The sequence below is a fragment of the Halomonas maura genome (assembly GCF_030409305.1).
GTDB classification, from domain to species: domain Bacteria; phylum Pseudomonadota; class Gammaproteobacteria; order Pseudomonadales; family Halomonadaceae; genus Halomonas; species Halomonas maura.
In genome coordinates this window covers 1-57,671 of the sequence record NZ_JAUFPQ010000010.1, presented here as the reverse complement: position 1 = coordinate 57,671, position 57,671 = coordinate 1, and the positions used below count along the sequence as shown (strand labels likewise).

At 56.6% G+C, this 57,671-nt stretch carries 46 protein-coding genes and 4 pseudogenes (1 of these 50 running past the window's edge); 44 read left to right on the top strand and 6 right to left on the bottom strand.

The window, feature by feature from the left end; translation table 11 throughout:
• The 8 genes from QWY76_RS04670 to QWY76_RS04635 form a co-directional block, all read left to right on the top strand.
• On the top strand, positions 1-87 hold the 3' portion of the coding sequence (locus tag QWY76_RS04670) for a glycosyltransferase (RefSeq protein WP_290309949.1). 1,128 nt of this gene lie to the left of the window's left edge; only the last 87 of its 1,215 coding nucleotides appear in the window; the start codon falls outside the window, past its left edge; its stop codon occupies positions 85-87.
• On the top strand, positions 84-1,250 hold the full coding sequence (locus tag QWY76_RS04665; RefSeq protein WP_290309948.1) for a glycosyltransferase family 4 protein: 1,167 nt from the start codon (positions 84-86) through the stop codon (positions 1,248-1,250). The genes QWY76_RS04670 and QWY76_RS04665 overlap by 4 nt, the downstream gene beginning before the upstream one ends.
• Positions 1,226-1,849 carry a sugar transferase gene (locus tag QWY76_RS04660; RefSeq protein ID WP_290309947.1) on the top strand — a complete coding sequence of 208 codons (624 nt, stop codon included), beginning with the start codon at positions 1,226-1,228 and terminating at the stop codon, positions 1,847-1,849. The genes QWY76_RS04665 and QWY76_RS04660 overlap by 25 nt, the downstream gene beginning before the upstream one ends.
• Positions 1,842-2,918 carry an ATP-grasp domain-containing protein gene (locus QWY76_RS04655; RefSeq protein WP_290309946.1) on the top strand — a complete coding sequence of 359 codons (1,077 nt, stop codon included), beginning with the start codon at positions 1,842-1,844 and terminating at the stop codon, positions 2,916-2,918. The genes QWY76_RS04660 and QWY76_RS04655 overlap by 8 nt, the downstream gene beginning before the upstream one ends.
• On the top strand, positions 2,911-4,083 hold the full coding sequence (locus QWY76_RS04650; protein ID WP_290309945.1) for a DegT/DnrJ/EryC1/StrS family aminotransferase: 1,173 nt from the start codon (positions 2,911-2,913) through the stop codon (positions 4,081-4,083). The genes QWY76_RS04655 and QWY76_RS04650 overlap by 8 nt, the downstream gene beginning before the upstream one ends.
• Before the next feature lie 175 nt (positions 4,084-4,258).
• Positions 4,259-4,711, top strand: a complete 453-nt coding sequence (locus QWY76_RS04645) for a sugar phosphate nucleotidyltransferase (RefSeq protein WP_290309944.1) — start codon at positions 4,259-4,261, stop codon at positions 4,709-4,711.
• A gap of 56 nt (positions 4,712-4,767) precedes the next feature.
• The gene (locus QWY76_RS04640) at positions 4,768-5,412 is read left to right on the top strand and encodes a glycosyltransferase family protein (RefSeq protein WP_290309943.1); all 645 of its coding nucleotides are present in this window, start codon (positions 4,768-4,770) and stop codon (positions 5,410-5,412) included.
• 138 nt (positions 5,413-5,550) lie between these two features.
• Positions 5,551-6,558: an NAD-dependent epimerase gene (locus QWY76_RS04635; protein ID WP_290309942.1), complete on the top strand. Its 1,008-nt coding sequence runs from the start codon at positions 5,551-5,553 to the stop codon at positions 6,556-6,558.
• A gap of 133 nt (positions 6,559-6,691) precedes the next feature.
• Here the strand turns inward: QWY76_RS04635 and cysQ are convergent, their stop codons facing one another.
• The 4 genes from cysQ to QWY76_RS04615 all read right to left on the bottom strand — a co-directional run bounded on the left by cysQ (position 6,692) and on the right by QWY76_RS04615 (position 11,254).
• The gene (gene cysQ / locus QWY76_RS04630; RefSeq protein WP_290309941.1) at positions 6,692-7,465 is read right to left on the bottom strand and encodes a 3'(2'),5'-bisphosphate nucleotidase CysQ; all 774 of its coding nucleotides are present in this window, start codon (positions 7,463-7,465) and stop codon (positions 6,692-6,694) included.
• Between the two features lie 180 nt (positions 7,466-7,645).
• Entirely contained in the window at positions 7,646-9,550 is a 1,905-nt protein-coding gene (gene cysN, locus QWY76_RS04625) for a sulfate adenylyltransferase subunit CysN (RefSeq protein ID WP_290309940.1), read from the bottom strand.
• Entirely contained in the window at positions 9,550-10,452 is a 903-nt protein-coding gene (cysD, locus tag QWY76_RS04620) for a sulfate adenylyltransferase subunit CysD (protein WP_290309939.1), read from the bottom strand. The genes cysN and cysD overlap by 1 nt, the downstream gene beginning before the upstream one ends.
• Before the next feature lie 34 nt (positions 10,453-10,486).
• Entirely contained in the window at positions 10,487-11,254 is a 768-nt protein-coding gene (locus tag QWY76_RS04615) for a helix-turn-helix domain-containing protein (protein ID WP_290309938.1), read from the bottom strand.
• Between the two features lie 671 nt (positions 11,255-11,925).
• Here QWY76_RS04615 and QWY76_RS04610 point away from each other — a divergent pair.
• Both QWY76_RS04610 and elyC read left to right on the top strand, forming a co-directional pair.
• Positions 11,926-13,854, top strand: a complete 1,929-nt coding sequence (locus QWY76_RS04610; RefSeq protein WP_290309937.1) for an acyltransferase family protein — start codon at positions 11,926-11,928, stop codon at positions 13,852-13,854.
• Between the two features lie 146 nt (positions 13,855-14,000).
• A complete protein-coding gene (gene elyC, locus QWY76_RS04605; protein ID WP_290309936.1) occupies positions 14,001-14,765 on the top strand; it encodes an envelope biogenesis factor ElyC in 765 nt (254 codons plus the stop codon).
• A gap of 155 nt (positions 14,766-14,920) precedes the next feature.
• On the opposite strand, the gene QWY76_RS04600 is transcribed toward elyC, so the two are convergent.
• Positions 14,921-15,967, bottom strand: coding sequence for a sugar-transfer associated ATP-grasp domain-containing protein (locus QWY76_RS04600; protein WP_290309935.1), 1,047 nt, complete (start codon positions 15,965-15,967; stop codon positions 14,921-14,923).
• On the opposite strand from QWY76_RS04600, the gene QWY76_RS04595 reads away from it, so the two are divergent.
• The 31 genes and pseudogenes from QWY76_RS04595 to QWY76_RS04450 all read left to right on the top strand — a co-directional run bounded on the left by QWY76_RS04595 (position 15,966) and on the right by QWY76_RS04450 (position 53,335).
• Positions 15,966-16,265 (top strand): hypothetical protein, encoded by a 300-nt coding sequence (locus QWY76_RS04595; RefSeq protein ID WP_290309934.1) that lies wholly within the window; start codon positions 15,966-15,968, stop codon positions 16,263-16,265. The genes QWY76_RS04600 and QWY76_RS04595 overlap by 2 nt on opposite strands.
• A gap of 193 nt (positions 16,266-16,458) precedes the next feature.
• Positions 16,459-17,340 carry an ATP-grasp fold amidoligase family protein gene (locus QWY76_RS04590; RefSeq protein WP_290309933.1) on the top strand — a complete coding sequence of 294 codons (882 nt, stop codon included), beginning with the start codon at positions 16,459-16,461 and terminating at the stop codon, positions 17,338-17,340.
• A 140-nt stretch (positions 17,341-17,480) separates the two neighbouring features.
• Positions 17,481-18,381, top strand: a pseudogene (locus QWY76_RS04585) (transposase).
• Between the two features lie 376 nt (positions 18,382-18,757).
• Entirely contained in the window at positions 18,758-20,098 is a 1,341-nt protein-coding gene (locus QWY76_RS04580) for an O-antigen ligase family protein (protein ID WP_290309932.1), read from the top strand.
• Positions 20,099-20,321: 223 nt separating this feature from the next.
• Positions 20,322-21,665, top strand: a complete 1,344-nt coding sequence (locus QWY76_RS04575; protein WP_290309931.1) for a UDP-glucose dehydrogenase family protein — start codon at positions 20,322-20,324, stop codon at positions 21,663-21,665.
• Between the two features lie 106 nt (positions 21,666-21,771).
• Positions 21,772-21,891, top strand: a pseudogene (locus QWY76_RS20145) (NADH:ubiquinone reductase (Na(+)-transporting) subunit F); the annotation flags it as partial.
• 954 nt (positions 21,892-22,845) lie between these two features.
• Positions 22,846-25,134, top strand: a complete 2,289-nt coding sequence (locus QWY76_RS04570) for a polysaccharide biosynthesis tyrosine autokinase (RefSeq protein WP_290309930.1) — start codon at positions 22,846-22,848, stop codon at positions 25,132-25,134.
• 257 nt (positions 25,135-25,391) lie between these two features.
• Positions 25,392-26,402, top strand: coding sequence for an NAD-dependent 4,6-dehydratase LegB (locus QWY76_RS04565; protein ID WP_290309929.1), 1,011 nt, complete (start codon positions 25,392-25,394; stop codon positions 26,400-26,402).
• 40 nt (positions 26,403-26,442) lie between these two features.
• Entirely contained in the window at positions 26,443-27,069 is a 627-nt protein-coding gene (locus QWY76_RS04560; protein WP_290309928.1) for a NeuD/PglB/VioB family sugar acetyltransferase, read from the top strand.
• Positions 27,066-28,085 (top strand): N-acetylneuraminate synthase, encoded by a 1,020-nt coding sequence (gene neuB / locus QWY76_RS04555; protein WP_290309927.1) that lies wholly within the window; start codon positions 27,066-27,068, stop codon positions 28,083-28,085. The genes QWY76_RS04560 and neuB overlap by 4 nt, the downstream gene beginning before the upstream one ends.
• Positions 28,082-29,278 carry a UDP-N-acetylglucosamine 2-epimerase gene (gene neuC, locus QWY76_RS04550; protein ID WP_290309926.1) on the top strand — a complete coding sequence of 399 codons (1,197 nt, stop codon included), beginning with the start codon at positions 28,082-28,084 and terminating at the stop codon, positions 29,276-29,278. The genes neuB and neuC overlap by 4 nt, the downstream gene beginning before the upstream one ends.
• Positions 29,279-29,292: 14 nt before the next feature.
• Entirely contained in the window at positions 29,293-30,351 is a 1,059-nt protein-coding gene (locus QWY76_RS04545; protein WP_290309925.1) for a nucleotidyltransferase family protein, read from the top strand.
• A gap of 40 nt (positions 30,352-30,391) precedes the next feature.
• Positions 30,392-31,108 (top strand): acylneuraminate cytidylyltransferase family protein, encoded by a 717-nt coding sequence (locus tag QWY76_RS04540; RefSeq protein ID WP_290309924.1) that lies wholly within the window; start codon positions 30,392-30,394, stop codon positions 31,106-31,108.
• Positions 31,089-31,886, top strand: a complete 798-nt coding sequence (locus tag QWY76_RS04535) for an SDR family oxidoreductase (RefSeq protein ID WP_290309923.1) — start codon at positions 31,089-31,091, stop codon at positions 31,884-31,886. The genes QWY76_RS04540 and QWY76_RS04535 overlap by 20 nt, the downstream gene beginning before the upstream one ends.
• Positions 31,887-31,935: 49 nt before the next feature.
• On the top strand, positions 31,936-33,132 hold the full coding sequence (locus QWY76_RS04530; RefSeq protein ID WP_290309922.1) for a polysaccharide pyruvyl transferase family protein: 1,197 nt from the start codon (positions 31,936-31,938) through the stop codon (positions 33,130-33,132).
• Between the two features lie 42 nt (positions 33,133-33,174).
• Complete coding sequence (locus tag QWY76_RS04525) at positions 33,175-34,101, top strand: Gfo/Idh/MocA family protein (protein WP_290309921.1); 927 nt, start codon at positions 33,175-33,177, stop codon at positions 34,099-34,101.
• The gene (locus QWY76_RS04520; protein ID WP_290309920.1) at positions 34,082-34,906 is read left to right on the top strand and encodes an SDR family NAD(P)-dependent oxidoreductase; all 825 of its coding nucleotides are present in this window, start codon (positions 34,082-34,084) and stop codon (positions 34,904-34,906) included. The genes QWY76_RS04525 and QWY76_RS04520 overlap by 20 nt, the downstream gene beginning before the upstream one ends.
• Before the next feature lie 27 nt (positions 34,907-34,933).
• Positions 34,934-35,902, top strand: coding sequence for a polysaccharide deacetylase family protein (locus tag QWY76_RS04515; RefSeq protein ID WP_290309919.1), 969 nt, complete (start codon positions 34,934-34,936; stop codon positions 35,900-35,902).
• Positions 35,903-35,959: 57 nt separating this feature from the next.
• Positions 35,960-37,246, top strand: a complete 1,287-nt coding sequence (locus tag QWY76_RS04510) for a DUF4910 domain-containing protein (RefSeq protein ID WP_290309918.1) — start codon at positions 35,960-35,962, stop codon at positions 37,244-37,246.
• Between the two features lie 484 nt (positions 37,247-37,730).
• Positions 37,731-38,606 carry a class I SAM-dependent methyltransferase gene (locus tag QWY76_RS04505; RefSeq protein ID WP_290309917.1) on the top strand — a complete coding sequence of 292 codons (876 nt, stop codon included), beginning with the start codon at positions 37,731-37,733 and terminating at the stop codon, positions 38,604-38,606.
• Between the two features lie 794 nt (positions 38,607-39,400).
• Positions 39,401-41,218, top strand: coding sequence for an ABC transporter ATP-binding protein (locus QWY76_RS04500; protein ID WP_290309916.1), 1,818 nt, complete (start codon positions 39,401-39,403; stop codon positions 41,216-41,218).
• Positions 41,219-41,406: 188 nt separating this feature from the next.
• Positions 41,407-42,651, top strand: a complete 1,245-nt coding sequence (locus QWY76_RS04495; protein ID WP_290309915.1) for a hypothetical protein — start codon at positions 41,407-41,409, stop codon at positions 42,649-42,651.
• A gap of 376 nt (positions 42,652-43,027) precedes the next feature.
• Positions 43,028-44,164, top strand: a complete 1,137-nt coding sequence (locus tag QWY76_RS04490; RefSeq protein ID WP_290309914.1) for a glycosyltransferase — start codon at positions 43,028-43,030, stop codon at positions 44,162-44,164.
• Between the two features lie 10 nt (positions 44,165-44,174).
• Positions 44,175-45,482, top strand: a complete 1,308-nt coding sequence (locus QWY76_RS04485; protein ID WP_290309913.1) for an EpsG family protein — start codon at positions 44,175-44,177, stop codon at positions 45,480-45,482.
• Positions 45,483-45,501: 19 nt separating this feature from the next.
• Positions 45,502-46,632 (top strand): hypothetical protein, encoded by a 1,131-nt coding sequence (locus QWY76_RS04480; protein WP_290309912.1) that lies wholly within the window; start codon positions 45,502-45,504, stop codon positions 46,630-46,632.
• Positions 46,633-46,869: 237 nt separating this feature from the next.
• A complete protein-coding gene (locus tag QWY76_RS04475) occupies positions 46,870-47,766 on the top strand; it encodes an ATP-grasp fold amidoligase family protein (RefSeq protein WP_290309911.1) in 897 nt (298 codons plus the stop codon).
• A gap of 17 nt (positions 47,767-47,783) precedes the next feature.
• Positions 47,784-48,860: a glycosyltransferase gene (locus QWY76_RS04470; protein WP_290309910.1), complete on the top strand. Its 1,077-nt coding sequence runs from the start codon at positions 47,784-47,786 to the stop codon at positions 48,858-48,860.
• Between the two features lie 17 nt (positions 48,861-48,877).
• Positions 48,878-50,044, top strand: coding sequence for a glycosyltransferase family 4 protein (locus QWY76_RS04465; RefSeq protein ID WP_290309909.1), 1,167 nt, complete (start codon positions 48,878-48,880; stop codon positions 50,042-50,044).
• On the top strand, positions 50,031-51,206 hold the full coding sequence (locus QWY76_RS04460; RefSeq protein ID WP_290309908.1) for a glycosyltransferase family 4 protein: 1,176 nt from the start codon (positions 50,031-50,033) through the stop codon (positions 51,204-51,206). Before QWY76_RS04465 ends, QWY76_RS04460 begins: the two co-directional genes overlap by 14 nt.
• On the top strand, positions 51,203-52,318 hold the full coding sequence (locus QWY76_RS04455; RefSeq protein ID WP_290309907.1) for a hypothetical protein: 1,116 nt from the start codon (positions 51,203-51,205) through the stop codon (positions 52,316-52,318). The genes QWY76_RS04460 and QWY76_RS04455 overlap by 4 nt, the downstream gene beginning before the upstream one ends.
• Before the next feature lie 6 nt (positions 52,319-52,324).
• Positions 52,325-53,335: a sugar-transfer associated ATP-grasp domain-containing protein gene (locus QWY76_RS04450; protein WP_290309906.1), complete on the top strand. Its 1,011-nt coding sequence runs from the start codon at positions 52,325-52,327 to the stop codon at positions 53,333-53,335.
• A 106-nt stretch (positions 53,336-53,441) separates the two neighbouring features.
• On the opposite strand, the pseudogene QWY76_RS04445 reads toward QWY76_RS04450, so the two are convergent.
• Positions 53,442-53,696: pseudogene (locus QWY76_RS04445) on the bottom strand (transposase); the annotation flags it as partial.
• A gap of 60 nt (positions 53,697-53,756) precedes the next feature.
• Between QWY76_RS04445 and QWY76_RS04440 the strand changes: the two are divergent.
• The 3 genes and pseudogenes from QWY76_RS04440 (at position 53,757) to fcl (ending at position 57,581) form a co-directional block, all read left to right on the top strand.
• Positions 53,757-54,918 (top strand): annotated as a pseudogene (locus tag QWY76_RS04440) (IS3 family transposase).
• A gap of 600 nt (positions 54,919-55,518) precedes the next feature.
• The gene (gmd, locus tag QWY76_RS04435; RefSeq protein ID WP_290309905.1) at positions 55,519-56,637 is read left to right on the top strand and encodes a GDP-mannose 4,6-dehydratase; all 1,119 of its coding nucleotides are present in this window, start codon (positions 55,519-55,521) and stop codon (positions 56,635-56,637) included.
• 2 nt (positions 56,638-56,639) lie between these two features.
• Positions 56,640-57,581 (top strand): GDP-L-fucose synthase, encoded by a 942-nt coding sequence (fcl, locus tag QWY76_RS04430; RefSeq protein WP_290309904.1) that lies wholly within the window; start codon positions 56,640-56,642, stop codon positions 57,579-57,581.
• Positions 57,582-57,671: the final 90 nt, after the last annotated feature.

The following is a 57,671-nucleotide window of genomic DNA, read 5'->3' as shown; positions in this document are numbered from 1 at the left end:
GGTGACACGCCCGAGAGAACAGGGCGGCCATGGCGCAAGGGACGGATAGGGAACAACAACCGGATAGCCAAGGAGAGGCGCTCATGAACCAGGAACCAGGCGGGACCTTCTTGATCATCGCCGGGTCGCCGGTGTCGCTGGTCAGCTTCCGCGGCCACCTGATCGCCGAGCTGATCGCCCTGGGGCTGACGGTCCATGCCGCCGGTCCCAACCTGCCCCCGGATAGCCCGGTCCGCGCCGAACTGGAGCGGATGGGCGCGAGGGTCCACGAGGTCTTCCTCAATCGCACCGGCATCAGCCCCCTGGACGATTTGCGCACCCTGTTCGGCCTGGTCGGCCTGATGCGGCGCATCCGGCCCGATTATGTGCTGGGCTACACCATCAAGCCGGTGATCTTCGGCACACTGAGCGCCTTCCTTGCCGGCTGTCCGCACCGTTTCGCCCTGATCACCGGGCTCGGCTACGCCTTCTCGGACCACGAGCTCGGCCACCGGCAACGCCTGATCGGCGGGCTCGTCACCGGCCTCTATCGCCAGTCGCTACGCTTCGCCCATAAGGTGTTCTTCCAGAACCCCGACGACCAGGCCCTGTTCCGACGACTGGGCGTGCTGAACGGGACCACGCCCTCCGTGGTGGTCAACGGCTCCGGGGTCGATGTCGACCATTACGCCCCGCGGGCGCCGGCCGGCCGCCCGACCTTCCTGCTGATCGCCCGCCTGCTGATCGACAAGGGGGTGCGCGAGTACGCCGAGGCCGCCTATCGCCTCAAGGCGGAGTTTCCCGAGGCCCATTTCATGCTGGTGGGGATGCTGGACAGCAACCCGAGGTCGATCCCGCCCGCGGAGCTGGCCCGCTGGGAGGCCGATGGCGTCATCAGCTATCTCGGCGCGATGAGCGACGTGCGCGAGGCCCTCGGGGCCGCCAGCGTCTTCGTGCTGCCCAGCTTCTATCGCGAGGGCGTCCCGCGCACCATCCTCGAGGCGCTGGCGATGGGGCGGCCGGTGATCACCACCGACACGCCAGGCTGTCGGGAAACCGTGGCGGACGGCGTGAACGGCTATCTGGTCCCGCCGCGGGACGTCGACCGCCTTGCCGCGGCCATGCGCCGCTTCCTCGAGCGTCCCGAGCTGGCGATCAGCATGGGCGAGCGCGCCCGGCAAGCGGCCCTGACGAAGTATGACGTCAGGCAAGTCAACGCGGTGATGCTCAAGGAGATGGGGTTCTCATGCTCAAGCGATGCTTCGATGTGACGGTCGCCGCCGGCCTGCTGGTGCTGCTGGCGCCGCTGCTGCTCGTCGTGGCGCTGCTGGTGCGCTGGCGGCTCGGCTCCCCGGTGTTCTTCATCCAGACGCGCCCGGGACGCCACGCCGAGCCGTTTCGCATGGTCAAGTTTCGCACCATGCGCGATACCCGCGACGCCCATGGCGAGCTGCTGCCCGCGGAACGCCGGCTAACCACCTTCGGTAGCCTGCTGCGCTCCACCAGCCTCGACGAGCTGCCCGAACTGTGGAACGTTCTGAAGGGCGACATGAGCCTGGTCGGTCCCCGACCGCTGCTGGTGGACTACCTGCCGCTCTATACCCCCGAGCAGCGGCGCCGCCACGAGGTGCGCCCCGGGATCACCGGCTGGGCCCAGGTCAACGGGCGCAACGCCATCACCTGGGAAGAGAAGTTCCACTACGACATCTGGTATGTCGATCACCACTCCTTCCGGCTGGATGTCAGGATCCTGATGTTGACGGCCAGGAAGGTGTTCATTCGTGAAGGTATCTCCCACGCCAATGATGTCGCCATGCCGAGGTTTCAGGGCGTGAAGTCGGCTTGCAAGAGGAGCAACGAACATGACTGACAGGATCAACGTCCTCGTGATGGGGGTGGGGGGACCCACCCCCCGCAGCTTCGTCAGGTCGGTTCTCGAGTCGGGGTGCGAGCGCTATCGGTTCGTGGGAGTGGATGCGAATCCCCTGGCCATCGGCCTCTATGACCGGCATAGCTACATCGATACCTACGTGGTGCCGGAGGCCGACAGTGACGATTACTGGCAAGCCATCGGTCGTATCGTCAATCGGCACGAGATCGCATTCGCCGTGGTCATGCCGGAAGTCGAGGTGCTGGCCTGGGCCAGGGCCAAGGAAGAACACAGGCTGCCCTGCAAGGCATTCGTTCCCGCCTATCAGGCGAGTCGCGTCCTGGTGGACAAGAAGGCGATGCATGATGCCCTGCACGGCAAGCCGTATATGCCGACGCATTGCACCTTCTCGAACGGCGGCGATATCGGTGACCTGTCGTTACCCTTTCCGTTCTGGGTGCGCGCGACCACCGGGTCGAGCGGTCTCGGCTCCCTGAAGGTCAACAGCCGGGGAGAACTCGACGAATGGGTGCGTATCAATCCCGCTGTGGAGGAGTTCATTGCCTCGGAATTCCTGCCGGGCAGGAACCTGGCCTGCAAGGTGCTCTATGTCGATGGCCAGCTGCTGCGCTCGGCGTGTGCCGAACGGGTCGAGTACATCATGGCCAAGGTGGCCCCGTCCGGCATCACCGGCAACACCGCCTTCGGGCGCCTGATCAATGACAGGCACCTGGTCGATATCGCCGATGACGCCATCCGGGAAGTCTTTGGCCTTCATGGCATTCCACCGCACGGCGTGTTCACGGCGGATCTCAAGGAAGCGGCAAACGGGCAGCCGATGATCACGGAAATCAACGTGAGGTGCGTGGCCTTCGTGTCGGCAATGGCCAGGGCAGGCGCCAATCTGCCCCTCGATTATCTCGAGGCCAACTTGAACCCCGATGCGTTCGCTTTCGCCTATCAGCACTATGAGTTCCAGGACGACATGATCTTTCTGCGCGACGTCGATGAAGCGCCGGTGGTCATGAAGGAAAGCGAGCTCCTGACACGCGAGGCCTCCGATGATTGACGGACCCTTTTCTCCCTGGCCTTCCTTCACCGAGGAAGAGGCACGGGCCGTGGAAGAAGTCCTGCTGTCCAACCGGGTCAACTACTGGACGGGGCACCAGGGCCGTGACTTCGAGCGCGAGTTCGCCCAGAGCCTGGGCTGCGAATATGCCATCGCCGTCAGCAACGGTACCGTGGCCCTGGAACTGGCCCTGCGCGGCCTGGGTATCGGCCCCGGTGACGAGGTGATCGTCACCTCGCGGACCTTCCTGGCCTCGGTCTCCTGTATCGCCGCGGTGGGCGCCACTCCGGTCTTCGCCGATGTGGATCGCGACTCCCAGACTATCACCCCGGCGACCGTGGCACCCATGATCACGCCCCACACCCGGGCGATCATCGCCGTGCATCTGGCGGGCTGGCCCTGCGACATGGCCGGCCTGATGGCGTTGGCCCGCGACGGCATCGAGATCATCGAGGACTGCGCCCAGGCCCACGGCGCCCGTTACCGGGGCCAGCCGGTGGGCGCCATCGGTCGGATCGGCTGCTGGTCCTTCTGCCAGGACAAGATTCTCACCACCGGCGGGGAAGGCGGCATGGTCACCACCAACGACCCGGAGCTCTGGCAGCGCATGTGGGCCTACAAGGACCATGGCAAGAGCTGGGAGGCCGTGCATGAGCCGTCTCCGCCCGCCGGCTTTCGCTGGCTGCACCACTCCCTGGGGACCAACTGGCGGATGGCCGAGATACCGGCGGCTCTCGGCCGGATCCAGCTGCGCAGACTCCCGGCCTGGTCGGCGGCGCGCCTCGCCAATGCCCAGCGCATCTGGGCGGCGGCGAGGGCATGTCCCGGACTGCGCGTGCCCGTCGTCCCCGACGACATCCAGCACGCCGCCTACAAGTGCTATGTCTTCGTCGAGCCCCAGGCGCTCAATCCCGGCTGGGGCCGGAACCGCATCATCGAGGCGATGGTGGCGCGCGGCGTGCCCTGCTACAGCGGCTCCTGTTCCGAGGTCTACCTCGAGAAGGCCTTCGACGATACCGGTTGGCGACCCGACAAACGCCTGCCGGTGGCCCGTAAACTCGGCGAGACCAGCCTGATGTTCCTGTGCCACCCCACCCTGACGAAGCGCGAAATCGACACCACCTGCCGCGTGCTCGAGGACGTCATGGCCCAGGCCGCCGGCTGAACCGGTCCCTTCCTTCGCCCCGGGGGAGCGCACCCTGCTGCGCAAGGGGGCTCCTTCAACACCCTGAGGATGTCGCCTTCCCAGAGTTGTGGGAAGCGCCGTGCAGCGGCGGTGGAGAATGCCTCGGGCGTCTGACGGCGTCATCGCGCTCTATCGCCGAAGTGTCCATGAATCAATGCCTGACAAGGAGAGTCTGAGGCGATCATGGCGCCAGGTGATTACCGCGGTGGCCGGTTTCGGGACTCGCCTGCTGCCGATCAGTATTGCGATTCCCGAGGAGATGGTGCCGGTGGTCGACCGGTCGTTGATCCAGCACCTAGTGGACGAGGTGCTGGCCTCGGGCCCCAACGAGGTGGTGCGGATCATCCGCAGTGGCGAGTCGGTGGGGGAGGTCCATTTCGATACCCACTTCGAGTTCGAGGCCCGCCTGGAGGCCAAGGGCAAGCAGGCGCTGCTCGATGAGCTGCGGCCCATCGCGCCGCTCGAGCTCAGGTGGTGCGTGACCCGCCGGCACCAGGCGTTGGCTTGGGGATTGCCGTGCACTGTGCCGCTCACCGGCTCGAAGCAGGCGAGCCGTTCGGGGCGATCCTGCGCGATGTACGGGTCTTGCCTCGGCCCGGCAAGCTGATCGTGGGTCTGGACGAGACGGTCACGCAGTGGCAGGCCACTCATCGGGCGCAGTTCATGGTCGAGGAGCTCCACCGGTATGGTCTCGTCGACGGTGGGGGTAACGAGACGCGTACGGGCGAGGCCATGGCGATGGCAGGCGTGGTCGAGAAGCCAGCTCTGCAACAGGCGCCCTCGCGGCTCTCGGTGATCGACCGCGATATCCTGCCATACCGCGTCATGACCCTGCTGGCGGATACCTCGCCTGGTGCCGGCGGCGAGATCCGGCTCACCGACGCCGGCGAGCGGCTGATCCGCGAGATCAACGCTGTCGATGCCTTCGGTATGCGCGGAGGCACCTTCGATCGTGGGCTGATCGCGGGCTGGCTGCAGGTCGATCAGATGCTGGCCATGCAAGCCGGGTATCTTGCGGCTTCTTCCCGCGAGGCTCGGTCGATAAGCCCCGAGCCCGGGTGCGTGGACCGAACGTGGGAGAGGATATGGCGATTCTCGTTACCGCCGGCAAGGCAGAGCCTGAGCTGGGGTGGCACGCCGCGCGCGACCCGGCTGAGATGCCGGGGGATAGCTGGCGCTGGCAGGCGCGAACCCCCAGGGCCATGGCTGGCACGCACTCACGAAGTGGGCCTTACCAGATGCCCGCAACGCCCAGAGCAAAACGTTGTCCCATTCGCGACGGTCGGTGAGCGTCACCTTCGTGGATGATGGGCCGCTGCACTCCCCGCGGAGGGATGAGAGAGGATTCAGTGGCTACCTGGAGATGAGGGTGGCATGCTGGGTGCTTTTCAAGACACAATTGGAAACATTAAGGTCCCGAAGGGATACGATAGGGCGCGGGGAAACATGAAACTCTTGATCACCGGGGTAGCGGGCTTCATCGGCCATGCCGTCGCCAAGCGGCTGTCGGGGCAGGGCCACGAGATCCTGGGCATCGATAACCTGAACGAATACTACGATGTCTCGCTCAAGCAGGCGCGACTGGACGACCTGGCCGCATGCGAGGATGTCCGCTTCCTGAAGCTGGACCTGGCCGACCGGGAAGGCATGGCCGCGCTGTTCGCCGAGCAGCGCTTCGACCGGGTGATTCACCTGGCCGCCCAGGCCGGGGTGCGTTACTCCCTGGAGAATCCGCATGTCTATGCGGACAGCAACCTAATCGGGCACCTGAACGTACTGGAAGGGTGTCGGCAGGGGGGCGTGGAGCATCTGGTCTATGCCTCGTCCAGCTCGGTCTACGGGATGAACGACAAGACGCCGTTCGCGACCTCCGACAGCGTGGATCATCCCGTCAGCTTGTATGCGGCCACCAAGAAGGCCAACGAGCTGATGGCGCATACCTATTCGCACCTCTATGGCATTCCCACTACCGGGCTTCGCTTCTTCACGGTGTACGGGCCCTGGGGCCGGCCGGACATGGCGATGTTCAAGTTCACCCGGGCGATCCTCGCGGGGGAACCGCTGCAGGTGTTCAACCAGGGCGAGATGTCGCGGGACTTCACCTACATCGACGATATCGCCGAGGGGGTGGTGCGCGCCCTGGCGGTGATCCCCGCTGCCGATCCGGGCTGGAAGGCGTCCCGCGGCGGGCCCGACAGCAGCAGTGCCCCCTATGCGCTCTACAACCTCGGTCATGGCAGCCCGGTGGGGTTGATGGACTTCATTCGGGCCGTGGAAGCCGCCACCGGCAAGGAGGCGATCTGCGATTATCAGCCGATGCAGCCCGGCGATGTGCCACGCACCTGGGCGGATACCGAGGCCCTGTTCGCCGCCACCGGCTATCGGCCTCGGGTCAAGGTCGAGGAGGGCGCTCGACGGTTTGTGGAGTGGTATCGCGGGTACTATGGGGTCTAAGGGGGAGTCAGGGAGGAGCCGGGGCGCCTGACGGCGCCAGCGCCGATACGTCGGACCGGCGCTGGCACAGGATTGGCTTCCACAGGGCATTTCAACGCAACCCGGCATATCGCCGGGTTGCGTCGTTTCTGGGTCAGGTTGTCGAGCCCCAGACGATGAAGTGGGGATTGAGATGTTCGCTGGGTGTGGCGTAGCGGAGCGTCTTGCCCTCCCGGGTCTCGACGCGGCCGCCGGCTTGCTCGACCACCGCCTGGGCGGCGCCGGTGTCCCACAGGCAGGTGGGGCCGAGGCGGGGATAGACATCTGCCGCGCCTTCGGCGATCAGGCACAGCTTCAGTGAGCTGCCCATGGGCACCATGTCGTGGCTGCCCAGTTGCTCCAGCCACTCGGCCAGGTCGGGGCTGGGGTGAGAGCGACTGCCCACCACTCGCCAGCTGGCGCCTTCGGCCGGCCGTCCGGCCACGCGGATCGGCTGACGTTCACCGCTGCCATCCACCTTGAAGGCGCCCATGCCCGCGGCGGCGAGATATGACACCTCCAGCGCGGGGGCGACGACCACGCCGAGCACCGGCGTGCCGTTGTCGATCAGCGCGATGTTCACCGTGAACTCGCCGTTGCGCTTGATGAACTCCTTGGTACCGTCCAGCGGGTCCACCAGCCAGTATCGGCCGTCGGCGTCCGCCCCGGCGAAATCCTCGGTATTCTCCTCGGAGAGCACCGGAATGTCGCCTGGCAAGGCCTTCAGCCCCGTGGCGATGACGTCATGGGCGGCCTTGTCGGCCTCGGTCAACGGGCTCTTGTCTTCCTTGTCTTCGACCGTGAAGTCGCGCGCGTAGACCTGCATGATCGCCTGGCCGGCTTCGAGGGCGATGGCGTGGGTGCTATCCAGCAGTGTCGGTAGATCCATCTGTTGAGTTCCTTGGCAGAGTGTGGTCAATAAGCTGGAAGTCCCGGGCTTCGCCCGGAGCGGGAAGCGAAAAGCTCGAAGCTGGAAGAATACCGCTTCGCGGCATAGCCCCCAAGATTGCGGTAGTGGGAGGTTCTTCCAGCTTCCAGGCGCGAAGCGCCGCTCTTCAAGCGTCCAGCTTCAAGCGATTATTTTCCGTTCGCGCAGTAGCTCGACGATCGCATCGGCGGCTTCGTCACTGCTCATCTCGCCGGTCTTGATGTGCAGGTCCGGATTCTCCGGTGTCTCGTAGGCGGAGTCGATGCCGGTGAAGTTCTTCAGTTCGCCGCGCCGTGCCTTGCGGTAGAGCCCCTTGGGATCGCGGTCTTCGGCCACCTCCAGCGGGGTGTCGACGAAGATCTCGATGAATTCGCCGTCTTCCACCAGATCGCGGGCCAGTCGGCGCTCGCTGCGGAAGGGCGAGATGAAGGCGGTCAGCACGATCAGGCCTGCATCGACCATCAGCCTGGCTGTCTCGCCCACGCGGCGAATGTTCTCGACGCGATCGGCATCGGTGAAGCCCAGGTCGCGGTTGAGACCGTGGCGTACGTTGTCGCCATCCAGCAGGTAGGTGTGCTGGCCGGCGGCGTGCAGCTTCTTCTCCACCAGATTGGCGATGGTGGATTTTCCGGCGCCGGAGAGGCCGGTGAGCCACAGCACCGCGGGCTGCTGTGCCTTGGAGAGGGCGCGCGCCTGCTTGTCGATATCCACGTGCTGCATATGGATGTTCTGGCTACGCCGCAGGGCGAAGTGCAGCATGCCGGCGCCGACCGTGTTGTTGGTCATGCGGTCGATGAGGATGAAGCTGCCGGTATCCTGGCTCGCCTGGTAGGGGTCGAAGGCCACGGCCTTGTTCAGGCTCAGGGTACAGATCCCGATGCCGTTGAGGTCCAGCTGCTTGGCCGCGGTATGCTCCAGGGTGTTGACGTTGACCTGGTACTTGATGTCGCTGACGGTGGCGGAGACGGTCTGGGTGCCCAGCTTCATCAGGTAGGGGCGGCCGGGCAGCAGTGGTTGCTCGTGCATCCACACCAGCGTGGTCTCGAACTGGTCGGCGGTCTGCGCCGGTTGCTCGACTCCGGAGATCACATCACCGCGGGAGATGTCGATCTCGTCGTCCAGCAGCAGGGTGATGGACTGACCGGCCACGGCCTCGTCGAGGTCGCCGTCGAAGGTATAGATCCGCGAGACCTTGCTGGCCTTGCCGGAGGGCTGCACGCGAATGGCGTCGCCGGGCTTGACCGTGCCGCTGGTCACCATGCCGGTGAAGCCGCGGAAGTCCAGGTTGGGTCGGTTGACCCACTGCACCGGCAGGCGGAAGGGCGCACGTTGCAAGCGCTCGTCATCGATTTCCAGCGTTTCCAGGCAGGCCATCAGGGTGGGGCCGTGGTACCAGGGCATGTGGTGGCCATGCTCGATGACGTTGTCGCCCTTGAGTGCCGACATGGGGATGAAGGTGATCTCCTCGAGTCCCAGCTGGCTGGCGAAGTCCCGATACTCCTCGACGATCTCCTCGAAGCGCGCCCTGGAGTAGTCCACCAGATCCATCTTGTTGATCGCCACCACCACCTGGCGCATGCCGATCAGCGACATCAGGAAGCTGTGGCGGCGGGTCTGGGTGAGGATGCCGTGACGCGCGTCGACCATCAGGATGGCGGCGTCGGCGGTGGAGGCGCCGGTCACCATGTTGCGGGTGTACTGCTCGTGCCCCGGGGTATCGGCGACGATGAACTTGCGCTTGTCGGTGGAGAAGAAGCGGTAGGCCACGTCGATGGTGATGCCCTGTTCGCGCTCGGCGGCCAGGCCATCCACCAGCAGGGCGAAGTCCATCTCGCCGCCCTGGGTCCCGTACTTCTTCGAGTCGGCCTCGATGGCGGCCAGTTGGTCCTCGAACAGCAGCTTGGACTCGAACAGCAAGCGCCCGATCAGGGTGCTCTTGCCGTCGTCCACGCTGCCACAGGTGATGAAGCGCACGAGGCCTTTGTGTTCGTGGGCCTGCAGGTAGCCCTCGATGTCACCGGCGATCATGTCGGAGGCGTGTGCCATCAGAAGTACCCCTCTTGCTTTTTCTTTTCCATCGAGGCGGCGCTGTCGTGGTCGATGACGCGGCCTTGGCGCTCGGAGGTGCGGGTGAGCAGCATCTCCTGAATGATGTCCGGCAGGGTGTCGGCCTCGGATTCGATGGCCCCGGTCAGCGGGTAGCAGCCCAGCGTGCGGAAGCGCACCTTGCGCATCATCGGTACCTCGCCGGGTTCCAGCGGCATGCGCTCATCGTCGACCATGATCAACGCACCGTCACGCTCCACTACCGGGCGCTCGGCGGAATAGTAGAGGGGCACGATGGGGATCTCCTGCAGGTAGATGTACTGCCAGATGTCCAGTTCGGTCCAGTTGGAGAGCGGGAAGACGCGGATCGACTCCCGGTGGTGCTTGCGCGTGTTGTAGAGCTTCCACAGTTCCGGGCGCTGGTTCTTGGGGTCCCAGCGGTGCTGGGCGGTGCGGAAGGAGAAGACCCGCTCCTTGGCCCGTGACTTCTCTTCGTCGCGGCGTGCCCCGCCGAAGGCGGCATCGAAGCCGTACTTGTCCATGGCCTGCTTGAGGCCCTCGGTCTTCATCACGTCGGTGTGAATGGCCGAGCCGTGGGTGAAGGGATTGATGTCCTTCTCGATGCCTTCCGGGTTGATGTGCACCAGCAGGTCCATGCCGGCTTCCTCGGCCATGCGATCACGGAACTCGTACATGGCGCGGAACTTCCAGCGGGTATCCACGTGGAGCAGCGGAAAGGGCGGCGGGGAGGGCGCGAAGGCCTTGCGTGCCAGGTGCAGCATCACGGCGCTGTCCTTGCCGACGGAGTAGAGCATCACCGGATTCTCGGTCTCGGCGACCACCTCGCGCATGATCTGGATGCTCTCGGCCTCGAGCCGTTGGAGATGGGTGAGTGTCGTCATCGTCCTTCCATGTGATGTGGTGAGTTCAGGGCAATCAGCCGCGTGCAGAGGCTGCTCTCAGGGTGATGTTGGGCGGTACGGTGATCAGGCTGAAGTCGGAGCGATCCACGAGCCAGTCCTGAACTTCCGGGCTGGCCCGGAAGTAGGCACCGTGAAAGATCAGCGCCATCGGGCCTCGCGAGGCCAGGCGTTCAAACAGCGTCAGGTAATCGTCGGCGCGGGGCGGCGCGGTGAAACAGCGGGAGTACAGGGCGCCGCGCTTGCCGTGTAGATAGAGCTGATAGCGGCGGGAGTCTTTTTCCGACGACGTGGCAGGCTGCGCCACGCGAACGCCTCCCAGCCAGTGTGCGACTACGCCCTGGCCCTCGAGTGCCGGCTGCACCTGTTGGCGAAACCAGCGCCCTTCGCGGGTGCGACGACGGACCAGATCGTCCAGCGCCATCGGCGACGGCTTGAGATCCTGGGCGACCAGCCAGTGCTCGATGGCGCGGGGGGAGGCGTCGCCTGTTTCCGCATCGGTGAGGGCCTGGGCCAGGGCGCGGCTGCTCCAGCCGGGCTCGTCGGTGTCGGGCCAGTGAGTGAGGCGCTGCCACAGCAGCCGCTGCTGCGTCTCGCCCAGGCGATGCGCCTGGCCGGCGGGGCGGCCGCGGGGCCGAATCGGAACGGCGTCCCAGCCGCCTTCCCGGAAGGCCTTCCAGGCCGCCGAGACCGTGGGTGCCGAGAGCCCCGTTCGACGCGCGGTCTCGGCCACCGTCACTCCGTCAAGGCGCAGCCGCACGGCTTCCAGACGGCGCTCGCTCACGGTTTCGGGCGATAAATGTTTAGCACTCATTGTGAGTCCAACTCGCTGATTATTGGGGGTTTTAAAAGGCAACTCCCATGCTTGGTGGCCCATCATCTATAAGTAGCATAAAACCCCAGGGGCAATCCCTCAAGTTTACCGTCAGTCTTCAAGCATGAACCGTTGGCCTGGGGGTACTGCTCTCCCTCATCGGCCACCCGGCCCTGCTGCTTCCGCGGTCGAATGCGGCCGGCCCTGGCATTTGCCGCCCTTGCCGGGGCCCATCTGGTCTTCGGGCTGGTCGACACCGGCCTGTTGGAGCCGCAATAGATACCCCGGCGCTGGCCTCGCCGCTGCTTTTGGCCTTGGCTCGCCACGGGTAGCACTGGCTGGGTTGAAGGCCAAGCTCCCGGGCGGCGGCACGGATACCGACACGATCGGCGAGAGCCAGTGCCTGGGCCATGTCGTCTTGGGAGTCGCGGGTACGGGGCTTGTTCATCGAAGCTGGTTGCCTTGCCATGGGTCACCTCGTCTCAGTGCATTGTCTTAATGAGGTATCCGCTGTTTCCGGGCAAGATCACTCTTATGAATGAGGCGGGGTTATTTTTTCATGATAAAATAAAAAGCCCATGAGATATACAGCGTGGCCCCTGTCCAGGTGGTGGTTGCAACTTATAGCGTGGGGTGAATTCGTGAGCCTGAGCTACAGAGGTGATATTGATGGTTTAAGGGCGATTGGGGTCTTGGCCGTCGTATTGTTCCACGCAAGTGAAGATTTCTTGCCTGGTGGTTATGTTGGTGTCGATGTCTTTTTTGTTGTCAGTGGGTATTTGATCACTTCCTTGATAGCTAAAGAGATGGAGAGTGGGAATTTCTCGTTTTTGAACTTCTACAAGCGGAGGGCGGCGAGGCTGCTTCCAGCCCTGTCCATCACTTTGGCGTTTACATTGCTGTTCGGCTTTGTGTTCTATGATAATGGGCAGTTTGATAATCTTGGTAAGGAGGTTTTCTTTTCAGCCTTCGGTGCGGCTAATATCCTGTTCTCTCAGGGAGTCAACTATTTTGCGCAAGGCCAAGCCTATCAGCCCTTGATTCACCTATGGTCGCTAGGCGTGGAAGAGCAGTTTTATGTGGCCTGGCCTATTATTCTTATCATGGCTTTCAAGGTGTCCAGAAATGTTCTGATTCCTTTGGCGGCAGTGCTTTTCGCGTTCTCCTTGTTTTTGTCAATGGACGCTGTTAGTCGGGGCTATTCTGCCGGGTACTTTTTGCCGCATTATAGGGCGTTTGAGCTTCTGGTCGGTTGCATCTTGGCCCTTTGGATCAAATATGGTTCGAAAACCCCAGTTCGCAAGAGTTTCAAAAAACACCTTGGTGTTGTTGGTCTGCTCTTGATTGTGGTGCCGATGGCGTGGTTGGATAAGAACTCGAAGTTTCCAGGGCTGAATGCACTATGGCCATGCATTGGTGCTAGTCTTGTTATTGGGTTTCCAGTATTTGAAGGAAAATCGGTTTCAGTGCTTCTGTCTACGAGGGTCCTTGTATTCTTCGGATTGATATCTTATCCACTTTATCTGTACCATCAACCGATCATCACCTTCCTTAACTTTTTCGATCACTCCTTTTCTGACGCACAACTGCTGGTTTTTGTGTTGTCAGTATCCTCATTTCTTGCTTGGCTAACCTATAGGTTTGTCGAGATTTCAATTCGTCGGTCTATACAGTCAGAGAAGGGGGTCAAGAAGGTCGCGATTATTACGGGCCTGGTTTTGACCATACCTTTGTTTGCAAGTTCTGGGCTTCTGGTTGCCAAGACAAATGGGTTGAATAATCGGTTTCGTTACCTTAATCCATTTGCTCTGGAGGTCGCTAAAGCGCACGGTGCAACTTTTAATTCGAGTTTCAAGCGTGGGCTTTCTATCAACGATTCAGGAGGCGCCAAGGTGCTATTTATAGGCGATTCCGTTCTTCAGCAATATGTGGTTCCACTTACAAGAGCATTAGGCTTGGGGTATGGTGAGGTAGACACTGTCACCAGGGGTGGTTGTGTGTTACTGAAAGGCGTCGAGTTTCGGGATAAGTTTTCTGATATATCCTGCAATGATTTGAGAGAGGCATTATATAGCATTGATAATAATTATGATGTCGTGGTTATTTCTCAATCATGGGATAGGTATGATGGCAGTGTCACAAATTTTTCGGAAAGCAACGAATTCTTCAGGTGGAAGCCGTTCATCGATGAGACAATCTCCCACTTTAGCGATCTTTCCAAGGGTATTGTCATTATTGGAGCACATCCAAGAGTGTCTGGAACACTCGAGATGCAGCCATCCCTGACGAGCACTCCTGAAGCCCTTTCCGAAGGCTTGAAAGATATAAGAATCACAAATCTACATCACTTGAAGGAATCTTTCATGTTTTTTTCAGGGTATTTGGACAACGGCAATGTGACAGTCATTCATCCTTATGAAATATTTTGTGGGAACCGTTGTGTGGTCAGTGATGGACACTGGTCGTATTTCAGCGATGGGCTCCATCTATCCAGTGCCTCGACGGAATATGTTGAGTCCAGGCTCAGGTCAATTCTCGCCAACGACCCCACTCCAGACTCTCGGCTCTGATCCCGGGTCTCATGAGGGAGGCCTGAAAGCCAAGATGGCGGATGGCATGCCTCGACAGCTGCAGTGCCAACCCCGCGCTCGATGTGCACCTCTGCCCATACATCCAGGAAGCACCAACGAAGACACGCAGGGAGGCGATGACGAACATGTATGATCTGTTGAAGACGCTGGCGGGGGAGCTGCTGCTACCGCTGCCGGTGGCGTTGGGCCTGGGGGGGCTGGGGCTGCTGCTGGCCTGGTGGGGGCGGCGCCGGTCGGGTGCGAGCCTGGCCGTCGCGGGGCTGGCATTGCTGGTGCTTTCGAGCTGGGCGCCGGTGGCCGATCGGCTGCTGGCGCCGCTCGAGGCGCGCTATCCCGCCCTCGAGACGCTGCCGGAGGACGAGGCCCTGGCGGGCGTCGTGGTGCTGGGCGGGGGCTGGGCGTGGCAGGCGCCCTGGACGGTCACCGGTCAGCTGACCGAGAGTTCGGCCATCCGCCTGATGGAGGGCGTGCGGCTGTGGCGCCAGCAGCCGTCGTTACCTCTGGTGGTCTCGGGGGGCAGCTTCTCGCCTGAGGCGCAGCCGGTGGCGCGGGGCTACGCCCGGGCCGCCCGTGAACTGGGCGTGGCGCCGGACCGTTTGCGGGTGCTGGATTTTCCGGCCGATACCGGCCGCGAGGCGCGGGCGGTGCGCGAGGCGCTGGGGCAAGGTGCGCGGACAGTGTTGGTGACCTCGGCCTCGCATATGCCCCGGGCCATGCAGCATTTCCGGCGGGCGGGGCTCGAGCCGCTGGCCGCCCCCACCCATTACCTGGCTGAGCGGAGTCGCACTGACAGTCTGGAGTATTGGGTGCCCTCGGCCACCCAACTGCACAAGACCGAGCGGGCGATCCACGAGCGGCTGGGGCAGCTGGCGGTGGCCCTGGAGCATTGATGTCCAGGAGCCGGTCGGTTTTAACCGATCGTCACGAGATTCACGGATTTCGAGTCAGCGTTATCGCTCTGTTGAGGCGAATAGCGCTATTGAACGCAACAGATCGAATGAAGTTGGCCGAACGCCCGGGATTCGCAGTGGATCAGCGTTGAATCCTAGGCCAGCACTCGCGCCTTGATGCGCTCCAACTCCTGGGCCATGCCCTCGTCGACGGGCATCTGCCACAGCACCTTGCCCCAGTTGTGATTGCCCTCGAGGAGCAGGGGGCCGTCCGGGGTCACGGCGATATCCCAGCCGATGACCCGGGCCTCGATCTGCCGAAGGGCCGAGCGTTGCGCCAGGTCCAGCACCGCATCCCACATGGGAATCACCTTGCCCTGGAAGGTCTCGCCGGTCTTCGGATGGCGCTCGAACGTCCGCTCGATCAACGAAGCGCTGGCGACGGCTGGCCCGGAGATCACTCCGGTGTCCAGGTCGACGGGCACCGCCAGCCCGCCGGAGCCGAGGTTGTCCACCACCTTGCCGATGGAGAAGCGCGCCCGGGCGAAGAGGAACTCGATATCGCCCGCGGTGGTGACGGCGGTGACCACCCGGATGGTGCTCAGGGCGTCCGGCGCGATGCGTTGGATGTCCGGGTGATTGATGAGTCGCCGCTCGACGATATAGATCCCGCCGCCCGCCGTGGCGCGGGCGAGCGCGCCTCGGCCGTCGCGTCTTAGTTCCTCGATACTGAGGACGCTGGCACCGGTGCCACATTGGCCGTCGGCGGGCTTGATGAAGATGTCATGCCCACCGGCCCGGAGCGCCTCGAGCAGGGGCTCCGGGTCGTCCGTGGCGGTATGGAACCTCGCGCTGCCGTCCATGAGTTCGCGATAGCGCTCGGTAAAGCGTGTCTTGTCGGCGAAGTCGCCGCGTATGCCGGCCGGGACGAAGCGCCGCTGCGCCAGCCACATGCCGACGGTGCCCACCCAGCGTTTGCGCTCGACATGGAGCTTGTCGTAGAAGCCGAACAGGAAGTACTCCTCGGGCGAGGTACCGTAGCGGAAGGGGGCGAGGACCGCACCGACCAGCGCCCGGGCGCCGCCGTGCCGGGAGAGCGTCCGGGATTCCTGGGCGAATCGCAGGGTCTTGGGCCAATCGGCCTTGAGTAGGCAATAGCCGGCGCCGATGAAGCGCAGGCCGGCGGTGGTGACGGCATGCATGCTGGTTCCCTCGCTGCAGAAAAAGTCCGTCAGGGGCGTGCAGCGGCCTGGCGGGAACCCCGACGACCATCTGATGGTCATCGACCGGGCCGACGACTGCAGCGGCGGCGCCTACCACGGCGGCGTGCTCGATCCACAGGCCCTGGCGGCGCGAGGCGTCGATGCCGATCCAGGCGAGATCGCCGATGGTGGTGCCGCCACCGATATTGGCACCGGTATTGACGATGCTGCCGGGGCCCAGCACGGCGCAGGCATTGACGATGGCATCGGCCACCCGGCAGTCGGTGGGTCACGCTGAGTAGCGAAACCCAGGCTGTTCGATTCTATAGTAGATGAGTTCGGCCGCGACGCGAGTGTCAAGCGTACGATCGTCGAGCCCTTCAACGGGTGGCGCTGCGGCGGGCCGTCGGCAAGGCGCTATCCTTTAGGCCTAAAGGGAGGCGGGGCAGGCCGACGAGCATGTCCCGTCACGATAGGGGGGAAGGCCCAGCATGACGAAGTTGATGAGAAAATTTTATGATGTCCTGCCGGCCGTCGCCAAGGACCATATAAAATTCGTCTCCCGGCTGCACTATCTTCCGAATTTCAAGCAGCCGAGAACCTACAACGAGAAAGTCAACTTCAGGAAGCGCCATTATACCTCCGAACTATTCGCACTGTGTGCCGACAAGGTCAGGGTCAAGGACTATGTCCGGGATGCCGTGGGCAGCGAGGTCGTCATCGATAACCTGTTCGTGGGGGACTCGCTCGAACCAGCACACCTTCAGGAGTTGATCACCGCCAATGATGGCGCGGTGTTGAAGACCAACAATAATTCAGGGACGGTGTTTATCTTCGACCGCGATGCCGGCCGCGAGGACATCGAGCACGGCTGCTCGGCGGCCCGCCGGGAACTGGGCAAGGATTATGGGCAAATCAAGCGCGAGCCCTGGTACAGCGATATCACGCCGAAGCTCCTGGTGGAACGTAAACTGCCTGTGAAAGCGGGTGAGGCCGCGCTGGATTACAAGTTCCACGTCTTCAAGCAGGGCGAAGGGTGTGATCCCGTGGTGATCCTGCATGTCGATTTCGATCGATTCACCAACCACAGCAGGTCATACTTCAGCGAGGACCTGGAGTGGCTCCCCTTTGCCGTCAAGTATCCCTCGATTTATCACCGTATCGAACGCCCCGAGAACTATGAGCGAATGCTCGAGATCGTCAAGATCCTGGCCGAGCCGTTCTCCTATGTGCGCGTCGATCTCTATAACATTCGCGGTCGGATCTTCTTCGGGGAGATGACCTTCGCCCATGCCGCGGGATTCGGGGCCTTCACCAGCAAGTCGTATGACCTGTGGATGGGCAATCTCTGGAAGTGTGATCCCAGGTACTGAGGCGCCCGAGCCGACTGGCCAGGCCGGGCACAGTCGCCCGGACTTTCCAGGTGAGCGTGGTATAAATTCCACCGGAGCCGCCTGAGCGCCACCGGCGGGGTAGCTCTTGCCTGTCCATCACCCGCTGACAGGGGCATCCGATGCAGCAGGTCTCGTTCGCTCAGGCCGAGCAGCAGAACAAGAAGACGGTTGCCCACCGTTAGCGGTTTCTGGCATAGACGGAGGCCTTGCTACCATGGCAACGGCTGATCGAGGCACGGTCAGCGTCTAACTTCCCCTACGCGGCGGGCAAGCGAGGCCGGTTCCCCATTGGCATGGAGCGGATGCTGCGAGTCTACTTCCTCCAGCAGTCCAGCAGTCCAGCAGTCCAGCAGTCCAGCAGTCCAGCAGTCCAGCAGTCCAGCAGTCCAGCAGTCCAGCAGTGGTATGCCCTTGCGGATGAGGCGCTGGAGGATGCCGCTTATGCCAGCCAGGCCATGTGCGACTTCATCGGTATCGACCTGGCCATCAAGAGCGTGTCGAACGTTATTTCGCTGTTGCGTTTCCGCCATCTGCTCGAGAAGCATTTCCTGACCCAGCGGATCTTCGAGGAAAACAACGCCAGCAGGGTCTGTTCACACGCGATGGCACCATTGTCGACGCCACCATCGTGGCGGCCGCGCCCTCCAACAGGTACCAGGCCAAGCAACACGATCCGGAGATGAAACGGCCTCAGATGGGTTTGCGGCCTGAAGGCCCTAATCGGCGTCGATGCGGTCACTGGACTCGCCCATAGTGTCGCCGCCAGCTCGGTACCATCAGACAGATGCCAGAGAGCCTGATGAAAACGCAGCTGCTGGCGTTCGAGACGGCCAAGGCCAGCCTGCATCCACGCTGAGGTGGAGCAACCGTATCATCTCATCAAGAACTTCTTCGGGTAGCGGAAGGTGCCCTACCAGCGGCTGGCCAAGCATCGAGCGCAGCTGTTCACAATCCGCAATCAGCCATCTGGTGCTGGCTGGTCGGGGGCCGGATCATGCTGACGGGTCCAAGATCTCTTGAATCTGGCCTGGCCGCCGGATGACTCGGCTGCCAGATAACACTGGCCACCTGAGATAGCCATGCCAGGATGGCCGAGGTGACGGCCGGCCTGGCCATGCTGAACACCTCGGTTGACCAGAATCGGTTGATTCAGCGGTTTCCTAACCGCTCATTCAAGTGACTGGCTCTGGAAGCGAGGATGGCTGCGAGGCAAGTGGTGCCATCTCGTGTCGTGATGAAGCCGCGGCGTCCTGTGCTGGCAGCTTGAGGCCATGCCCCGGCGCGTGACCGGGCTATTCTGCATAGTGCACCGTGACATGACTGTATGGCTACGAGTGGTGAAACGCCCGTGTGGGCATATCGGGATACGCCGAAGGGGCCCGAGGGAGAGTGAGGCATGATACTGTCGCTGATCTGGCCGCGACCAGCGACCCAGGGCGATGATCCCTGGCGTCGTGGTAATACCCTGCTGCTATGGGCCTTCGTCTCGCTGTTGATCCTGGTGCCCTGGGGCTATGCAGCGGTACCGCTGGCGGCCGGGCTGCTGGCGCTGTGCGGGGTGTTGGCTCGCCGGGGGCCGACGCGCCAGTACCCGGCCCTGCTGGATGGCGAGGATTGGGGCTGGTTGCTGGTGCTGGCGACCTTCGCCGGCCTGTGGTGCTGGGACGTGGCGCGCACCGGCCAATGGCCGGTGGCCGAGCATGCACGCGGCTGGCTAATGCCATTGTGGCCGCTGCTGGCGGCGGCGCTGTTGATCTGGCTACGCCGCCATCCGCCGTCGCGCATAGGCTGGTGGTTGGGCCTGCTGGTGGGAGGGCAGGGGGCCGGGGCGATCGCGATGCACGAACGTTTCGTGCTCGGTGCCTACCGCGCCGACAACGGCATGAATGCCATTCCCTTCGGCAATCTCGCCCTGCTGCTGGGCGTGTTGGCACTGGTGGCCATGCTGGGACGCCTGTCCCTTTCGCGGCGACCATTTCCCTGGCTGACTGCGGCCCTGGGCCTGACCGCGGTGGCCGGTTTCGCGGCCTCCTTCCTCTCCGGCACTCGCGGTGGCTGGGTGGTGGTGCCCCTGCTGGCGTGGATGGGCTTTCGCGCCTTTCGCGGGGTCTTTTCCCGGCGTCGTATGCTGATGGCGGCAGCGGGGTTCTGGGGATTGCTGGCCGGGCTGGTCGCGATGACTGCCCTCACCGATTACGGGGTCTCCTCGCGTATCGAGAGGGCCATGGATGATGCGCGCGATTATGTCGTGGAAGGCGATAGCGGCAACTCCGTGGGCTTGCGCCTGGAGATGTGGCATGCCGGCGGCCAGCTGTTTCTGGAGAAGCCGCTGACCGGCTGGGGCGAGGGGCACCTGCAGGCGGCCCGGGATGCGATGGTCGAGGCAGGCGTATTGCATTCTGGGGTGAGCCAGTTTGATCAACTGCATAGCGATATCATCGACACCGCGGCGCGGCGTGGGGTGCTGGGCCTACTGACGCTGGGCGCGCTGTACGGCGTGCCCGCCTGGCTGTTCGCCCGGCACCTGCATCGTAGCCGTGACCCCCAGACCCGAACGCTGGCCCTTTCCGGGCTGATGGTGGCCGTGGCCTTCGTGGATTTCGGCTTGACGCAGTCCATGCTGCGTGACGCGAGAGGGTTGAGCGGGTATCTGGGCCTGAGCGTGGCCTGCTGGGTATTGTTGAAGGCCCATCTGGTAACCTTGCGGTTGCGTGAGGCCCCCCAGGGGCAGGCGTGACCAGAGCGCCGACATGGTCGCGGCATTGGTCATGGCCTGGCCAGGCGCTGCACGGAGTGGAGGCCCGGGGCCCGGGTAACTCCTCGACGACGTCGCGCTCATGCCGAGCCGCCTCGGGACTGTCCGAGTGGGGCCTCGGACGCCGCGTGGCACGGCAGCGCCGACAAGGGAGCCGGCAAGATGTTCAAGCATGATACATCGGAACGAGAGAAGGAGCCTGGGGATGAAGATCACGATTTTCGGTACGGGGTATGTCGGGCTGGTAACCGGTGCCTGTCTCGCCGATGTGGGCCACGACGTGATGTGCATGGATGTGGATGACGACAAGATCGCGCGCTTGCGCGAGGGCGTGATTCCCATCTACGAGCCGGGTCTCGAGGCGTTGGTGAAGAACAACGTGGAGGGCGGTCGGCTGCGCTTTACCACCGACCCCGTCGAGGCGGTGGCCTTTGGTACCCTGCAGTTCATCGCCGTGGGCACGCCGCCGGACGCGGACGGCAGCGCCGACCTGCAGTACGTGCTGACGGTGGCCGAGACCATCGGCCGGCATATGCAGGACTACAAGGTGATCGTCGACAAGTCCACCGTGCCGGTGGGAACGGCCGATCGGGTGCGTGGCGCGGTGGCCGAGACGCTGAAGGCCCGCGGCGAGGCACTCGACTTCGATGTCTGCTCCAATCCCGAGTTCCTCAAGGAGGGGGCGGCCATCGAGGACTTCACCTATGGCGCGCGCATCGTGGTGGGAACCGATTCGGAGCGCGTCAAGGAGCTGATGCACGAGTGCTACGCTCCCTACAGCCGGCTCCATGACAAGATGATGTTCATGGACGTGCGCGCAGCGGAGCTGACCAAGTATGCGGCCAACGCCATGCTGGCCACCAAGATCAGCTTCATGAACGAGATCGCCAATCTCGCCGAGCGCCTGGGTGCGGACGTGGAGCAGGTGCGCCACGGTATCGGCAGCGATCCGCGCATCGGCTACCAATTCATCTACCCAGGCTGTGGTTACGGTGGTTCGTGCTTTCCGAAGGATGTGCAGGCGCTGGCGCGTTCCGCCGCTGAGGTGGACTACCAGGCTGAGTTGCTCAACGCCGTGGAGGCGGTGAACCGCCGGCAGAAGCAGAACTTGTTCACCAAGCTCGCCCAGGCCTTCGATGGCGACCTGACGGGCAAGACCATCGCCTTGTGGGGGCTCTCCTTCAAGCCCAACACCGATGACATGCGCGATGCCCCGAGCCGTACCCTGATGGAGGCGGTGTGGGACGCCGGTGGCCGCGTGCAGGCCTTCGATCCCGAGGCCATGTCGGAGTGTCGCCGGCTGTATGGTGAGCGTGACGACCTGACCCTGGTGGCCGACCGCATCCAGGCGGTGAAGGGGGCCGACGCCCTGGTGATCTGTACCGAGTGGAAGGAGTTCCGTTCCGTGGACTTCGCGTGGCTGAAGGCCAACCTGACCACGCCTGTGGTCGTCGACGGCCGAAATCTCTATGACCCGCAGATCGTCAAGCGCGCCGGCCTGCTCTACTTCGGCGTGGGACGCGGCGACTCGTTGCAGACGGTCGGCTAGACATTATGGTTTGACCCGACCCGACCCGCCGCGAACGTGATCTCCGACGCCCCCTTGCGCCCAGCTGCGCAAGGGGGCTTTCGTGTGGTGCTGTTCCGTTCCGCATGCCGGAATGGTGCCGAAGTGCAGCCATCTCTTCGGCCAGCTCAAGCGCCTCGACATCAAGCGCAAGATCACCTTTTGGTACGGTGCGCGCTCTTGGCGCGGGACATTCTACGACGAGGATCGAGGGAACGGGTACGACAACCGTCGCGGCTCAACGGCCGCGATGACCAGATTCGTCATGCGTATGGAGCCATAGCCCAGTGAGCCGATGATTCTTCAGAGTGAAGACTGTCTCGGCCACGTTCTTGGGTTCCCACAAGCAGATCAGGCCGCTTCATCCTGCGGCCTCCCGCCATCAATCAAAGCTGGCAAGCACTGATAGGCGTAACCTCGCGCCTCAACCGCCGGCAAGTACACCGGCACCTCCTCGACATCGCTAGGCAGTATCGCTGCTCCCCCATGAACGTCAAGGCGTTAACTCGTTGTAGTCAAGGCATTTTTAAAATGACTGCATGGATCTGCTGTCGGCAAGAGACGCCATGACGAGTCCCACGTTGAACGTTACTCCCACTGGCCGAGGGCGGGAGCTAGCATCATTTTTCTCCTACTCATCACGATTCCATTAAGTCATTTGTCGCATATTTTCAGTGAAAGAAATGGTGATGCGTGGAATGTTACACAAGTTAACCTTGTTAGTGGGGCGTAGCTGTGCATGTCAGTCAGTAAGTTTTGTGGCCGTGTTTTCCATGTTGAGTCGGGCTGCAAACCGATGGTGGCTCACATTCGACAAGGCCTCAGGGTTGTGCCGGCATGCCACCCTGGGGCGGTAGCGTGGTGAAGATTCCGATCGGGTACCCGAAGGATCTGAACCAGTCTGCACTGTGAGCTCTTACCATCAAGGTGGTCACCGTTTGACACTGCGTCACCATCAACAGCTTCAAGATGCTACAAGTTCATACTTTCAGGTTTTCGTTATGGTTATTGGCCATGTGAACTCGATAATGATGATGCCACGGTCGATCTATTGCTTATATTGGTCATGCTGTTCTGTGACAGCTGGCCTCAACTTGGCTACCTAGTGGGGGTTGCCGTGAATAGTTTTTCAAGGCGGGATAGTCTACCTGGCGAGCCACCCGTGCCCAGTGTGGTCTATATGCCGAGTTCAAGCGATGACAGCATCCCGCTGGGCCGGTTGCTGGGCCTGCTCCTGGAATATAAATGGCTCATTGTTATCAGTATGTTGTTGTTTGGACTTGGTGGTATGGTTCACGCCAATCTCATTACGCCGATCTACCAAAGTAATGTGTTAGTGCAGGTGGAGCGTCGGGATTCGGTCAACCCTATTGGTGATCCTGAGGCGATGTTCAATACCAATGACGGGGGGCGTGTTGCAGCTGAGATAGAAATCCTGCGCTCTCGGATGGTGCTGGGAAAGGTTGTTGACCGCATGGAACTGGACTCCGTTATTCGCCCACACCAACTGCCAGTGGTCGGCGAATATTTTCAGCGTCAGGGGATTCAGCGTCCTGATCCATATGATTTTCCGGTAATTGGTAGTGTGATGGAGCGATTCGATCTCCATTTTCTTGACTTCTTGAAAAACAATTCGGCTGTTTGGGGTGGTGAGAGTGTTCAGTTGAATCGCTTCGAAGTTAGTGACTCTTTCCTGGGACAGCCATTGACCCTGTCGACTATGGACAAACAGCGTTATCAATTGTTAAGCGACGATTTTGTTCTAGGTGAAGGGGAGGTTGGGGAATTAGAAAGTTTTTTGGGTGGGAATATCATCCTGAACGTGGCTAGCCTGGAAGCTCCGCAGGGAGCCAAGTTTACATTGATAAAAATATCCAGGCTGGATGCAGTTCAGTCGATTGTTAGTCGTCTATCCGTATCCGAGCAGGGGGTGTCTGGAAGAGGAGTGAGTACGGGGATACTTCGTTTGACCCTGAAAGGAAGTGATAAAAACGAGATTCGGAATACTCTGGATGCTATTAGCGAGACTTTCTTGATGCAAAATGTCGAGCGCCAATCGGCTGAGACTCAGCAAAGCCTGGAGTTCCTCGCAATGCAGGCTCCTGATCTCAGGGAAAAGCTATCGTCCGCCGAGAACAGGATGAGCGAGTATCGTTCCTCAGTAGACAGTGTCGATGTGGATACTGAAGCTCAATCGATCATTGATCAGTTTATTCTGTTGGAACAGAAGCTCAATGAGTTGGTCATCCAGGAAGCCGAACTGGCACAACGTTTCAAGGAAACCCATCCGACGTATCAGGCTTTATTGCGGCAGAAGGATTATCTCGAAGGTGAACTCGAACGTCTAGATGAGAGAGTCAATGCTATGCCAGCGGCTCAACAGGAGTTGATCCGCCTGAGTCGTGATGTCGAGGTGGCCCAAGCTATATATGTAAACGTTCTCAACAAAGCGCAAGAGCTTCAGTTGGCCAAGGCGGGAACGATCGGAAATGTCCGAATCATAGACTCAGCAGTTGTCGAAAGCTCTCCAGTTGAGCCCCGTAAGGCAATGATTGGTGGCGCTGCTGCCATGATGGGGGCCATGCTGGCTCTGGGCTATGTCCTGTTACGGTGCTGCCTTAGCCAAGGGATTGAGAGTTCAGAACAGATTGAAGAAATGGGCTTTCCAGTTTATGCGAATATCCCTCTGTCAAAAGACCAAATAAAGATAGCAAACTTTCTTAGGCGTTCGAATGCCGATAGTGTCGAGCGTAACAGTATATTGGCCCATGTTAATGCCACCGATACGGCAGTAGAAGCATTGCGCTCACTGCGTACCAGTTTGCACTTTGCGATGCTTGAATCCAGCAACAATTGCATCATGATTTGTGGGCCAAGTCCTGGCACTGGCAAGAGCTTCGTGAGCCTCAATTTGGCTGTGGTTTGCGCCCAGGCCGGTCAGCGTGTTCTGATCATTGATGCCGATCTTCGCAGGGGCGGCCTTCACCGTGCATTTGGCGGACATTCCCGAAGTGGCCTTTCAGAAGTTCTTGGCAATACGTTAGCCCTTGATCATGCATTACGACATACGGAGGTCGCTGGCCTGGATTATCTCTCGCGCGGCGTATCCCCTCCAAACCCTTCTGAACTTCTGATGCATAGCACGTTTACGCAGTTGATCAATGAGGTATGTGACCGTTATGACTTGGTGATTATTGATACACCACCCGTCCTGGCGGTTACAGAAGCAGCCATCGTCGGAAAGCGGGCAGGCACTAGCTTGATGGTCGCTCGCTTCCAACTTAACCCGCCGAGAGAAATAAAGCTGGCTATTCGCCAATTGGAGAATGCTGGTGTTGAGGTCAAAGGTTGCATCCTCAATGGTATGCAACATACGCCTACAATGGCTTACGGCTATGGCTATTACAACTACCAGTATCAAGCCGACCATCGAGAGCGTAGCTTGTCTTGAAGCAGTAACAATGCAGGGTGGTGTCATTTTATATTCAAAAGAATCGGTTTTTAAGGATTGTGATATAAAAATCACACTGTTCACGAGGGCGCAGACAATTGGCGTAGTCCGTAACAGCTTGCTGAACTGTCGACAGCCAGCCGTCTCGTCGAAATAGGGAATCATAAGCGAGTGATCGTATGAAAGGGCGTGTTCAGTTACATGGTTCCTGTAGGCGCGAAGGAATAACGGCTCATCCAGCATGGCGAGAGACGTAAATGGATTTGTATGGAAAGAATGTGCTAGTGACTGGTGCCGATGGTTTCATCGGCTCGCACTTGACCGAAGCCCTTGTCGCACATGGCTGCTCCGTCAGGGCGTTCGTATTGTATAATTCCTTCAATTCCTGGGGGTGGCTGGATCACAGTGATCCCAAGATCCGTCGGCAGGTCGAGGTGTTCGCCGGTGATATCCGCGATCCCTATGGTGTGCGTCAGGCGATGAAGGGCTGCGACGTGGTGTTCCACCTGGCCGCGTTGATCGCTATTCCCTACTCCTATCACTCCCCGGCCACCTACATCGACACCAATATCAACGGCACTCTGAACGTTGTTCAGGCTGCGCAGGAACTTGATGTCGAAAAAGTGGTGCACACCTCGACCAGTGAAGTCTATGGCACCGCCCGCCGGGTCCCCATCACCGAGGAGCATCCCTTGCAGGGGCAGTCACCCTATTCGGCATCCAAGATCGGCGCCGACCAGATCGCCCTGTCCTTCCAGCACTCCTTCGCCACGCCGGTAGCGGTCATTCGGCCTTTCAATACCTACGGGCCGCGCCAGTCCGCACGTGCCGTGATTCCCACTGTCATCACCCAGATCGCCACCGGTGTGCGTCGGTTGCGTCTCGGCGCACTGCACCCCACCCGCGACTTCAACTTTGTGGCCGACACCGTGGCCGGTTTCATGCGAGTAGCGGAGTGTGATGCCGCCGTCGGAGAGGTGATCAACGTCGGTACCGGCTTCGAGATCAGCATCGGGGACACCGTGAGCCTGATTGCCGAACTGATGGGACGCCAGGTCGAGATCGACACCGACGCGCAGCGCCTGCGGCCACGCGACAGCGAGGTCGAGCGCCTGGTGGCGGGCATCGACAAGGCTACGAAGCTGCTGGAGCATGCCCCTGGGTATGCCGGGCGCGAGGGCCTGCGCCGCGGCCTCGAGGCGACCATCGCCTGGTTCGAGGATCGCGACAACCTGGCTCTCTACAAGGCGGATCGTTACAACCTCTAGGGCCGCCGCCGGCCCGTTCCGGACACCGACAGGAGTCGATGTGGACGAGTTCTGTGTAGTGGGCGGAGGCGGTCACGCCCGGGTACTGATCCACGCCCTGCGCCGGTTGGGGCATCGGGTCCGGGGCTATGTGGCACCGTACGATGAAGGAGAGGTGTTGGGAGTGCCGTTTCTGGGTACCGATTCCGACCTGCTGATTCAGGCAAGGATGCTGCCCTCACTGGCGGTGCTGGGGATGGGCAAGGTCACCGTTGCCACGCCGCGCCTGGCCATCCTCGAGGCGTATCGGGCGCATGGTCTGCAGTTCCCGGTCATCTCCGCGCCCGGCGCCATGATCCACGAGGGGGTGAGCTGCGGCCTTGGTAGCGTGGTGCTGGATGGCGCCGTAGTCGTCACCGGCACTTGCCTGGGGCGAGCCTGCATCGTCAACACCAACGCCACTGTCGACCATGGCTGCACTCTCGGCGACGACGTGCATGTGGCTCCCGGGGCGACCATCAGCGGGGGCGTTAACATTGGCGACCGCTGCATGATCGGCACCGGAGCCAGCCTCGTTCATGCCGTGCGGGTCTGCGCCGACTGCCTGATCGGTGCCGGCGCCACAGTGGTCCGTGACATCGACATGCCGGGCACCTACGTAGGGACGCCCGCCAGGAGAATCGCATGAACGATTCGTCTGCCGCCTTCGTGATCGCCGAAGCCGGGGTCAATCACAATGGCTCGCTGGAGATGGCCCTCGAACTGGTCGACGCCGCCAAGCGTTGCGGCGCCGATGCCGTCAAGTTCCAGACCTTCAAGGCCGAGGCCCTGGTGACTCGGCAAGCCGCCAAGGCGGCCTATCAGCGTGCATCGACATCCGACTCGGACTCCCAGTATGCAATGCTCAAGTCACTGGAGCTCGCCGAAGACGACTTCGTGCGGATTCATGCCCACTGTCGGCAGCAGGGCATCGAGTTTCTCTCCAGTGCCTTCGACATGGCCAGCGCCGACTTCCTCGACGGCCTCGGCATGTCCCTGTTCAAGATCCCGTCCGGTGAAATCACCAACTGGCCGCTGCTGGCCTGCATCGGTGGTTTCGGCAAGCCGGTGATACTGTCGACCGGGATGTGCCACCTGGCGGACGTCGAGGCGGCATTGCATCGGCTCGAAGCCGCCGGCGCCGGTGAGGTGACGGTATTGCACTGCGTGACCGAATACCCCGCGCCCTACGCGCAGATCAATCTCTCGGCCATGCATACCCTCGCCGAGGCTTTCGGTGTGAAGGTGGGGTATTCCGATCACACCGCGGGCATCGAGATCCCCATCGCCGCCGTGGCCTTGGGTGCCACCGTCATCGAGAAGCACTTCACCCTGGATACTCGTCTGCCGGGGCCGGACCACGCCGCGTCCCTGGCGCCCGATGAGTTCCGGCACATGGTCACGGCCATCCGACACGTCGAGAGTGCCCGCGGCGACGGGCGCAAGCGGCCGGCGCCCTGCGAGTGGCCCAATCTCGGGGTCGTGCGCAAGAGCATCACCGCCCAATGCGCCATCGCCGAGGGCGAAATCATCACTCTCGAGCACTTGGCGCTGAAGCGACCAGGATCCGGGCTGTCGCCGTGCCTGCTGGATACCGTGATCGGTCGCCGTGCCGCCCGGACGATTGCCGTCGATGAACTGCTCGACTGGGAAGATCTGTCATGACAAGGCGTCGCGTCTGGGTACTGTCGACGACCCGTGCGGATTACGGCTTGCTCTACTGGCTACTGCGCGAGATCGATGAGGACCCCGACCTGGAACTGCTGCTGGCGGTGAGCGGTAGCCACCTTTCCCCTGAGTTCGGCTATACGGTCGGCGAGATCGAACGGGACGGCTTCCGCATCCACCGGCGCCTGGAGGTGCTGTTGTCCGCCGATAGCCGCACGGCGATGATCAAGGCCATGGGGCTGGCCATGCTGGCCTGTGGCGACGCTCTCGCCGACGACCGACCCGATCTTGTGGTATTGCTCGGCGATCGTTTCGAGATCGTGCCGGCCGCGCTTACCGCGGTGGCTTACGGTATTCCCCTGGTGCATCTGCACGGAGGGGAGACCAGCCGTGGTGCGCTGGACGAATACTTTCGCCATGCCGTAACCAAGCTCGCCAACATCCACTTTCCCGCCACCGAGACCTATCGGCGGCGCATCCTGCAGATGGGCGAAGCCCCTGAGCGGGTCTTCAACTATGGCGCCCCGGGGCTGGATCATCTGCATCGCAGCGAGCCCATCGGTCGAGAAGCGTTGGCCGAAGCCCTCGGCATGACGCTCGACCGTCCCACGGCGATCGTCACCTATCACCCGGTGACCAGCGAACCCCACCAGGGGACGCGTTCGCAGGTGGCTGAATTGCTGGAGGCCCTCGAGGGATACGACGACCTGCAAGTTGTGTTCTCCAAGGCCAATGCCGATAGCCAGGGCCGTGATATCAATGCTCACCTGAGCCAGTGGTGCGCCGCCTATCCCGGTCGGGCTCGGCTCTTCGACACTCTGGGACAGCGGGTCTTTCATGGCTGCCTTCGCCACCTCGACCTGATGATCGGCAATTCATCGAGCGGCCTGATCGAGGCGCCGTCGTTCCGGCTGCCGGTGGTGAACGTTGGCTCACGCCAGGAGGGTCGACTGGCCGCCGACAACGTCATCTCGGTGAGCAATCGGGTGGCGGCGATACGCGACGGCATCGAGTGGGCGCTGGACCCGGCATTCCGCGCTCGGCTTGCTGGCCTACACAATCCCTACGATCGCTTCGGCGACGGGGAGACCTCAAGACGCATCAAGGACACCCTCAAGACTCTGCCCCTGGAGGCAGGGTTGGTGAAGAAGGGCTTCATCGACATGACCATGGCAGGCGGAAACGACTGAGAGGGGGCCTTCCGATGTACGAGTCACTATTGATTGATGAACGGCGCAATGTTTTGGAAGCGCTGCAGCAACTGGAAGAAACGAGGCGCAAAATCCTCTATGTTACCACCGGCCATGGTCGACTGCTCGGTACCCTGACTGACGGTGACGTGCGACGCTGGATCCTCGGGGGGGGAGACCTGGACGGAGTGGTCGAGGCGGTCTGCAACCGCATACCCTATTCTGCCAAGGCCGACTATCGCATCGCCGAGATCAAGAGCGCCATGTCCACGCACCAGATCAATTCGGTGCCGGTGCTGGACGATGCGGGATGCATCATCGATGTGTTGTTCTGGGACAGCCTGTTCCAGCAAGGCGAGGAGGTCAGGAAGGGGACGTCACTGGACCTGCCGGTGGTGGTCATGGCCGGCGGCAAGGGTACCCGGCTCGCGCCTTTCACCAGCGTGCTGCCCAAACCGCTGATCCCGGTGGGGGAGAAGACAGCGATCGAAGTCATCATGGATGCATTTGCAGAGCATGGGGTCGATGAGTTCTACCTTTCGGTCAACTACAAGTCGAAGCTGATCCAAGCCTACTTCGAAGAGCTCGCGCCGCCGTATCGCCTGAACTTTGTTTACGAGGACAAGCCGTTGGGTACCGGCGGCAGCTTGCACACCCTGGCCGGCCACCTTGAGGGCGATCTCATCGTCACCAACTGCGACGTCATCATCAAGGCGGACTATCACGCCCTGGTCGAGCATCACCGCAAGGAGGACAACGACATCACCATGGTGGTGTCGCTGCGTCACTACGACATTCCCTATGGCATCTGCGACATCGTCGACAACGGCCAACTCTGTGCCATGCGCGAAAAGCCGCACTACAACTTCCTGGTCAACACCGGGCTCTATGTGCTCAAGGCGTCGACGCTCGAACTGATTCCCGAGAATCAGTTCTACCACCTCACCGAGCTGATCGAGGACGTTAAGGATCGCGGCGGACGCGTCGGCGTCTACCCCATCAGTGACAAGGCCTGGCTGGATACCGGCGAGTGGCAGCAGTACTGCGACACCATGGCCCAGCTACGCTCGTGATCCTCCCTCCCGTCATCCACCCCCATTTCAGGTGATGTCGATGATTGACAGACAACGAGTCGTTGCCGTTATCCCGGCACGCGGCGGCAGCAAGAGCGTGCCGGGCAAGAACCTGCGTACTCTCGGCGGCAAGCCGCTGATCGTCTGGACCCTGGACCTGGCCGCACGCCTCGAGGAGGTCGACCGCGTGATCGTCTCGACCGACAGCGAGGATATCGCCAGGGTCGCCAGTGAGCGGGGAGCGGAGGTCTACCATCGCCCGCCGGCCTTGGCCACTGATACCGCGCTGGTGCTCGATGCAGTGCGCGAGCTGGCCCGTCGGCTCCACGATGAAGGCGAGCGGGCCGCCTATGGCCTGCTGCTGGAACCGACCGCGCCCTTCAGGCGTGCCGGCGACGTGCAGGCTTGCCTGACTCATCTCCATTACGACGGATTGGACTCGGTGGCCACCTTCAAGCCTGCTGAGCTCAACCCGCACCGCGCCTGGCGGATCCGCGACGGAGCGCCCGAGTCTTTCGTCGACGGCAGCGTGCCCTGGTTGCCGCGCCAACAACTGCCCGAGGCCTACCAACTCAGTGGCGAGGTCTATGCCTTCCGTCTCGACCGGCTTGACCTGGCGACCCGCGGCATGCTGTTCGGACGTACCGGGGCGGTGATCGTCGATGGTGATACATCGCTGGACATCGATGACGAGCGGGATTTTCGCCTCGCCGAACTCATCACCAGGGAGGGGAACCATGAATCGGTCTCTGCATGAATTGATGGACCTTAGCGGGCGTAACGCGCTGATCAGTGGCGGCGCCGGCTATCTGGGCAGCGCCATGGGCGAGGCTCTCGCCGAGCTGGGCGCTGATGTCGTACTCGCCAGTCGCGATGCTGCTCGCTGCGAAGCAATGATCATGCGGCTTCGCGATATCGCTCCTCTCGGCCACCACCGGGCCATCGAGCTGGATGTCACCGATCGCAATTCCGTGTTGCACTGCGTGGAAGCACTGCGAGAGAGCGACACTGGACTCGACATCCTGGTCAACAATGCCTGGTCCGGCCGCAAGAACAGTTGGCAGAGCATCGAGGAGGACGATTGGTATTACGACGTTGATATCAGCCTCAACTCAGTCTTTCGTATGGTGAAGTGCTGTTACCCGCTGCTCAAGGAGCGCAGTGGCTGCATCGTCAACATCGCCTCCATGTATGGCCATGTGGCGCCCGACTATCGGCTGTACGATGGCACCGACCATGCCAATCCACCCAGCTATGGCGCGGCCAAGGCCGGGGTGCTGCAGTTCACTCGCTACCTGGCAAGCTTTCTGTCGCCCGATGCGATTCGCGTCAATGCCATCAGCCCTGGCGCCTTCCCGCATGCCGTGACCCAGGAGAATCGGGCGTTCATGGAGCGTTTGGAGAGCAAGGCGCCGGTGGGCCGCCTCGGGCAGCCGCAAGATCTGAAGGGCGCCATTGCCCTGTTGGCCAGCGATGCCGGTGCCTACATCACCGGGCAGAACCTGTGCGTGGATGGCGGCTGGGCGATCTGGTGACTCCCGACACCGCGAGGAAGGCACAGCGAGAGGGTGGGTGGAGAAAACCATGAAAGTTTGCTTGGTCAATGACACGTCCGATGATCCCAACTGGGGTGCCAGGGCGACGTCCTACGCGCTTCGAGAGTTGATCCGGGACGCCGGCGGGCAGGTCGCCTCGACCCTCTATCAGTATCGTATCGGCATTCCCCAGCCGGACGACTCTGTGGATGGTCAGGCCGACGACGACCCGGTAATCGATGTCGCCCCGACCTGCTGGCAGGAATTCGAGGAATGCGCGCTCGGTGTCATGCAGGGCGCGGCCTTTCCCGCCATCGGCAAGGCGCTGCACGACTGCGATATCGTGCTGGTAAACGGTGAGGGCTGCATCTACGACCTTACCCGGCAGAGTCGCATGATCTTTTTCATCGCCTACCTCGCGAAGTGTTTCTTCGACAAGCCCACGGCGATGGTCAACCACAGCATCGTCATGAATGACCCGGCACTGAGGGAGATCGCCAGGCACATCTATCCGCTGCTGGATGACATCGTGTTTCGCGAGCCCGACTCGGCACGGGCCTGTCCCGCCGGGCAGGGCAGGGTGGCGGCCGATGCCGCCTACCTCTACCAACCTGAGCCGGTCGAGCAGTGGTGGCCATCGACCGCGTTCGGTCTCTCTCATGAGCGCCCCTTTCGTGGCGAGGCGTTCGATCCACGCCAACCCTATGCCTGCATCGGTGGCGGTTCGGTATATTTTCGTGGGCTGCAGCCGGACCATGATGCCATTCCTGGTTTCATTCGACTCTGCCGGGAGATGCAGGCCAGTGTTGGTCAAGTGCTGCTGACTGCATCGTCGGACAAGGACCTGCGCATCCTGGCGCCGGTCGCCGAGAGGCTCGACCTGCCGTTGGCTGGAGCCAGCCTGCCCATCCAGTTCGCGGTGAACCTATTGGGCAACGCCCGGGTATATGTTGGTGCCCGCTGGCATCCCAGCATCTTTGCTCACAGCGGCGGCACGCCAGTCATCGCCCTGAGCCGACACACACCGAAGATGGACGCCTTCCTTAAGCAGGCGGACATGCCGCCGAGCCATCTGGATCCGTTCTCTCTCGAGTCTCAGTTGGACGAGGTGCTGAACCTGGTGGCCACCCAACTGGCGGCAGGCGCCCCCCTCAGGGCGAGCCTGAAGGCCAAGGCGGCTCGCCTGGGCGAGACCGTGGGCGAAAACGTGCGGGTGCTGACGGAGCGTCTGGCTGCCTGTACCTGAGCTCGTCCTTCTGTCCCTACCCATCAGGAGAATCCTCCCTCTATGGTAACGCGAATCGGCATGCTGGGAGCCAGTGACGGCAACGGTCATCCGTTCTCCTTTTCCGCAATCATCAATGGCTACTGCGACCATGGCCTGCGGGCCGCCGGCTGGCCGGTGATCTACGACTACGTGCGCCGCCGCCATGGTTCGGAGTTCGGCGTCGGTGACCTGCGGGTCACCCATGCCTGGACGCAGGACGTCGAGCAGACGGCGTCGCTCTGCGCGGCTGCTCGCATTCCACATGCCGTACGTGATCCGCTGGAGATGATCGGAGCCGTGGATGCGGTGATCATCGCCCGCGACGATCATGCCTCGCACCGTCCGCTGGCCGGCCCTTTTCTGGAGGCGGGCGTCCCGGTCTTCATCGACAAGCCTCTGACACTGGATCTCGACGAGCTGCGCGACTTCGCACCCTACCTGGAGCGGGGACTGCTGATGTCCTGCTCTGGTATGCGCTATGCACGGGAGCTTGATACGTGGCGCGCTGGCCAGGTCGATCACGGCGATATCAAGCTCGTGCGTGGGACCATCGTCAATGGCTGGGAGCGCTACGGCGTGCACCTGCTGGATGCCATCCTGCCGTTGCTGGCGTCACGTCCAGTGTCGGTTCGCGCCCTGCCGGCGGTTCACGACTCCCTGGTCGTGACGATGACGGACGGCGTATCGGTCCACATCGATGCCCTCGGTCAGGTGCCGGTGGTCTTCCGCATCGAGCTGCTGGGCAGTCGCCAGGTAGGCGGAGTCGACATCACCGATAACTTCTCGATGTTCCGTCGCACCCTGTGGGAATTCTGGCGCCAGGTTGTCGAGGAGCGCCCCGCGATTCCCGCCGCGGACACGATCGAGGTCATGAGAACACTGATCGCGGGCAACCGAGCGCTCCAGACCCGTGAGGAGGTAGCACTGGATGGACTCGATATTTCGTGATCTGTTCGATCTGACGGGACGTGTCGCTATCGTCACCGGTGGCCTGGGGATCCTGGGGCAGCACTTTTGCCGAGCTCTGGCCGAGTTCGGAGCGCATGTGGTCGTGGCTGACCTGGATGGCGATGCGGCCGGGCGCTACGCCAGCAAGCTAGCTCGGCAGACGGGCGTAACATGTCTTGGTCAAGAATGCGATGTCAGCAGCGAAGACTCCGTCGAGGCGTTGGTGGCGAGCACCGTGGAACGTTTCGGTGACATCGACATCCTGCACAACAATGCGGCCAGCAAGTCCGACGACCTCGAGGCCTTCTTCGCCCCCGTGGAGGAATACAGCCTCGCCGAGTGGCGCAAGATCATGGCCGTCAATCTCGATGGCCTCTTTTTGGTATCGCGCTGTGTAGGGCGCCACATGATCGAGCAGGGACGGGGAGGGAGCATTATTCATACCGGCTCCATCTACGGTGAGCTAGGCAGCGATCCGCGCATTTATGCCGGGTCCGAGTACATGGGCATCAGCATCAACACTCCGCCCGTCTATGCCGCCTCCAAGGCCGGCGTCACTGGTCTGGCCCGTCACCTGGCTACCACCTGGGCGGAGCATGGTATCCGGGTCAATGCTCTGATCCCGGGCGGCGTGCAGAGTGGCCAGAATGCGGAGTTCGTCGCCCTGTACTCCCAACGCGTCCCGCTAGGGCGAATGGGAAGTCCCGATGACCTGGTGGGGGCGCTTTTGTATCTGGCATCGGATGCGTCGCGCTATGTGACCGGCCAGTGCCTCTACGTCGACGGTGGCCTGAGCGCCTGGTAAAGGTACGGATGACAGGGGGTAAGGAACATGGGGAACAAGCTGACCATCGTGATGTATCATTATGTCCGTCCCCTAAGTGGGTCCCGATATCCAGACCTCAAGGCTCAAGAATGGGAACAGTTCCGTGGCCAGCTTGACTTCATTCAGCATCACTACCACGTCGTACGCATGGAGGAGGTGATTGCCGCGACGCGTGGCGAAGTGGTGCTACCCGATAACTCCCTGCTGCTGACCTTCGATGATGGCTATCTGGATCATTATACGTACGTATTACCACTGCTCGTTTCGCGTGGTATACAAGGCAGCTTCTTCCCACCGGTGTGTGCCGTTCGCGGTGAACGCGTGCTGGACGTCAACAAAATTCACTTTACACTCGCCAGCGGTGCTCATCCGCAGCAACTGATCGATGTGATATTCGCTACCCTGGATGCTCACCGTGCTGAATATGGATTACCCAGCAACGAGGAAGCCTTCGAGACCTACTGCCGAGAAGGACGCTACGATCATCCGCAGGTGACATTTATCAAGAGAATCCTGCAGAAGGGACTTCCCAAGGCATTGCGTGAACCACTGCTTGACGGGCTCTTTCGTCAGTTCGTGAGTGACGACGAACGCGGTTTCGCTGGAGAGCTCTATCTGAACGAGGATCATCTCCGGGAAATGTATGCCGCTGGAATGTGGATCGGCAGTCATGGTGACACGCATCGTTGGCTGAATACGTTATCGGTCCAGGAGCAACGGCACGAAATCGATGCCAGCCTGGACTTCCTGGCTGGAGTAGGGGTTTCCGTCAGTGATTGGGTCATGTGCTATCCCTTCGGTGGCTACGATGACAGCTTGCTGGAGATCCTCCAGGAAAGGGACTGTGCGTTGGGCCTGACGGTCAACGTAGGGGTGGCGAACCTGAACCAACATAAATCATTGGTGCTGCCTCGATTGGATACGAACGATTTGCCTAAAAATAAAGAGGCATTGCAAGTCATTGTCCAGATATAGCCACATACTATGTTCTTTTCTTCTAGATCATGGCCTGAAAAGTGAAAAGGTAATGATATGAGAGAAATGATAGAGCTGATAGCGGACCTGACGCCATTGAACCGGGTTATTTGCTCCAGTGACTACGATTACACCATTCATTATCTCAAGGACATCTTTCCCTTCAAGGAGATCGATTACCCCGACGAAGATAATTACAACGGATGGGTAATACCGCCGAAGTGGGATGTCAAAGAGGCCAGCATCCATCACAATGGCGAAATGGTCTACGACGGTCGTTGGCATCCCATGGCGGTCATGGCCGTGTCGGCTCCATTCCGGGGCAGGGTGTCACGTGAAGAGTTGCGTGAACACCTGCATTTCGATCATCGCTATGATGACAGCATCCCCTTTCACTTTCGTCAGCTCTTCACGAGTTGGAAACGGGACTGGGGGTTCTGTGTACCTAAAGCGTTCTTCGACTCACTGGCTCCGGGTGACTATGACGTCCTAATCGATACCGAGGAAGTGCCAGGTACTTTGCGCGTGCTCGAATATCACCTGGCAGGCGAACTTGACGAGACCATCGTCTTCGGCGCCAATCTCGATCACCCCGGGGTGGCCAATGACGGCTTGTCCGGTGTGGCTGTGGGTGTCGCACTCTTCGAGAAGCTGCGTAAACGCAATCTGAAGTTTAGTTACCGGCTCGTCTTGGCTCCTGGAATCATAGGCAATGAGTATTATCTGGGTAGGATGGATAGCGATGAGCGGAAGTCCTTATTTGAAGGAGTCATGCTGGAGATGCTGGGTTCTCCAACTGAGCTTGCACTTCAATTTTCGCGTTATCGCCAGTCGAATATCGAAAAGGCCTTGGCGGATGCTTTAATAAAGAGTAGAAGTCGGCATCACACTGGCGAATTTGCCAGTGCTCTGATCAACGATGAATATATCTGGGAAGCGTATGGCATTCCAATGGCTTCATTTTCCCGCTATCCCTATCCGGAATATCACAGCGACCGCGATAATCTTGACTTGATAAGTGGGGAAAAGCTTGAGGAGTCGGTAAATATTTTATTGAGCGCGATAGATATGCTGGAGTCTAGCTCCTTGATAAGAAAACGTTTTACCGGAAATGTCTGCCTTTCACATCCAGATTATGATCTGTATATAGATCCTGGTCAGGTCGCTTTTGGTGATTTTCCCGATGATAAACGCCGTTCCATGCGACAATTAATGGAACTAATCCCTACACTCTCCCGACCAGTCAGTACTTCGGTATTGGCTAGCCGCGTAGGCTTGCCACCGTCTTTAGTCTATACATACCTGGAGAAATGGGCGAAGCTTGGGCTAGTTGATTTGTCATAGAAGAATGAGCTGGCTTTGTTGGGATGCAGAACTTGTAACTGGAAAAATATAGCATTCGGGAAACAATACTGATTTTTGGATGGTCGGCATCGACATTTGATAGCTCTATCGACATGGTAATATATCACGCTTGACTAACTTGCTTCACTATTTGCTCTGCCCGCTTGGTGAGATAGATATTCATATGAGAGATGCATGAAACTCTCTGGTTGCCAGTGGAGACTTAATGATTTTACGCAATCTCTCATTATAGAACCGAGGTGCGTCACAGGCTGAAACTGCTATATCTCGAGTCTGCCATGATGGATGATACAGTTTCGTTAATGAACAACCTAATTAAATCCGCCTGGTACACTGAATATCAGTCTGACACTGATGTATTGCCGCAATTGGCCATCCATAGTTCGCGATGGGAGTTAATGTTCTGGAGTTGAGGCGCAATAATGTCGCCCTACGCGACAATTGATAGATGAAAAGAGAGCTAATGAAAGCTGGAGAGATAAAAATGAAGTTAAAACAACATGTGGCACGTATAACACCCTCAATCGTGGTTGACCAATACCGCTTTCGAAAGGCATTAAGAAAATTGGAACAGGCTGAGTTGGCAGGCTGTAATACAGATAAGCTTCGTTCTGATAGCGATCCTTCATTGAGTGATGTGTTTAGTTGTGGAACTATTGATGGAATGTGGTTTGATACACAAAAAAAGATTAAAGAATTTATGATTCCGGATGGGACGGGTGGAGTCAATCCTGGGGACAGACGAGCAATTTATTACTTGATAAGTGCCATTAAGCCAAAATCTGTATTGGAGATTGGTACACACATAGGGGCTTCAACATTTCATATTGCTTCTGCACTTCACAATGCTTCAGTCAAAATGCCAAGCGTGACGACTGTTGATATTTATGATGTCAATTCTCCAGCCGATAAGCCATGGTTAAAACATGGGGCAAGTCATTCCCCAGTAGAAGTGATCGATAGCCTGGGCTACGGATCATTTGTTGAATTTGTCAAAGATACTTCATTCAATTATGCAGAAAAATGTCAGCGAACATTTGATTTTATTTTTCTTGACGGAGACCATTCCGCGACAACAGTGTACCAAGAGATTCCATTGGCCTTAAAGCTTCTTAACAAGGATGGCATCATTTTGCTCCATGACTATTTTCCAAACATGAAGCCCTTGTGGACTAATAGTTCGGTTATTCCAGGACCATTCTTGGCTACTGAGAGGCTTCGGAGAGAAGGAGTAAACATAAAGGTTAGGCCATTGGGTGAATTGCCGTGGCCAACCAAGATGGGAACGCACGTTACGAGCCTTGCATTGTTGTTGAAGGATGACTGTCAAGGAAAATAATATAGTAATGGTTCTGCTTCTACAGACACAAGCGTGCACCTTCGTGACTCATTTTTTCGGCAGCGCTGTGAAGTGTGCCATCTACCACTAGTCTGCAAGAGACATTCGTAAAGGGGAGAGGCATTCGCTCGATCTTATTGAGGTTCAATATAATCAAGCTCACTTATAGCAGATTTCACAATGTTAATAGCATTTTGGTCAACAAGCTGACATCCCGATACAAGTCCCTTGGACTATGCTCAGGAGTTAATTTGTCCGACCACTCGTCACCAGTGATTGAAGATTGTACATCACAGACTACGCTAGTTTGCCACTGTATCGCAATGGATGTTTGGCCAATGGTGCCTGAGCCTCCTGAGGATACCAGGCTAATCTGAACGGCGCGGGGAGTGAGCGACAGGAAGCCATGGTAGGTGAAGGGGCGAGCAAGCGATGTTAGACAAGAAACGAGAACCTTGGCAAGAGCGCCAGGAGGTGAGCAATGCCGACTACGCTTCCGTACATAGCTTATCTGGTGAGTCCCTCTACGCCGACCTACAGTGGCTGTGCCACCGGCTTTAAGCGCCTTCAGGTGGAGGACGAAAAATTGCATGACTCTCGAGAAAGCTGGGCCACGGAGCAACTAGCCACACTGATAAGTGGCTAGTATATAGATATTCACTGGACGAGGATTGGTCACTGGGGGTTAACGTGGCAAGCCATGAACCCTGCAAGCGAGTGGTTGATACACGCGGTGCCCGGTCTGACCAGTAAACTGAATCGAAAAAGCGTATTTCGCCATAGGTGCAAGGGTAATGTTTGCGAGTCTCAAAGAGCTATACAAGCTACTGACACGTATGCAGCGTACCAAGCTTTTCCGTTTGCAGTTCTTTGTCGTGTTGATGGCATTCGCCGAAATCGGCAGCGTACTCGCTATAGGCCCTTTCATGGCTATCGTGGGTAATATGCAACAGCTGCAAGGGGATGGCCGCTTGGCTCAGCTCTACCAGTTCAGCGGGTTCGAAAAGCCAGAGCAATTTCTTTTCTGGATCGGCTTGGGCGTACTTTGCATATTGACCGGCGCAGCAATGATCTCTATCTACACCAGCTGGCGCCTATCCATGTATGGTAGTCGCATTGGTGCGGAGCTGAGTTGCCGCCTTTATAAACACTACATGTATCAACCTTGGTTGTTCCACTCCAGCGGAAACAGCAGTCAGTTGACAAACCAAATATCCCAGGAATGTTTGAGGGTGACCAATGGAGTCATCCGGCCAGTACTACAAATGAACGCCAAGATCATAATGGCTAGCTTTATGGCTATCGCTATCTTTGTTTACAACCCATTAGTGGCGCTGGCCGGTATCACGATTTTCTCGATCGCCTATGTGCTACTGTATTTCACGGTTCGGTTCTGGCTAGTCAACAATGGAAAAACGATTTCCACGGTGCAGCGTCAGCGCTTCAAACTAATGAACGAAGGCTTCGGGGGTATTAAGGATTCGCTTCTGCTGGGGCGCCAGCCGGTCTTTACTGATCAATTTGACAAAGCCAGCGAGCGTTATGCTCAAGCACAGGGTATTACCCAAGCTTTGACCCAGGTGCCTCGCTATGCCTTGGAGCTAGTGGCCTTTGGCGCCGTCATTTTCTTGGTGCTCTACCTGCTGACTGTTCACCAGGGCAATTTGGGCACCATTCTGCCGATTCTTTCCGTTTATGCCTTGGCAGGATTTAAGCTGCTGCCTGCGTTTCAGCAGATTTACGCTAATGCGTCGCAAATTCGAGCTAATCTGGCTGCCTTCGAGACGATTATCGATGACCTACACGCCAGCCGTGAAATGGCGGGAACCAAGATCCGGGTTGGGGTGGAGGCGATCGAGAGGACTGCCGAGGTACTGTCGCCTCGCCAGGCTATACAACTTAAGGACATTGTCTTCCGCTACCCCGGTAAAGAAACGTCGGCTTTGAAGGGACTGACACTGGAAATTCCTGTTAACAAGGTGATAGGACTAGTGGGAGCCTCCGGCTCCGGAAAGTCCACGGCCATCGATCTCATGCTGGGCCTGATTGAGCCAAATCAGGGACAGGTACTAATCGACGGCCAGCCTCTTACAGCGGGTAACCGACGTGCTTGGCAGAACTGCCTGGGTTTCGTGCCTCAAAGCATTTTTCTTGCCGATAGCTCGATCCGCGAGAATATCGCTTTTGGACTGCCGCTTGAGACTATCGAAGATCAGCATGTGAGACGGGCGGCCAGCATGGCACGTCTGGATGAGCTTCTCGCACAGTTGCCTGATGGATTGGAAACCCAGATAGGGGAGCGGGGTGTTCAGCTCTCTGGCGGCCAGCGCCAACGTATAGGTATTGCCCGTGCCCTTTATCACGATGCCGATGTGCTGGTATTGGATGAGGCGACAAGCGCTCTTGATGGAATTACTGAAAAGCTGATAATGGATGCGATCCATGATTTCTCCGGTAAAAAAACCATCGTCATGATTGCCCATCGGCTGACCACGGTAAAACAGTGCGATTGTATCTATCTGCTGGCTGACGGCCAAGTGGCGGATCAGGGAAGGTATAGCGAACTGGTATCGCATAACGTCATCTTTCAGCGAATGGCGGACCACGCTTGACAGTAGTGTTGTATATTGGGTCTATAACGACTCTAGTTGGCTATAACAAAGGTGGCGGTCATGACGTTCAAACATCTCTGGGTTCTTAGCCTTTCCGATCGGTAACACGGAACAAAAGAGCCTCTAGGCGCACCGTAACACACATTATTTCTTGATCGTGGTTGAAATGAAACGGAGCAGTTAATTATATGAAAACTATTGAAAGGCATGTCAATAAAGATGTTGCGGAAATAATAGATGTGCTGCAAAACGATCAGAACATACCATTATTCATGGATAGAGAATACCCTCAAACTTTAAAGTCTAGATTCCGCTATCTGAGGAAGCGAGAGCATTCGCCACGAAGTCTGCTTAATTACTGGGCTCTATGCTATTCATGGATTTTAGAAGCATATACGGAGGTTGTTGAAAACAAGCCACCATACCTGTTTTGCCCTTCAACCCCTCATCTAGCCAAGTGGTACATTAGGGCTAAGGTTTATGAGTTGATGGGGGTCCCGGTATATATAGTGCATCAAACTCGGCTTAAAGAGTATTTCAAGATATTGAAAGGGACATCTAGGAATGCAGAGGTTGTCAAGATCAGTGGTAATGAAAACAATTGTTACGTCCAGGATGCAAGGCAGTATATTAATAGATGCAAAACCAATTATGCAGATGCTATGCCTGGGCATGATAAAAAAAGGCTAGAAAACAATAATGGAAAGTACTTGAATGTTGGAATGTTATGTCAGAGAAATTTAGCAAGACCTGATTTTGTAATAAATACCATCAGGTGCTGGAAGGAACTGAAAAAACTCTCAATAAGCATAAACGATATCAATGCGAAAGGGGTTGCAGTGTATTATCTTCACTATCAACCCGAAAGAACTACATTGCCAGAAGCTTGTGGCTTTACACAGCAGTTGCGAGCTATCCTGTACATGAGAGCTTTACTGCCCAAAGACATTCTACTTCTGGTTAAAGAACACCCAGCTACATTTATTCGGAGTTGTTCCCCTAGAGCGAGAGATCCTATGTACTATAAGTATATAGCAAGTATAGAGGGGGTCGAGTTAATAGACATACATTGCGATACTTTCGAGCTTATCGATAATTCAGTGCTCACAGCAACAATATGTGGTACCGTCAATACAGAAAGCCTCATCCGAGGAAAGCCAACAGTAATATTTGGAGTTGATAAGTTTCCTGAGGTGACGGGGCAGCATGTTTATGAATCAAAGGATAAATTAAATGTTTTTATTGAGGATGCGGTTTCTGGATTATATAAAAAAGAAGATGTCTCTTCAGATGTGGAGAAAGCGATATACATGGAAGGTGAATATGTCTACTCGTTAAAAGGAGAAGTGAATTCTGGCCTCAAACATATGAAGGCAAGGGTAGCGCTAGAAGATTTTTTATTGTCCAGCCATTGTCACAATGCTTTAGCTTGATAGCTCTCTAGTTGGCTATGATTCTGTGAAGAAATAATTTCATATAAAAAAAGGCGGCTCCTGTGAACTTTCACGTAAATTATCGGTTAGAGATCGCCGCAATTGTCTGAGGGTTTTAAATATCTTGCGCAACTGTGTTCGTTAGAGTAGTTTTCTTGGTTCAGGAACTGTGGTTTCCGGTTCCTATTGGAGGATAAACGTGATACTAGCGTTGTGCACGTACTCTACCTTTACGGGCAACTAGTAATCGGTCTATAAGTTGGATTTGTGATGTGATCTCAAGGGCAACTTTCATTCGTTCTGTATGAGTTATTGGGATTACCCGATTTCTGTATCAATTATTACTGCAAGTGTGAAAGATAACAAGAGATTTGCTATGGCTAAGAAAAAATTTGTCATCATAACTAGATCATTTTATCCTCGAAACTCTCCCAGAGGGCATCGCGCTACCGAGCTTGTCAAGGAACTATGCCGGCAGGGGCATAAAGTTCATGTGGTGGCACCGGCGAACGCTGCACAGCATGCCCTGCAGAAAGAATACGGTTTTACTCTCTCTGACTTAGGTAATGAATGGCCAGAAATTCCGATTGAATGGTTGGGGCGGAAACGTTGGGTCTTACGAGTGATACGCCGGGCCTTGTTGCAGTTGATATACTATCCAGACATTTATTTAATGTTCAGGATTGCAAGGATCCTCAGGAATATAGAGCCTCAGGATGCCGCCATATCAATTGCGGCGCCTCATTCGGTACATTGGGGTGTCTCTAAAGCCATAAAAAAAGGAAATTTTCCAGCGAGCATATGGGTCGCAGACTGTGGCGATCCGTTCATGGGGCTTGAAAATGACAGCTTTAAAAAAATGCCATATTTCGGAGGCTTGGAAAAAGAATTCTGCGAATGTGCTAATTTTATTACCGTTCCAACGAGTGAATCAAAAAAAGCATATTACCCTGAGTTTCTTCCCAAGATTCGTGTAATACCTCAGGGCTATAATATTGAAGATTATTGCCATTTAAAAGATGAGTCCCCAGTTGAAGATGGAGTTGTAAGGTTTGCCTACGCTGGACTATTTATTCCAGGGAAAAGAGATCCGCGCCCACTTCTAGACTATCTTGTAAAAATCGATTGCAAGTTTGAGTTTTATATCTACACTCGGGATGCCTCACTGGTTTATCCCTATATGGTTCGGGACGCTAGGGTTAAGATAAGGGGGTTTGTAGATAGAGAAGTTCTTCTTCAAGAACTCTCACGAATGAATTTCCTGTTAAGCTTTGTTTATCCTGGAAAAAGTCAGACTCCTAGTAAGCTTATTGACTACTGGTTGACGGGTAGGCCAATTTTGAGCCTGGATACAAACGAGCTTGATTTAGATGTTTTGAATGAATTCTTAAGCGAAAAATACGAAAAGGCCTTTCAAATAGAGTATCCCAAGAGTTACGAAATCGGCAATGTGGTCAGGGAATTTGAGAGTCTGGCTGATCAAGCATTAGCTGATAAGATGCAATATAATTGAGCATATCGGTATGCAAAGACTACGTCACCGTCCGGCCAGCCTTTACTCATCGCGGGCAATGATTTTACCGCGAAACTTGATTATTTATGCATCTTCGCTCATTGCGCCATTTATCATGGTTGTGTTAAGCCTGCTATATCCGAAAGATCCTGCTTCACGGAATGTGATATGGATTTTTGTGGTTTATTATGGCACGGTTTTTTTTATTGCAAATGGTTCTGGTGCAGACTCAGTAAGACATGCGGCGTGGCTGGAATATATGCACCAGGGAGATATGAGTCTTGGTGAATTGACCAGCTTACTTTTTGCCGAGGGTAGCCAATATCAAGACATTTATCAGCCATTGGTGACTTTCTTCGTTTCACTTTTCACGGGTAGCCATGCTGTATTATTCGCTACTTTCGGAGTGCTTTTCGGCTATGTCTACTCTCGTAATGTCTGGTTTCTGATAGATCGAGTTCCAGGCAGTGGCAACCTACTTTTACTTTTCCTGTTGGTTGCTTTCGCGTTTCAGGTAAATATTGGATCAAGTTTGAACGGGGTGCGAATGGGGACAGCGCTGCATGTTTTTGCTTATGGAGTTATGCATTATTTGTCAACTGGAAATCGTAAATTCATAATTGTGATGTTTCTTTCTACGTTGGTTCACTTTTCTCTTTGGTTGCCTTGTGTTGTATTGGTTTTATATTTTTTTATTCGTCATCTCGGAATGGGAATATATTGTTTCTTTCTTGTTAGCTTGGTTATGACGAATCTAGATATTTCCATAGTTAAGACATTGATTAGTTACTTTCCAATCCCGATAGATGAGAGAGCGTCCAGTTATATAAACGCAGCTGCTGTTAATCCTGATATCATGGCGTTGAGGGGAGAGTCACTGGCATGGTTCCTTAAAATTAATCAAACGCTGACATCCATTTTCTTTGTAACTTCTGCAAGCTGGATGATTTGGAGGGGGGTTCTTAATGATAAAGGTCTTATTCGTTCACTGTTGTTGCTCGGTATGCTGCTATATGGTGTGATCAACCTTCTGAACTACATCCCCTCCTTGGGTAGGTTTTATAACCTGGCTGGAATGCTCCTACTTGCTTCTGTGATACTCTACCTAGCGACGTCAAATCGTCAGAAGATGTTTGACAATGCATTTTTCAGTATGCTGGCATTGCTACTCATTATTGATCTGGCACTTGCTGTTCGTTTAATGTTAGGTTTTACCTCAATATGGTTAATCACCGGCAATTTCATTACGGCACCTTTTGTTGAGGCCGATCAAAGCCTTTATCAGTCTCTCATGTGGGTTTTGAGTAGCTTCCTTTGATGAGAAGGCAGTTAACAGAATGAGTCTTCAAATAAAAGATCAGGCTTTATCCATTTATACGAACATGCGAGGTTGGCGGACCAAACGGAAACTGGTCATTTTCGAGAGCGACGATTGGGGAGCAATTCGCATGCCTTCTAGGAAGGTGTATAAAAGTCTTCTGACAGAAGGTGTTCGTGTCGACCGTTCCCTCTATGACCGCTTGGATTGCTTGGAAAATTTAAACGATTTTATGGCGCTGATGAACGTTTTGGCTGATCATCGCGACATCACCGGTAGCTCTCCTGTTTTTACCTTAAATACGGTTATGGGGAATCCGGACTTTGAAGCTATCGAAAATGAAGGATTTGAACGTTTTGCTCACCAGCATCTGTTTGATTCTTACCGCTATTACCATGGTGAGGATCTTGAGCCCTACTGGAATGCAGCAATCTCACAAGGGCTGATCCAGCCACAATTTCATGGTCGAGAGCATCTCAATTCAATTCTGTGGTTGAGAGACCTCAGGCAAGGCTTCAAGGAAACTTGCGTTGCATTTAGACATCGATTTTATGGGTTGACAACCACTACTTCATCTTGTTGGCAAAAGCACTATAAGGCAGCGTATTGGGCCGAAACGCCAGAAGAGATGGCGGAAATAAATAGAATTGTCTCTGATGGTCTCAGGATTTTCGAGAACACTTTTCAATTTAAAAGTAAAACAATGGTGGCCTGTAACTATGTGTTGCCAAAAGAGCTGGAAATGCACTTGGCAAAGGAAGGAATTGCCATGATACAGACGCAACGAGGGTATGTACAGCCTAGCCCTAAAGCTGGAGGGAAACCTAGGATCTGCCACCGATTCACAGGACAGAAAAATCAGTTTAAGCAGCGATATAGTGTTCGAAATGTTTTATTTGAGCCTTATCTAAATTCAGAAAGTGATTGGGTTGGACTGGTTCTTGCGGACATGGCGCAGGCTTTTCGCTTTGGAAAGCCTGCAGTGATATGCACCCATCGTATAAATTATACGAGCGGGATGGACTCTGCACATCGCAATCACAGCCTCAAACTTCTTGATCTTTTGTTGAAAGCTATATCAAAGCGATGGCCAGATGTTGAATATATGAGTAGTGATGATCTTGTTGCCGTGATTGCATCTTCAACATAATCACCGCGAGGGATTATCATTTTTAAATGAATGCGGTATATGGCTGTATGTACCGAATAATGTAGTGTCACTCTCGCCTATATTGGCATGTACTTAATAACCCGTGCATCCAGTAGATATCCTTCCACTGAACTATCCTTAAAGTCAATGTTAGTGTTCAAGATTCTTTAGCTGCCATTTTATTTTGATGTTGTATGTATGCTTCAATGAGTGCGTTTTCGTACGCTAAGACCTGATATGGCAGCATTACTGGAAAAGTTGCATACTATGAAATCTGTCTTTAAGTCTCACATGTATCCTTTGTTATTGAAGTGTTGTCCAGAACTCCTATTCCGCATACAGCACTATCGTATGCATCGGAGAATCGGGGATCACTGGTATCTAGCTAATTTAAAATCCCCAAAAACGTTTAATGAGAAGATCCTGAAAAGTAAATTGGATGAAAGGTTTAGAAATCTATGCACTTTGGTTGATAAGGCTTCAGCCAAGGAATTCGTCGCAAAAAAAATAGGCAGCGAGCACGTGATTCCTACTATTGGAATCTATGAGAGTGCAAGCCAAGTAATAATAAAGGACTTACCAACTCCTTGTATTATAAAACCAACGCATGCTTCGGGGCGTGTAATTATACTGCGAGGTGATATTTCAGATCCTACGGATAATGAAGTATTCCAAGAAATGTACAGATGGCAGAGTGTCAATCATTTCCTAATTGGTGGTGAGCCTCAGTATCGAGATATTAGGCCTAGAATCATCTGTGAACCACTGTTAGGTGGCGGACATACGGATCTCCCTGATTATAAGTTTTTTTGTTTTCACGGTGAGCCTGTATGTATTCAGGTTGACTTAGATCGCCATACCTGCCATACCCGTCGGTTTTACGATTGTCAATGGCGCTCTCAGCCTTTCACAGTTCGCTATCCAATGGCAAAGCGTCAAGTGTCTTGTCCAAAAACTCTAGAGACTATGCTTCAGTTATCACGGCAACTTGCTGAAAATTTTTCCTTTGTTCGTGTCGATTTTTATGAGGTTGATGAGCAGGTTTATTTTGGAGAGTTGACTTTTCATCCTGGATCAGGATCAGAGCCATTTTCTGATTATCAGGCAGATCTATTGTTAGGACAGTATCTTTAGAGACTTAAGGGGTGTTTATGTCAAAGATCTGTTTAGTTTGTGTTTCACTCCGAGCTGGTGGAACTGAACGGATTGTTAGTCGAATGGCAACTTATCTACGCAAACACCATGCCGTTTCAGTTTTATTACTTTCCAGAGCTACTCCGTTTTATGAACTGCCCTCTGAAGTGAGTCTTATACAGCCTGATATAAGCAACAAAAGAAGCGCCGGCTGGAAATGGTATCTATATATACTTTCTTATATTCAGCGAAGTCTAAGTACTATGCGACCTGATTTGGTCTTGTGTTTTGGGGAATCGATTGCGTCTGCAACTCTTCTGATAGCTAAATTTTATAGCGATCGTGTAATAGTCTTTAACCGTGCCAACCCAACATCAAGCATGGAAGGCAGCCGAGGAATTATTAACCCCCTTATTTATCCTGTTGCAGATAAAGTCGTGGTCCAAACTTCGAGAGCTGTCCAAATCATGAAGCCTCGTTATCGGTTTTCTAAATTCGAAGTGTTGCCAAATCCAATACAAGTTCCTGATAACGTTACTCGCTTTGAGGATCGGCCCAAGCATATCATATCGATTGGCACTCTCGGGGGTAAGAAGAACCAGAAAGCACTGATTAGTGCATTTGCTACATTGAAAGATTGCCATAGCTGGAAACTAAATATTGTTGGTGATGGTCCTGATAGAGCTTATCTGGAGCGGTTGTCGGAAAATTTAGGAGTTAGTGACAATGTTTTTTTTTACGGCCAATGTCAAGATGTTTATAAGTTTCTGAATGAATCCAGAGTTTTTGCATTGACTTCGCTGTCAGAGGGATTTCCAAATGCACTGGCTGAAGCCCTTTCGGCAGGCTGTGCCTGTATTAGCTATGATTGCCCCACCGGACCCTCAGAGTTGATTAGGCATAATATAAATGGCATTTTGGTGCCTAATGGTGATGAAGCAAAATTTCAAAGTTCACTTGAAGAGTTGGTTGAGAATGAATTTCTTCAGATAAACCTATCCCTTAACGCGCGCAGTATGATTGTTCATTATAGTCAAGACATTGTTTTTAAAAAACTTGATTCTCTTCTAGAAACCTCCTTGAAAGTCAGGTGACGAGGGATTGATGTATAATGAAAATTCTCATAAATACTTCAAAACTGCGCTTTGGTGGGGCTGTGCAGGTGGCGCTATCATTTTTATACGAATGTCGTAGACATCACGAAAACGATTATTACGTTGTTGTTGGGCCTGGGGTGGGTAACGTACTCACTTCAAGAGATTTTCCTGATAACTTTCATTTTATATATAAAGATTTTGGTGCTATCAGGTTATATAAACTACAACGCGTGCAGCGTGAAATGTCCGCCGTTGAAGCGAATATTATACCTGACTGTGTTGTTACAACTTCTGGGCCGAGCTATTGGCGCAGCAAGGCACCGCATCTTATGGGTTTTAACTTGCCGTTATTTATCTATCCTGAATCCCCTTTTGTATATGAGTTATCATTTCCACGAAAAGTTCGATTGCTTACACAGCGCTGGGTGCAATGCAATTTTTTTCGTCGTGATGCTGACGCCCTCATCGTCCAAACGGATGACGTTAATCAAAGAGTGCAAAAACTTCTTGGTACTGATCGAGTCTTTACGGTTACTAATAATCATGGCGCGTGGTATGACTCAATACAGGGGACATTACCAAGATTGCCTGAACGATCGGCTGGTGTTTTTCGATTCCTAACGTTAACGAGTTATTACCCACACAAGAACCTCGATTTAATCGAAAAGGTCATCGAAAAACTTCCGAAGAGGTTGCTTTCACGGGTTGAGTTTGTGTTGACGCTGACTGAGAAAGACTACCTTAATCGAATTGCTAGTCACGTTCCTTCACAGATACGCCTGATTGGCCCGGTGCCTCCTCCTGAGTGTCCTGGAGTGTATGCTGAGTGCGATGCAATGTTCTTGCCTACGCTTGCAGAGTGCTTCTCAGCTTCATATGCGGAAGCCATGAAAATGCAAAAACCCATTTTAACAACTGATATGGGGTTTGCCCGCAGCGTGTGTCAGGATGCCGCCCTTTACTTCAGCCCTGGCGATTCACGTGAAGCTGCTTTTCAAGTAGAACGCTTAGTTGACGATCCAGCGTTGCAAGTAAAACTAAAAAAAACAGGTATTATGCGACTAGCTGTATTTGACACTCCTTCACAGCGGGCTACGAAAATACTTAGACTATGTAATGCTCTTGTCAATGAACGTGCTGCAGGATTGGAAGAAAGGATCATGATCGATGAGCACCTGTGATCCCCAACCGGCAAGGAGACTCGTGATACTTAATCAAGCTGCCAACTACCTTGCAGTTGGTTTTGCCAATGCCTTCAACAAGAAGTTTGACTCTGTCACCTTGATTTCGGGAAGTGTTCATGTTCAAGGGGAGCAGCTTGATTCTAATATTAATGTTCACTATATTAATCAATGGTATGAGCGCCCGGCCCGAAAGAAGGTCGCATCATATATCTTAGCTATGCTCAGAATGTGGTGGCTTTTGATCACTAGGTATCGAAACCACGAAGTGCTATTTATATCCGTACCACCGATGGCGTATCTCCTTAATCTGGTATTGCCTCATCGTTTCAGCATGATTATCTGGGATGTCTACCCTGATACCTTCAAAGTTACGGGAATGAAAGAATCCCATCCACTATATCGTTTATGGTCCAGGTTGAATCGTCGCTCCTTCCGTAAAGCATATAGGCTATTTACTATCAGTGAGGTCATGGCCGACGCCCTATCGAAGTATGTTAATCGTGACCGACTAATAATTCTACCGATTTGGTCAATTTTTCAAAATGAGGAGCGCATCCCTCCTCACAGAAATATCTTTCTTGAAAAGTACAATATCAACGACTATTTCATTGTTCAGTATTCAGGGAATATCGGATTAACGCATAATGTAGAGCTGCTTATTGAAATAGCCGATCGGTTCAGGGATAACGACAGGATTCTTTTTCAGATCATTGGCCGCGGCCCACGCGAGTTGGTGATTCGTCGTAATGTAGAGGAGCGGGGGCTCTCCAATGTCCAGATGTTGCCGTTCCAATCCGATGAGATGTTCCCTCATTCACTATCTGCTGCAGACATTGGAGTTGTCATGCTCAATGAGCATGTCAGCCAGGGCTCAGTACCAAGCAAGGCCTATAATCTCATGAGCTTCGGAATCCCATCGCTCTATGTAGCGGCTAAGGATAGTCAGTTGGCTCACTATGCTGAGAAGTTTGAGCACGCTCGCTGCTTCGAATCTAGCCAATTGGCTGATATAGAGAAATTTATAATTGAGTTGGCTTCTCATCCAAGGCGGAAGCATGCTATGTCTGAATTATCGCGTTTAGCGGCAAGTCATTTTACTCGAGGAAATGCGGATCGATTTGTCCAGTCCTATTTCACCCAGAGGTCCTCTTTGTTATGAAACAGGCCCTCCTGGATAATTTGAAGAATCTCCGCGGCTGGCGTGTTCCTCGAAAGCTGCTTGCCTTTGCCGTTGATGATTATGCCAATGTGCGAGTCGCCTCAACACTGGCTCAGTCACGGTTGAGAAAGGCCGGGCTGGATCTCTCGGGGCGGATGGACCGTTACGATGCCCTCGAAACGCGTCAGGATCTTGAGGCGCTTTATGAAGTGCTTGACTCGGTTCGCGACAGTCGTGGCCAACCGGCGTTATTTACCGCCTATGCGCTTTCGGCCACCCCCGATTTCGCGCGTATTCGCCAAGATGGTGAGCACTTCTATCCAGAACCGGTACCCGAAACCTTCACACGCCTGGCGGCCGATCAGCCTGCCGCTTATGAGGGTGCCTGGGCCCTGTGGCAGGAGGGCAGAGACAAGGGGGTGATTCAGCCGCAGTTTCATGGCCGAGAGCACCTCAACGTCGATCTATTTGAGCATAAGCTAAGATCTAGAGATGCGGACCTGAAAGCCAATCTGTTAAATGACAGCCTCGCCGCATTGACTAGGGATCCGGCCAGGCCCGGGATAGGTTTCAGTCATGCCTTTGGCCTTCATGAGTGTGGGGAGCTTGAGCGTCACCGCGAGATTCTGCGTGATGGGCTTGATCTGTTCGAGAAGGTATGGGGCTTTCGTTCAGTGACCTTTACTCCTCCAGCTCAGCAGCTTCATCCCACTCTTTATGAAGTCGCCGAGTCCGGCGGAGTGCTCGCCATTGATAAGCCCCTTCTCTGTGTTCGCTCCATGGGAGATGGCACTTGTCGCAAGGAGGTCAACCATAGTGGCCGCCAGAAGCGGCAGAACCATCTGACGGTAGTGCGCAACGTCGTATTCGAGCCTGGCAATACTCTGGTCAGTGATCCTGTCGGACGTGCGGTGAAGCAGATCAGTGCCGCGTTTCGCTGGAGCAGGCCTGCTATTGTCAGCTCTCATCGAGTCAACTTTTGCGGCCACCTGGATAAGCACAACCGAGAGCAAGGCCTGGCGGCACTGGGTGAGCTCCTCAAGCGAATTACCCAGCGCTGGCCAGACGTCGAATTTGTCAGTGTTGACAAGTTGATCAATGAAATGAGGTAGGACGCTATGAGACTAGCGCGCCGTTTGATGTACCTTGGCTACTACTCGCGCCACATGAATTGGCTGATGCTTCGGCGGTTCATTCGCCACACTCGTGAGCAATACGGTATGCTTCCAGTGCGCCAAGTTGTAGCATTCGTTGGAGATTCCCTGCGCTACAATATCTCGCCCTTGGAATGGTATCAGTTCGGCTTTGCGGGTCTTGGGGACAGTGATAAGGCCCGCTGGGCGGGCACTGGCTTAATGTACGAGTTTCAGCTGCGTGCCAATCCACCCTCCGAGCGCGGAGTTCTGGATGACAAGCGTCGCTTCTACACCGCTTATCGCGAATTTTTCCGCCATCCGCTGTGGACTCTGGAGGAGCTAGAGAAGGATCCGGCTTTGGTCAAGCGTATTCTGGCCGACCATGAGCGGCTGGTGTTCAAGGATGCAAACGGCAACTGCGGTTCTAGCGTACAGATTCATGCCAGTGCTAAATTCGATGCTGCCAACTTGATTGCGTGGATGAACCACCAGTGCCTCGATATGGTGGAAGCTTTTGTCGAACAGCATTCGGCGCTAAGCGCCCTTTCGCCTTCGGCTGTCAATACGGTCCGAATCTTCACCTTGCTCGATGCTGATGGGGAGTATCACGTATTGGGCTGTCGGCTGAGAATTTCGGTTAATTCCCACGTAGATAATCTGGCGGCTGGCAATCTGGCCGCCCTCATTGATGAGGCCACTGGCGTAGTGAGCGGTCCTGGTGTCTATTCGGACATCACCCGTGAACCGGAAAGGCATCATCCGGTTACCGGCACACCGATTGAAGGGTTTCAGGTGCCATTCTGGAGGGAGACTCTAGAAATGGTACGGCAAGCCAGTTTGAAGTATCCGCAAAATCGCTCCATTGGCTGGGACGTGGTAATTACTCCTCAGGGACCTGGGCTGATAGAAGGCAATCATGACTGGTGCAAGCTGGTCTGGCAACTGCCCGTTGGTCACGGGTTAAAGCCGCTGCTGGATATACCTAATTTCTAGTGACTTTCAAAGTCTCCAAGGGGTAACATTAGACGCTGAAATGGGATAAAACGGTTCTCTCTGGTGTATTTTGGAGTTACCCCGATTCAGTGGACGGTACACGGCTTTAGCTTGAGGCTGCCGTATGCTGTCGCTCGAACTGGATAGGACTGGCATAGCCAATTGCCGAGTGGCGGCGGTGTGGGTTGTACCATCCCTCGATGAAGGCGAAGACCGCGTGCTTCGCCTCCGTCGGCGTGGCGAATCGGTTCCTGTCGAGCAACTCGCATTCCAGAGTGGCAATGAATCTCTCGGCCATTGAGTTATCGTAGCAATCCCCGACAGACCCCATCGAGGGCCGAACGTCGGCCTTCCGGCAGCGTGATCTTGCCCAGCAGCAGTGGACACCTCATTAAGACAGTACACTGAGGCGAGGTGACCCATGGCAAGGCAAGCAGCTTCGATGAAGAAGACCCGTACCCGTTACTCCCAAGACTACAAGGCCGAGGCGCTGGCCCTAGCCGACCGAGTCGGCATCAGTGCCGCCGCCCGAGAGCTTGGCCTTCAGCCCAGCCAGCTCTACCAGTGGCGAGCCAAGGCCCAGCAGCGGCAAAGCGCCTCAGAGCGCGAGCAAGCCCTGGCCGACGAGAATGCACGGCTCAAGCGGCAACTGGCCGAGAAGTCGGAAGAGCTTGAAATCGCAAAAAACGCAGCGGTGTACTTTGCCAAGAGCCTGAAGTGAAGTACGCCTTCATCCACCAGCATCATCAGGCATTCAGCATCCAGCGCATGTGCAGGGTTCTCGGGGTCGCTCGCAGCGGCTACTACGCCTGGCGACAGCGTGGCGGCGAACCGGCCCCGAGATGCCGCCAGCAGGCAGTTCTCGACCAGCGAGTGGCCCAGGCTTACCAGCGCCGGAAGGGACGCTCAGGCGCCCCCAGATTGGCGCTGGACTTGGTTGACGATGGCCTGGCGGTGAACCGCAAGACCGTCGCTGCCAGCCTGCGACGCCGGGGACTTCGCGCCAAGGCGGCGCGCAAGTTCAAGGCCATGATGAACTCGCGGCACTCGCTGCCGGTGGCACCCAACCTGCTGAGGCAAGACTTCACCGCCATGGCGCCGAACCAGAAATGGGCCGGCGACATCACCTATCTGGCGACCGGTGAAGGATGGCTCTACCTGGCGGTGCTGATCGACCTTTACTCACGCAAGGTGATCGGGTGGGCGATGAGCGACCGCATGACGGCTGATCTGGTCGGTGACACCCTCAAGATGGCGCTGTGGCGCCGTAAGATCCCCAAGTAAGGTGATCGTACATTCGGATCGCGGGAGCCAGTACTGCTCGACCCTGTACCAGTCACTGGTGATCCAGCACGACTTGAAGTGCAGCATGAGTGCTAAGGGCAACTGCTACGACAACGCGTGCGCCGAGAGCTTCTTCCATAGCCTGAAGATCGAGGCGATCCATGGCGAACGTTTCGAGACCCGGGCTGCCATGCGGCGGCGAGTGTTCGAATACATCGATGGACTACAATCGGCAGCGCCGGCACGGTGCAATTGGGATGATCAGCCCTGAGGCCTTCGAGGCCCGAATAATCTCTTAGATCGGTGTCCACGTTTGTTGGGTAAGATCAGTGTTGGTGCTGGGGGGAGTGTTTGCTACGGGCAACGGGCAGTTAACCTATCCGTCCTCCGCCGGCTCGGTAGACCGCTTCTGGCACGCGGCCCGAATCTTTCATGCTGGCCGGGCTCCATTGGTGATACTAAGCGGCGGGCGTCAGCCGCACCGCATAGAGGGTTAGAGAGAGGTCGAGGCAGGGGCTCTGTTTCTTGGCGATATGGGAGCCGGGAATCGATAGTTCTCGAGTTGCGCTTTTGTGACGCATGCGCACGCAGTAGAACTGGTCCCGATTCTCGCTGAACATAAAGTGTCTTCGCTTCTGTTAGTGACATCGGCCTCGTATATGCGCCGCGTCATGGCGACACTTTCAGATCTGGATATACCGCTTGTTCCTGCCGCTACTGATTTCCAGACATTCGAGCAGTTGAGGTTCAGGTTGCGGCTACTGCTGCCCAGTGCCAGTGCACTTTCTCACAGTCCCTGGCTGTCCATGAAATTTTTGGTGTTCTTTACTATCGCATGATGGGCTGGATCTGAGTGCCTTGCCCGTTCGCCTTTTCCCCTAAACAGAGTGAAAACTGCGATGCAGATGACCAAGAAAGCACTGCTAACTGGGGTGACGGGCCAGGATGGCGCATATTTGACCGAGTTCCTGCTGAACAAGGGGTATCAGGTGCACGGTATCAAGCGCCGGGCCTCGCAGTTCAATACCCAGCGTATCGATCATCTCTACCAGGATCCACAAGAGCCTGACCCGCGGCTGGTGTTGCATTATGGGGATCTGACTGATTCGACCAACTTGATCCGCATTGTCCAGGAGGTGCAGCCCGACGAGATCTACAACTTGGGCGCCCAGAGTCATGTGGCGGTCTCGTTCGAAAGCCCAGAGTACACGGCCAACAGCGATGCCATGGGCACACTGCGACTGCTGGAGGCGATCCGTATTCTGGGGATGAATGAACAAGTACGGTTCTATCAGGCCTCTACCTCGGAGATGTTTGGCCAGGTGCAGGAAGTGCCTCAATGCGAAACCACGCCCTTCTATCCACGTTCCCCATATGCGGTGGCCAAGCTCTACGGCCACTGGATCACGGTGAACTACCGAGAATCCTATGGGCTGTACGCTTGCAGCGGCATTCTCTTCAACCATGAATCGCCACTGCGCGGTGAAACCTTCGTGACCCGCAAGATCACCCGCGCCTTGGCGCGTATCTACCTGGGCCTGGACGAGTGCCTCTACCTGGGCAATCTGAATGCCCTGCGCGATTGGGGCCACGCTCAGGATTACGTGGAGGCGCAGTGGCTGATGCTCCAGCAGGAGGCGCCTGACGACTATGTGATTGCCACCGGGACGCAGCACTCGGTGCGTGATTTCGTCGATGCCGCGGCCCGGAGGCTCAATATGCAGATCGAGTGGCGTGGCGAGGGACGCGAAGAGCTAGGTGTGCTGGCAGCGGGCCCGGATGAGTGCAAGGCTCGGCCCGGTGCGCGCATCGTAGCGGTGGACCCGCGCTACTTCCGCCCAGCGGAGGTGGAGACACTGCTGGGAGATGCCCGCAAGGCCCGTGAACAGCTTGGCTGGAAACCGCGTATCCGCTTCGATGAACTGGTGTCCGAGATGGTCGAGCAGGATCTGCAATGGGCTCGCCGCGACGCCTTGATCGAGAAAAACGGTTACCGCGCCTATCGCTTCAGGGAGTAAATATGGAGAAGAGCTGCAGGATATTCGTCGCCGGCGGGCGTGGCATGGTCGGCAGCGCCATCTGTCGGGCGCTGACCGTTCAAGGTTTCGAGCAGGTTCTGGCCCCGCCCAGTGCCGAGTTGGATCTGACCCATCAGGCGGCGGTCATCGACTGGTTTTTGGCCAATCGCCCTGACTATGTGTTTCTGGCGGCCGCCAAGGTGGGCGGTATTCACGCCAACGATACCTATCCGGCTGAGTTCATCCACGACAACCTGGCGATCGAGACCAACGTGATCCACTCGGCCTGGCAGTGTGGAGTCAAAAAGCTGTGCTTTCTGGGTTCGTCGTGCATCTACCCCAAGTACGCGCCACAGCCCATGCAGGAGGAGTATCTGCTCACAGGCTCGCTTGAGCCCACCAACGAGTGGTATGCCGTGGCAAAGATTGCCGGCATCAAGCTGTGCCAGGCCTATCGTCGCCAGTATGGCTTCGATGCCATCAGCTTGATGCCCACCAACCTCTACGGTCCAGGCGATAACTTTCACCCCGCAAACTCCCATGTGGTGCCGGCGATGATCCGGCGCTTCCACGAAGCACGGGAAACGGGGCGAGGGGAGGTCACTCTCTGGGGAACGGGAAGCCCCAGGCGCGAGTTCCTGCACGTGGATGATCTGGCTGATGCCTGCGTGTTCCTTATGCAGCATTACTCCGATGAACAATTCGTTAATGTGGGCGTGGGCCAGGACCTGACGGTTTTGGAGTTGGCGCAACTGGTGGCCAGGGTGGTGGGCTATGGTGGCGAGATACGGACCGATCCCAGCAAGCCGGACGGCACCCCGCGCAAGCTGCTGGACGTGTCGCGGTTGCATGCGATGGGCTGGCAGGCCTCAATCGGGCTGAATGAGGGGATGAAGGACGCCTATGCGTGGTATCTGGAACATCGCAACGAAGTGCCTCAGTAAGAGGTTGAGCACATGATCAAGTTGTCTCGAGTTATCGTCAAATCTGGTGGATGGCGGTCAGGCCGCATTCCTGTCTGATTGATCGGCTAC

Excerpts from the sequence above, each read along its gene's own strand:
- QWY76_RS04665 (WP_290309948.1), top strand. The coding sequence starts at position 84 with ATGAACCAGGAACCAGGCGGGACCTTCTTGATCATCGCCGGGTCGCCG.
- QWY76_RS04660 (WP_290309947.1), top strand. The coding sequence starts at position 1,226 with ATGCTCAAGCGATGCTTCGATGTGACGGTCGCCGCCGGCCTGCTGGTG.
- QWY76_RS04655 (WP_290309946.1), top strand. The coding sequence starts at position 1,842 with ATGACTGACAGGATCAACGTCCTCGTGATGGGGGTGGGGGGACCCACC.
- QWY76_RS04650 (WP_290309945.1), top strand. The coding sequence starts at position 2,911 with ATGATTGACGGACCCTTTTCTCCCTGGCCTTCCTTCACCGAGGAAGAG.
- QWY76_RS04645 (WP_290309944.1), top strand. The coding sequence starts at position 4,259 with ATGCCTGACAAGGAGAGTCTGAGGCGATCATGGCGCCAGGTGATTACC.
- QWY76_RS04640 (WP_290309943.1), top strand. The coding sequence starts at position 4,768 with ATGGTCGAGGAGCTCCACCGGTATGGTCTCGTCGACGGTGGGGGTAAC.
- QWY76_RS04635 (WP_290309942.1), top strand. The coding sequence starts at position 5,551 with ATGAAACTCTTGATCACCGGGGTAGCGGGCTTCATCGGCCATGCCGTC.
- cysQ (WP_290309941.1), bottom strand. The coding sequence starts at position 7,465 with ATGGATCTACCGACACTGCTGGATAGCACCCACGCCATCGCCCTCGAA.
- cysN (WP_290309940.1), bottom strand. The coding sequence starts at position 9,550 with ATGGCACACGCCTCCGACATGATCGCCGGTGACATCGAGGGCTACCTG.
- cysD (WP_290309939.1), bottom strand. The coding sequence starts at position 10,452 with ATGACGACACTCACCCATCTCCAACGGCTCGAGGCCGAGAGCATCCAG.
- elyC (WP_290309936.1), top strand. The coding sequence starts at position 14,001 with ATGTATGATCTGTTGAAGACGCTGGCGGGGGAGCTGCTGCTACCGCTG.
- QWY76_RS04595 (WP_290309934.1), top strand. The coding sequence starts at position 15,966 with ATGCTGGTTCCCTCGCTGCAGAAAAAGTCCGTCAGGGGCGTGCAGCGG.
- QWY76_RS04600 (WP_290309935.1), bottom strand. The coding sequence starts at position 15,967 with ATGCATGCCGTCACCACCGCCGGCCTGCGCTTCATCGGCGCCGGCTAT.
- QWY76_RS04590 (WP_290309933.1), top strand. The coding sequence starts at position 16,459 with ATGACGAAGTTGATGAGAAAATTTTATGATGTCCTGCCGGCCGTCGCC.
- QWY76_RS04580 (WP_290309932.1), top strand. The coding sequence starts at position 18,758 with ATGATACTGTCGCTGATCTGGCCGCGACCAGCGACCCAGGGCGATGAT.
- QWY76_RS04575 (WP_290309931.1), top strand. The coding sequence starts at position 20,322 with ATGAAGATCACGATTTTCGGTACGGGGTATGTCGGGCTGGTAACCGGT.
- QWY76_RS04565 (WP_290309929.1), top strand. The coding sequence starts at position 25,392 with ATGGATTTGTATGGAAAGAATGTGCTAGTGACTGGTGCCGATGGTTTC.
- neuB (WP_290309927.1), top strand. The coding sequence starts at position 27,066 with ATGAACGATTCGTCTGCCGCCTTCGTGATCGCCGAAGCCGGGGTCAAT.
- neuC (WP_290309926.1), top strand. The coding sequence starts at position 28,082 with ATGACAAGGCGTCGCGTCTGGGTACTGTCGACGACCCGTGCGGATTAC.
- QWY76_RS04545 (WP_290309925.1), top strand. The coding sequence starts at position 29,293 with ATGTACGAGTCACTATTGATTGATGAACGGCGCAATGTTTTGGAAGCG.
- QWY76_RS04540 (WP_290309924.1), top strand. The coding sequence starts at position 30,392 with ATGATTGACAGACAACGAGTCGTTGCCGTTATCCCGGCACGCGGCGGC.
- QWY76_RS04535 (WP_290309923.1), top strand. The coding sequence starts at position 31,089 with ATGAATCGGTCTCTGCATGAATTGATGGACCTTAGCGGGCGTAACGCG.
- QWY76_RS04530 (WP_290309922.1), top strand. The coding sequence starts at position 31,936 with ATGAAAGTTTGCTTGGTCAATGACACGTCCGATGATCCCAACTGGGGT.
- QWY76_RS04525 (WP_290309921.1), top strand. The coding sequence starts at position 33,175 with ATGGTAACGCGAATCGGCATGCTGGGAGCCAGTGACGGCAACGGTCAT.
- QWY76_RS04520 (WP_290309920.1), top strand. The coding sequence starts at position 34,082 with ATGGACTCGATATTTCGTGATCTGTTCGATCTGACGGGACGTGTCGCT.
- QWY76_RS04515 (WP_290309919.1), top strand. The coding sequence starts at position 34,934 with ATGGGGAACAAGCTGACCATCGTGATGTATCATTATGTCCGTCCCCTA.
- QWY76_RS04510 (WP_290309918.1), top strand. The coding sequence starts at position 35,960 with ATGAGAGAAATGATAGAGCTGATAGCGGACCTGACGCCATTGAACCGG.
- QWY76_RS04505 (WP_290309917.1), top strand. The coding sequence starts at position 37,731 with ATGAAAGCTGGAGAGATAAAAATGAAGTTAAAACAACATGTGGCACGT.
- QWY76_RS04500 (WP_290309916.1), top strand. The coding sequence starts at position 39,401 with ATGTTTGCGAGTCTCAAAGAGCTATACAAGCTACTGACACGTATGCAG.
- QWY76_RS04495 (WP_290309915.1), top strand. The coding sequence starts at position 41,407 with ATGAAAACTATTGAAAGGCATGTCAATAAAGATGTTGCGGAAATAATA.
- QWY76_RS04490 (WP_290309914.1), top strand. The coding sequence starts at position 43,028 with ATGGCTAAGAAAAAATTTGTCATCATAACTAGATCATTTTATCCTCGA.
- QWY76_RS04485 (WP_290309913.1), top strand. The coding sequence starts at position 44,175 with ATGCAAAGACTACGTCACCGTCCGGCCAGCCTTTACTCATCGCGGGCA.
- QWY76_RS04480 (WP_290309912.1), top strand. The coding sequence starts at position 45,502 with ATGAGTCTTCAAATAAAAGATCAGGCTTTATCCATTTATACGAACATG.
- QWY76_RS04475 (WP_290309911.1), top strand. The coding sequence starts at position 46,870 with ATGGCAGCATTACTGGAAAAGTTGCATACTATGAAATCTGTCTTTAAG.
- QWY76_RS04470 (WP_290309910.1), top strand. The coding sequence starts at position 47,784 with ATGTCAAAGATCTGTTTAGTTTGTGTTTCACTCCGAGCTGGTGGAACT.
- QWY76_RS04465 (WP_290309909.1), top strand. The coding sequence starts at position 48,878 with ATGAAAATTCTCATAAATACTTCAAAACTGCGCTTTGGTGGGGCTGTG.
- QWY76_RS04460 (WP_290309908.1), top strand. The coding sequence starts at position 50,031 with ATGAGCACCTGTGATCCCCAACCGGCAAGGAGACTCGTGATACTTAAT.
- QWY76_RS04455 (WP_290309907.1), top strand. The coding sequence starts at position 51,203 with ATGAAACAGGCCCTCCTGGATAATTTGAAGAATCTCCGCGGCTGGCGT.
- QWY76_RS04450 (WP_290309906.1), top strand. The coding sequence starts at position 52,325 with ATGAGACTAGCGCGCCGTTTGATGTACCTTGGCTACTACTCGCGCCAC.
- gmd (WP_290309905.1), top strand. The coding sequence starts at position 55,519 with ATGCAGATGACCAAGAAAGCACTGCTAACTGGGGTGACGGGCCAGGAT.
- fcl (WP_290309904.1), top strand. The coding sequence starts at position 56,640 with ATGGAGAAGAGCTGCAGGATATTCGTCGCCGGCGGGCGTGGCATGGTC.